This is a genomic window from Thioalkalivibrio sp. ALE22 (assembly GCF_000381445.1).
In the GTDB taxonomy this organism is placed as follows: Bacteria; Pseudomonadota; Gammaproteobacteria; order Ectothiorhodospirales; family Ectothiorhodospiraceae; genus Thioalkalivibrio.
This window is the reverse complement of record NZ_KB906501.1, coordinates 227,962-284,297: the sequence shown is the minus strand read 5'-3', so window position 1 is coordinate 284,297 and position 56,336 is coordinate 227,962. Positions and strand designations below refer to the sequence as shown.

Annotated in this window: 51 protein-coding genes and 1 tRNA gene (2 of these 52 only partly in view); 27 read left to right on the top strand and 25 right to left on the bottom strand. The window is 68.2% G+C overall.

Annotated elements, in window-relative coordinates:
• From F793_RS0104685 to F793_RS0104660, 6 genes are all read right to left on the bottom strand, one after another.
• Window positions 1-417 carry the 5' portion of a hypothetical protein gene (locus tag F793_RS0104685; RefSeq protein WP_018882745.1) on the bottom strand. Its footprint begins 162 nt before the window's first position, so the window shows 417 of its 579 coding nt (coding positions 1-417); its start codon is at window positions 415-417; its stop codon lies off the left edge, out of view.
• 99 nt (window positions 418-516) lie between these two features.
• Window positions 517-1,509 (bottom strand): NAD(P)H-dependent glycerol-3-phosphate dehydrogenase, encoded by a 993-nt coding sequence (locus F793_RS0104680; RefSeq protein WP_018878283.1) that lies wholly within the window; start codon window positions 1,507-1,509, stop codon window positions 517-519.
• Window positions 1,510-1,577: 68 nt separating this feature from the next.
• On the bottom strand, window positions 1,578-2,102 hold the full coding sequence (gene secB, locus F793_RS0104675) for a protein-export chaperone SecB (protein ID WP_018867154.1): 525 nt from the start codon (window positions 2,100-2,102) through the stop codon (window positions 1,578-1,580).
• A 106-nt stretch (window positions 2,103-2,208) separates the two neighbouring features.
• Window positions 2,209-2,499 (bottom strand): glutaredoxin 3, encoded by a 291-nt coding sequence (gene grxC, locus F793_RS0104670; RefSeq protein WP_018881631.1) that lies wholly within the window; start codon window positions 2,497-2,499, stop codon window positions 2,209-2,211.
• A complete protein-coding gene (locus tag F793_RS0104665) occupies window positions 2,499-2,927 on the bottom strand; it encodes a rhodanese-like domain-containing protein (protein ID WP_018867156.1) in 429 nt (142 codons plus the stop codon). Before F793_RS0104665 ends, grxC begins: the two co-directional genes overlap by 1 nt.
• Window positions 2,928-2,955: 28 nt before the next feature.
• Complete coding sequence (locus tag F793_RS0104660; protein ID WP_018867157.1) at window positions 2,956-3,291, bottom strand: helix-turn-helix transcriptional regulator; 336 nt, start codon at window positions 3,289-3,291, stop codon at window positions 2,956-2,958.
• Window positions 3,292-3,364: 73 nt separating this feature from the next.
• On the opposite strand from F793_RS0104660, the gene F793_RS0104655 reads away from it, so the two are divergent.
• The 3 genes from F793_RS0104655 to F793_RS0104645 all read left to right on the top strand — a co-directional run bounded on the left by F793_RS0104655 (window position 3,365) and on the right by F793_RS0104645 (window position 6,518).
• Window positions 3,365-4,546 (top strand): murein hydrolase activator EnvC, encoded by a 1,182-nt coding sequence (locus F793_RS0104655; RefSeq protein ID WP_018882744.1) that lies wholly within the window; start codon window positions 3,365-3,367, stop codon window positions 4,544-4,546.
• A gap of 120 nt (window positions 4,547-4,666) precedes the next feature.
• Window positions 4,667-5,944 (top strand): S41 family peptidase, encoded by a 1,278-nt coding sequence (locus tag F793_RS0104650; RefSeq protein ID WP_018867159.1) that lies wholly within the window; start codon window positions 4,667-4,669, stop codon window positions 5,942-5,944.
• 31 nt (window positions 5,945-5,975) lie between these two features.
• Complete coding sequence (locus F793_RS0104645) at window positions 5,976-6,518, top strand: DJ-1 family glyoxalase III (protein WP_018867160.1); 543 nt, start codon at window positions 5,976-5,978, stop codon at window positions 6,516-6,518.
• A gap of 189 nt (window positions 6,519-6,707) precedes the next feature.
• Here the strand turns inward: F793_RS0104645 and recG are convergent, their stop codons facing one another.
• Window positions 6,708-8,822, bottom strand: a complete 2,115-nt coding sequence (gene recG, locus F793_RS0104640; RefSeq protein ID WP_255349405.1) for an ATP-dependent DNA helicase RecG — start codon at window positions 8,820-8,822, stop codon at window positions 6,708-6,710.
• Complete coding sequence (locus F793_RS0104635) at window positions 8,794-9,183, bottom strand: RidA family protein (RefSeq protein ID WP_018867162.1); 390 nt, start codon at window positions 9,181-9,183, stop codon at window positions 8,794-8,796. Before F793_RS0104635 ends, recG begins: the two co-directional genes overlap by 29 nt.
• Before the next feature lie 150 nt (window positions 9,184-9,333).
• On the opposite strand from F793_RS0104635, the gene F793_RS0104630 reads away from it, so the two are divergent.
• Complete coding sequence (locus tag F793_RS0104630; protein ID WP_018867163.1) at window positions 9,334-9,801, top strand: CopD family protein; 468 nt, start codon at window positions 9,334-9,336, stop codon at window positions 9,799-9,801.
• On the opposite strand, the gene F793_RS13330 is transcribed toward F793_RS0104630, so the two are convergent.
• Window positions 9,798-10,325 (bottom strand): DUF3293 domain-containing protein, encoded by a 528-nt coding sequence (locus tag F793_RS13330; protein WP_038032887.1) that lies wholly within the window; start codon window positions 10,323-10,325, stop codon window positions 9,798-9,800. The genes F793_RS0104630 and F793_RS13330 overlap by 4 nt on opposite strands.
• 158 nt (window positions 10,326-10,483) lie before the next feature.
• Here F793_RS13330 and F793_RS0104620 point away from each other — a divergent pair, with 158 nt between their 5' ends.
• Complete coding sequence (locus tag F793_RS0104620; protein ID WP_018882742.1) at window positions 10,484-12,214, top strand: diguanylate cyclase domain-containing protein; 1,731 nt, start codon at window positions 10,484-10,486, stop codon at window positions 12,212-12,214.
• Between the two features lie 7 nt (window positions 12,215-12,221).
• On the opposite strand, the gene F793_RS0104615 is transcribed toward F793_RS0104620, so the two are convergent.
• Together F793_RS0104615 and cls are read right to left on the bottom strand one after the other, a co-directional pair.
• A complete protein-coding gene (locus F793_RS0104615; protein WP_018882741.1) occupies window positions 12,222-15,098 on the bottom strand; it encodes an EAL domain-containing protein in 2,877 nt (958 codons plus the stop codon).
• 196 nt (window positions 15,099-15,294) lie between these two features.
• On the bottom strand, window positions 15,295-16,716 hold the full coding sequence (gene cls / locus F793_RS0104610) for a cardiolipin synthase (RefSeq protein WP_018882740.1): 1,422 nt from the start codon (window positions 16,714-16,716) through the stop codon (window positions 15,295-15,297).
• A 143-nt stretch (window positions 16,717-16,859) separates the two neighbouring features.
• Between cls and parC the strand changes: the two genes are divergently transcribed.
• Together parC and htpX are read left to right on the top strand one after the other, a co-directional pair.
• Complete coding sequence (gene parC, locus F793_RS0104605) at window positions 16,860-19,121, top strand: DNA topoisomerase IV subunit A (protein ID WP_018875845.1); 2,262 nt, start codon at window positions 16,860-16,862, stop codon at window positions 19,119-19,121.
• 111 nt (window positions 19,122-19,232) lie between these two features.
• Window positions 19,233-20,120, top strand: coding sequence for a protease HtpX (gene htpX / locus F793_RS0104600; protein WP_018867169.1), 888 nt, complete (start codon window positions 19,233-19,235; stop codon window positions 20,118-20,120).
• A 79-nt stretch (window positions 20,121-20,199) separates the two neighbouring features.
• Here the strand turns inward: htpX and F793_RS0104595 are convergent, their stop codons facing one another.
• Window positions 20,200-20,880: an MBL fold metallo-hydrolase gene (locus F793_RS0104595; RefSeq protein WP_018882739.1), complete on the bottom strand. Its 681-nt coding sequence runs from the start codon at window positions 20,878-20,880 to the stop codon at window positions 20,200-20,202.
• Between the two features lie 382 nt (window positions 20,881-21,262).
• On the opposite strand from F793_RS0104595, the gene F793_RS0104590 reads away from it, so the two are divergent.
• The 10 genes from F793_RS0104590 (at window position 21,263) to F793_RS0104540 (ending at window position 32,808) form a co-directional block, all read left to right on the top strand.
• Window positions 21,263-22,738 carry an ATP-binding protein gene (locus F793_RS0104590; protein WP_018875843.1) on the top strand — a complete coding sequence of 492 codons (1,476 nt, stop codon included), beginning with the start codon at window positions 21,263-21,265 and terminating at the stop codon, window positions 22,736-22,738.
• Window positions 22,735-24,162 (top strand): sigma-54 dependent transcriptional regulator, encoded by a 1,428-nt coding sequence (locus tag F793_RS0104585; protein ID WP_018878294.1) that lies wholly within the window; start codon window positions 22,735-22,737, stop codon window positions 24,160-24,162. The genes F793_RS0104590 and F793_RS0104585 overlap by 4 nt, the downstream gene beginning before the upstream one ends.
• 294 nt (window positions 24,163-24,456) lie before the next feature.
• Window positions 24,457-24,978 carry a DUF4168 domain-containing protein gene (locus F793_RS0104580; RefSeq protein ID WP_026280254.1) on the top strand — a complete coding sequence of 174 codons (522 nt, stop codon included), beginning with the start codon at window positions 24,457-24,459 and terminating at the stop codon, window positions 24,976-24,978.
• A 238-nt stretch (window positions 24,979-25,216) separates the two neighbouring features.
• Window positions 25,217-25,645 (top strand): 50S ribosomal protein L13, encoded by a 429-nt coding sequence (rplM, locus tag F793_RS0104575; RefSeq protein ID WP_017940583.1) that lies wholly within the window; start codon window positions 25,217-25,219, stop codon window positions 25,643-25,645.
• Between the two features lie 31 nt (window positions 25,646-25,676).
• Window positions 25,677-26,069: a 30S ribosomal protein S9 gene (rpsI, locus tag F793_RS0104570; protein ID WP_018867174.1), complete on the top strand. Its 393-nt coding sequence runs from the start codon at window positions 25,677-25,679 to the stop codon at window positions 26,067-26,069.
• Between the two features lie 43 nt (window positions 26,070-26,112).
• Window positions 26,113-26,186: transfer RNA gene (locus F793_RS0104565), tRNA-Gln, on the top strand.
• Between the two features lie 525 nt (window positions 26,187-26,711).
• A complete protein-coding gene (locus F793_RS0104555; protein ID WP_018882738.1) occupies window positions 26,712-27,629 on the top strand; it encodes an MBL fold metallo-hydrolase in 918 nt (305 codons plus the stop codon).
• Window positions 27,630-27,660: 31 nt separating this feature from the next.
• Entirely contained in the window at window positions 27,661-27,810 is a 150-nt protein-coding gene (locus F793_RS13600; protein ID WP_018867185.1) for a DUF3096 domain-containing protein, read from the top strand.
• 152 nt (window positions 27,811-27,962) lie between these two features.
• Window positions 27,963-31,805, top strand: a complete 3,843-nt coding sequence (locus F793_RS0104545) for a DUF3683 domain-containing protein (protein WP_018882737.1) — start codon at window positions 27,963-27,965, stop codon at window positions 31,803-31,805.
• A 169-nt stretch (window positions 31,806-31,974) separates the two neighbouring features.
• Window positions 31,975-32,808, top strand: a complete 834-nt coding sequence (locus tag F793_RS0104540) for a rhodanese-like domain-containing protein (protein WP_026279275.1) — start codon at window positions 31,975-31,977, stop codon at window positions 32,806-32,808.
• 105 nt (window positions 32,809-32,913) lie between these two features.
• Here F793_RS0104540 and F793_RS0104535 read toward each other — a convergent pair whose 3' ends face one another.
• Window positions 32,914-33,123: a DUF2905 domain-containing protein gene (locus F793_RS0104535; RefSeq protein WP_018867188.1), complete on the bottom strand. Its 210-nt coding sequence runs from the start codon at window positions 33,121-33,123 to the stop codon at window positions 32,914-32,916.
• 18 nt (window positions 33,124-33,141) lie between these two features.
• On the bottom strand, window positions 33,142-33,804 hold the full coding sequence (gene rpiA / locus F793_RS0104530) for a ribose-5-phosphate isomerase RpiA (RefSeq protein ID WP_026279276.1): 663 nt from the start codon (window positions 33,802-33,804) through the stop codon (window positions 33,142-33,144).
• A gap of 102 nt (window positions 33,805-33,906) precedes the next feature.
• Here rpiA and ilvA point away from each other — a divergent pair, with 102 nt between their 5' ends.
• Window positions 33,907-35,421 (top strand): threonine ammonia-lyase, biosynthetic, encoded by a 1,515-nt coding sequence (gene ilvA, locus F793_RS0104525; protein WP_018875837.1) that lies wholly within the window; start codon window positions 33,907-33,909, stop codon window positions 35,419-35,421.
• 327 nt (window positions 35,422-35,748) lie between these two features.
• Here ilvA and F793_RS14135 read toward each other — a convergent pair whose 3' ends face one another.
• From F793_RS14135 to F793_RS0104480, 9 genes are all read right to left on the bottom strand, one after another.
• Window positions 35,749-35,955 (bottom strand): hypothetical protein, encoded by a 207-nt coding sequence (locus F793_RS14135; protein WP_018875836.1) that lies wholly within the window; start codon window positions 35,953-35,955, stop codon window positions 35,749-35,751.
• A 456-nt stretch (window positions 35,956-36,411) separates the two neighbouring features.
• Window positions 36,412-37,245, bottom strand: coding sequence for a symmetrical bis(5'-nucleosyl)-tetraphosphatase (locus F793_RS0104515; protein WP_018877105.1), 834 nt, complete (start codon window positions 37,243-37,245; stop codon window positions 36,412-36,414).
• Between the two features lie 13 nt (window positions 37,246-37,258).
• On the bottom strand, window positions 37,259-37,657 hold the full coding sequence (gene apaG, locus F793_RS0104510) for a Co2+/Mg2+ efflux protein ApaG (protein WP_018867192.1): 399 nt from the start codon (window positions 37,655-37,657) through the stop codon (window positions 37,259-37,261).
• A gap of 37 nt (window positions 37,658-37,694) precedes the next feature.
• Window positions 37,695-38,672: an ROK family protein gene (locus F793_RS0104505; RefSeq protein ID WP_018882736.1), complete on the bottom strand. Its 978-nt coding sequence runs from the start codon at window positions 38,670-38,672 to the stop codon at window positions 37,695-37,697.
• 34 nt (window positions 38,673-38,706) lie between these two features.
• On the bottom strand, window positions 38,707-39,510 hold the full coding sequence (rsmA, locus tag F793_RS0104500) for a 16S rRNA (adenine(1518)-N(6)/adenine(1519)-N(6))-dimethyltransferase RsmA (protein WP_018882735.1): 804 nt from the start codon (window positions 39,508-39,510) through the stop codon (window positions 38,707-38,709).
• Window positions 39,507-40,577 (bottom strand): 4-hydroxythreonine-4-phosphate dehydrogenase PdxA, encoded by a 1,071-nt coding sequence (pdxA, locus tag F793_RS0104495; protein ID WP_018882734.1) that lies wholly within the window; start codon window positions 40,575-40,577, stop codon window positions 39,507-39,509. The genes rsmA and pdxA overlap by 4 nt, the downstream gene beginning before the upstream one ends.
• Complete coding sequence (locus F793_RS0104490; RefSeq protein ID WP_018880123.1) at window positions 40,543-41,982, bottom strand: peptidylprolyl isomerase; 1,440 nt, start codon at window positions 41,980-41,982, stop codon at window positions 40,543-40,545. The genes pdxA and F793_RS0104490 overlap by 35 nt, the downstream gene beginning before the upstream one ends.
• Window positions 41,966-44,218, bottom strand: coding sequence for an LPS-assembly protein LptD (locus F793_RS0104485; protein WP_018878301.1), 2,253 nt, complete (start codon window positions 44,216-44,218; stop codon window positions 41,966-41,968). Before F793_RS0104485 ends, F793_RS0104490 begins: the two co-directional genes overlap by 17 nt.
• Window positions 44,219-44,225: 7 nt before the next feature.
• Window positions 44,226-44,867 (bottom strand): adenylate kinase, encoded by a 642-nt coding sequence (locus tag F793_RS0104480; RefSeq protein ID WP_018877100.1) that lies wholly within the window; start codon window positions 44,865-44,867, stop codon window positions 44,226-44,228.
• A gap of 271 nt (window positions 44,868-45,138) precedes the next feature.
• Between F793_RS0104480 and ppa the strand changes: the two genes are divergently transcribed.
• From ppa to lipB, 9 genes are all read left to right on the top strand, one after another.
• Complete coding sequence (ppa, locus tag F793_RS0104475; RefSeq protein ID WP_018867199.1) at window positions 45,139-45,675, top strand: inorganic diphosphatase; 537 nt, start codon at window positions 45,139-45,141, stop codon at window positions 45,673-45,675.
• Window positions 45,676-45,788: 113 nt separating this feature from the next.
• Entirely contained in the window at window positions 45,789-47,660 is a 1,872-nt protein-coding gene (mrdA, locus tag F793_RS0104470; protein ID WP_018882733.1) for a penicillin-binding protein 2, read from the top strand.
• Entirely contained in the window at window positions 47,657-48,775 is a 1,119-nt protein-coding gene (gene rodA / locus F793_RS0104465) for a rod shape-determining protein RodA (RefSeq protein ID WP_018867201.1), read from the top strand. The genes mrdA and rodA overlap by 4 nt, the downstream gene beginning before the upstream one ends.
• Window positions 48,772-49,803 (top strand): lytic murein transglycosylase B, encoded by a 1,032-nt coding sequence (mltB, locus tag F793_RS0104460; RefSeq protein ID WP_018882732.1) that lies wholly within the window; start codon window positions 48,772-48,774, stop codon window positions 49,801-49,803. The genes rodA and mltB overlap by 4 nt, the downstream gene beginning before the upstream one ends.
• Window positions 49,760-50,752: a septal ring lytic transglycosylase RlpA family protein gene (locus tag F793_RS0104455; RefSeq protein ID WP_018882731.1), complete on the top strand. Its 993-nt coding sequence runs from the start codon at window positions 49,760-49,762 to the stop codon at window positions 50,750-50,752. Before mltB ends, F793_RS0104455 begins: the two co-directional genes overlap by 44 nt.
• An 83-nt stretch (window positions 50,753-50,835) precedes the next feature.
• Window positions 50,836-52,095: a D-alanyl-D-alanine carboxypeptidase family protein gene (locus tag F793_RS0104450; RefSeq protein WP_018882730.1), complete on the top strand. Its 1,260-nt coding sequence runs from the start codon at window positions 50,836-50,838 to the stop codon at window positions 52,093-52,095.
• 14 nt (window positions 52,096-52,109) lie between these two features.
• A complete protein-coding gene (locus tag F793_RS0104445; RefSeq protein WP_018882729.1) occupies window positions 52,110-52,997 on the top strand; it encodes a D-amino acid aminotransferase in 888 nt (295 codons plus the stop codon).
• Window positions 52,994-53,260 carry a YbeD family protein gene (locus F793_RS0104440; protein ID WP_018877094.1) on the top strand — a complete coding sequence of 89 codons (267 nt, stop codon included), beginning with the start codon at window positions 52,994-52,996 and terminating at the stop codon, window positions 53,258-53,260. The genes F793_RS0104445 and F793_RS0104440 overlap by 4 nt, the downstream gene beginning before the upstream one ends.
• The gene (lipB, locus tag F793_RS0104435) at window positions 53,257-53,967 is read left to right on the top strand and encodes a lipoyl(octanoyl) transferase LipB (RefSeq protein WP_018882728.1); all 711 of its coding nucleotides are present in this window, start codon (window positions 53,257-53,259) and stop codon (window positions 53,965-53,967) included. Before F793_RS0104440 ends, lipB begins: the two co-directional genes overlap by 4 nt.
• A 902-nt stretch (window positions 53,968-54,869) precedes the next feature.
• On the opposite strand, the gene F793_RS0104430 is transcribed toward lipB, so the two are convergent.
• Window positions 54,870-56,069: an MFS transporter gene (locus F793_RS0104430; RefSeq protein WP_018882539.1), complete on the bottom strand. Its 1,200-nt coding sequence runs from the start codon at window positions 56,067-56,069 to the stop codon at window positions 54,870-54,872.
• A gap of 54 nt (window positions 56,070-56,123) precedes the next feature.
• Window positions 56,124-56,336: the 3' portion of a peptide-methionine (R)-S-oxide reductase MsrB gene (gene msrB / locus F793_RS0104425; RefSeq protein ID WP_018865443.1), read on the bottom strand. The gene runs 186 nt beyond the window's last position; only the last 213 of its 399 coding nucleotides appear in the window; its start codon lies off the right edge, out of view; it ends in the stop codon at window positions 56,124-56,126.

Below are 56,336 nucleotides of genomic sequence, written 5' to 3'. Positions count from 1 at the left end.
CTGATACTCCTGCAGTTCGCGGCGGGCATCCTCGTCGCTGGTGTAGCGGCCACGGTAGTCCTGCGGCGGCTTGTGTCCCTTGCGCAGGAAGACCTGCTTGCGCAGTTCCTTGTTGTAGTCGGTGACCCGGCGGTCGATCCACCACAGGTCCACCAGCGCCCACAGCACACCGGCGCCCAAGGGTAGCAGCCACCAGAGGGCGGGTACGAAAAAGGCCAGGGCCAGGGTGATCGCGGTGAGCGCCAGGAAGCCGGCGCCGCCCAGCGGTTCGCGCAGGTAGAAGCGGTGCAGGCCCAGCGGGAACAGGACCCACGCGGCGTAGGCCGCGGGCCGGGTGCGCATCTCGCTGGCGAGCTTGGCATTGATGGACTGCAGGCCGCCGCCCTCCAGGTCCAGTTCCTTCCAGGCCTTGCTCATCCCTGCCTCCGTTGCGTTCACGTGTAGCGCCACGGTAGCCGCAACCCGGGGCGCGGGGCGATTGTGCGGGTGCCGCGCGAGGGTTTTACCGGCGCTGCGTCAGCCCTCTTCGCGCGTGGGGTCGCGTTCCAGCAGGCGGCGCACGGTGTCGCGCACCGGGCGGCCCTGGTAGAGCACGGCGTGTACCTCGGCGCAGATCGGCATCTCCACCTCCAGTGCCTCGGCCCGCACCACGGCGACCCGGGCCGTCTCCACGCCCTCCACCGACTGGCCGACCCGTGCGCGGGCGGTCTCGAGGTCCACCCCCTCGCCCAGCATCCGCCCCAGGCGGCGGTTGCGCGACTGGTTGTCGGTGCAGGTGAGGATCATGTCACCCAGCCCGGAGAGGCCGGTAAGGGTGGCAGGGCGGGCGCCCACCGCGGCGCCGAAGCGCTGGATCTCGGCCAGCCCCCGGGTCATCAGGGCGGCGCGGGCATTGGCGCCGAACCCGGCGCCATCGGCGATGCCCGTGGCCACCGCCAGCACGTTCTTCAGGGCCCCGCCGAGCTCCACGCCGATGACGTCGGTGTTGCGGTACAGACGCAGGGAACGCCCGTGCAGCGCCTCCACCAGGCGATCCATATGGCCTTCGTCGGTGGAGGCCACGGACAGCGCGGTCGGTTGCTCCTGCGCGACCTCGGCGGCGAAGGAGGGGCCCGAGATCAGGGCGGGCGGGTGTTCCGGACCCAGTTCCTGCTCGGCGATCTCGTGCAGCCAGGCGCCGGTGGCGGTCTCCAGGCCCTTGGTGGCCCAGGCCACCACCTGTCCGCGCGCCAGCCGCGGGGCCAGCCAGCGCAGGGTCGCGCGGAAGGCGCCGGAGGGGACGGCGATCAGGACCAGATCGCGGCCGTCGACGATCGCGGGGTCGGCGCTGACGCGGAGGTTGTCCGGGAAGCGGTGGCCGGGGAGGTAGCGGGCATTCTCGCGTTCGGCCTGCAGGCGCGCGGCGGTGTCATCGCCGCGTACCCACAGGGCCACGTCGGCATGCAGCCGCGCCGCATGCAGGGCCAGCGCCGTGCCCCAGCAGCCGCCGCCGAGGACCGCGATGCGCATCTTAGGAAACCCCATGCTTCATGTACGCGCGCTCGCGTCGGTACGCCAGGTCCTTCAGGGGCCTGGCGTCAGGCCTGCTGGCTGGGCGCGGTCTGCTCGCCGCCGGCCTGCTGCTTCTGCTCCTGGAGGTGCTGGGCGTACAGCGACTCGAAATTCACCGGCTGCAGCAGCAGCTGCGGGAAGCCGCCCTTCAGGACCAGGTCGGCGACGGTTTCGCGGGCGAACGGGAACAGCACGTTGGGGCAGTAGGCGCCCAGCAGGTGATTGCGCTGGTCCTCGGGGAAGTTGCGCACGATGAAGACGCCCGCCTGCTTGATCTCCACCAGGTAGGCGGTCTTGCCGTCGGACTCGGTGGTCACGGTCAGGCCCAGTTCCACTTCGAAGGCCCCGGCGGCCTCGTCGATCGGGCGCGCGTTGGTGTTCAGCTGGATGTTGGTCTCGCCCTTCCACTCGCGCATGAACACCTCGGGGGAGTCCGGCGCCTCGAACGAGAGGTCCTTGATGAAGACCTTCTGAATGGAGAAATCGGGGCGGTCGTTCTGTTCGCCCTGGGCCGCGCCGTTGCCGCTGTTGGGGGAGTTCTCTTCAGCCATGGTGTTCTATCTCGCAGTCGTCTTGAATCGGGGCATTGTAAGGGGGTGCGCGCGCCTTGCGGGTGCGGTGGCCGGAAGCGCTGCCCGGTGGTGCGGGCGCTGCCGGTTATCCGGGACTGCCGGCGGCTGTCGGCTCGACCCCTGCCGCGGCGGCCAGGCGCGCCAGTTCGCCACTGCTGTCCATCGCCTGCAGTTCGTCGAAGCCGCCGATGTGGGTCTCACCGAGGAAGATCTGCGGGACCGAGGTACGGCCGTCGGCGCGTTGCTCCATCTCGGCACGCAGGCCCGGTTCGCGGTCGACGGCGTATTCCGCGAACGGATAGCCACGCTGGTTGAGCAGGCGCCGGGCCAGCAGGCAGAACGGGCAGCGCCCGCTGGAGTAGACTTCGAACTGCATTACTTCTTCTTGATGGGCATGTTGGCCGATTGCCAGGCCTGGATGCCGCCCTGCAGGTTGACCACGTCCTCGAACCCGGCCGCGGTTAGCTGCTGCGCGGCGCTGGCGGAGCGGTTGCCGCTGCGGCAGTAGACCACCACGGGCTTGTCCTTGTACTTCTCGATGTCGCCCATGCGCTTTTTCAGGCTGCCCAGCGGGATGTGCTTGGCGCCTCCGATGCGGCCGGCCGCGACCTCGCTGTCCTCGCGTACGTCCAGCACCAGGGCGTCGTCCTGGTTGATCACGCGCACCGCCTCGGCCGGCGACAGGGAGCGGTACTTGCGGTTCAGGCGTCGGAGTTCGACGAACAGGATCATCCCGATCACCGCCAGCAGGGCGCCGGTCAGGATCGGGTGATTGGCGAGAAATTCGGGCAGGCGTTCAAGCATTCGGGAGACCGGATCGGAGGGGTGATTGTCAGGAACTGCAGAAAACGTCCTGCATCATACCGATCAGGCGCAGGGTCCGGGAGTCCCCCACGCGGTAGTAGACCCGGTTGGCATCCTTGCGCGTGGCGAGGATGCCCTTGTCGCGCAGGATGCCCAGGTGCTGCGAAATGTTGCTCTGCGAGGTCCCGACCTGGTCGACGATTTCCTGTACGCTGATTTCGCGATCGCCGAGAATGCAGAGGATCTTCAGGCGCAGCGGGTGGGACATGGCCTTGAGCGAGCGCGAGGCCCGTTCGATATCCTCGTCCTGGGACATCAGGCCGTCTTCGACGGACAGATCGTCTTCAACCGTTTCGTGGCTCACGGCATACCTCTCTTGCGAGCGAGGGAAATCCTCGCAACCGGGTCAGAATATAAGAACCTAAACGTACCCCGATATGCGAATCTGCGCAATCCTGAGTCATCCATATGGCCTCCGTGCCCCGTTCTGGTGCGCGGTACTGGCCGGTCTGCTGCTGGCCCCGGGGGCCCTGGCGCTGGAACCCGAGGCCGAACTGCGCGAGACCCGCGAGGCGATCCAGGACCTGGAACGCACCCAGGAGGAGCGCTACGCGGCCTTGCAGGAACTGGAGGCCCTGCTGGCGGATGCCGCGCGCGGGACCGAGGACTCGCGCCGCGAGTTGCGCGAGCTGGCGCAGGAGCGTTCGCGCCAGGAGGCGGTCGTCGCCGACCAGGAGGCGCGGGTGGAAGAGGCCCGGGAGCACCTGGAGACGGAACGCCGCGCGGCGGCCCGGCTGGTGCGCGACCAGTGGCAGCGCGAACGCCACGTCGGGCGCCTGAACGGCCAGGGCGGGAACGATCGTCATCAGGTGGCGTTCGCCGTGCGTATCCGCGAGGCCCGGGAGCAGGCGCTGGAGTCGTTGCGTGACCGGATCGAGGGGCTGGAGGCGGAGCGCGAGGCCCTGGCGCGGGAACGCGCGGTCCTGGCGGAACAGGAGGAACAGGCGCGCGCCGCGGTCGCGGATCTGGAACGCGAGGAGGCACGCCAGCGCCAGGCCATGGCGGAACTGGAGGCGGCCATCGAGGACGAGGCGCTGGAGCTGGAACGCCTGCAGCGCAACGCGGAGACCCTGGAGGCGGTGATCGAGGAGGTCGAGGCGCGCAGCGCGGCGCGCGCCGAGGCCCCCGGGGACTCCGCCCCCGCGCAACCCGACGTGGCCTTCGCCGAGCTGCAGGGCGAACTCCCGCGGCCGGCCGACGGCCGGGTGATCCGCAGCTTCAATGATTCCCGTGGCAGCCGCCTGCGCTCGCGCTGGCGCGGCACGGTGCTGGAGGTCGAGAACGGCGCGGCGGTGCGTGCGGTGCACTACGGGCAGGTGGTCTACGCCGACTGGATGCAGGGCTACGGCTTCCTGGTGATCGTGGATCACGGCGAGCGCTACCTGACGCTGTACTCCAATGTGGAGGAGATCCTGGTGGCAGAAGGCGCAACGGTGGGCGCTGGCGAGCAGCTGGCCGTGGCCGGCGCGGGCAGCGAGGCGATCGCGCCCGGACTCTACTTCGAGATCCGGCATAACGGCGGACCATTGAACCCCGAGGGCTGGTGGCCCTCTCAGTAGACAGAGAGAAGTGAGACCGGGGTCCGGCAAAAGGCGGATGGAGCGCCTGCATTCAGGCGCCCATCACATTGCCGGTGCTACCATCCTCACACTGATCACCTCACGTAACGAGGAAAGGTAATGAGCAAGTCTTGTCGCACCGGATACGCCCTGATCGTCGGACTGGTCGTCGGGGTCATGCTGAGTGTCTCGGTGGCCGTCTACGCCGACCGCGACAATGGCGCGCAATCCGCCCTGCCGGTGGAGGATCTGCAGCGCTTCACCGACGTGTACATGCGCATCAAGCGCAATTACGTCACCGAGGTCGACGACAAGGACCTGCTGGACAACGCGATCCAGGGGATGCTGTCCGGTCTGGACCAGCACTCGGCCTACCTGGACGAACAGGACTTCGAGGACATGCAGGTCGGCACCTCCGGCGAGTTCGGTGGCCTGGGGATCGAGGTGGGCATGGAAGACGGGTTCGTCAAGGTCATCGCGCCGATCGACGACACCCCCGCCAGCCGTGCCGGAATCGAGGCCGGTGATCTGATCATCCGCCTGGACGGCGAGTCGGTGAAGGGTATGTCGCTGTCCGACGCGGTCGCCAAGATGCGCGGCGAGAAGGGCTCGGACATCACCCTGACCGTGCTGCGCGATGGCGAGGACCGGCCGATGGAGATCACCATCACCCGGGATGTGATCCAGGTGCAGAGCGTGCGCTCCGAGATCCTGGAGGACGGCTTTGGCTATGTGCGGATCAGCAACTTCCAGCAGCGCACCGCGCGCGATCTCGTGCGGGCGGTCGAGGACCTGCAGGAGCAGGGCGAGCTGAAGGGTCTGGTGCTGGACCTGCGCAACAACCCGGGCGGCATCCTGAACGGGGCCGTGGGAGTCTCGGACGCGTTCCTCGAGGACGGCCTCATCGTCTACACCGAGGGCCGTCTGGAGGACTCGCAGTTCCGTTACCAGGCCTCGCCGGGCGACGTGCTGAAGGGCGCGCCGATGGTGGTGCTGGTCAATCGCGGTTCGGCCTCGGCTTCGGAGATCGTGGCGGGCGCGCTTCAGGACCACAAGCGGGCCGTCGTCATGGGCCAGAACACCTTCGGTAAGGGCTCGGTACAGACCATCCTGCCGCTGACCCAGAATACCGGGATCAAGCTGACCACCGCGCGCTACTTCACGCCCGAGGGTCGCGCGATCAACGAGGACGGGATCGAGCCGGACATCCGCCTGCAGCAACTGGTGGTGCAGCGCAGCGACAGCGAGAACGGCGGCGCCCGCATGGGCCGGGATGGTCTGCCGGAGTCGGTGGATGCGGATGACGAGGACAATGGCGAGGCCCTGGCCGAGCGCGACTACGGCCTGAGCGAGGCGCTGAACCTGCTGAAGGGCCTGAACTTCTACAACCGCCGCTGAACGCGGCGGGGTCGCGATCGACGGAGAACCGATGCCGAACGTACTGGTGCCCCTGGCTGCCGGGGCCGAGGAACTGGAGGCAGTCACTATCATCGACCTGCTGCGCCGCGCGCAATTCGAGGTCATCGTGGCCGGGCTGGAGCCCGGGCCGGTGACCTGCTCGCGCGGAACGGTCATCCAGCCGGATACCACCCTGGACCAGGTGCTGGATGCGGCCTTTGACCTGATCGTCCTGCCGGGTGGTCTGCCGGGGGCCAATCACCTTCGCGACGATGCCCGGGTGCAGGGACTCCTGCGGGCGCAGGCCGAGCGCGACGGCTACCTGGCGGCGGTTTGCGCCGGACCCAAGGCGCTGGCCGAGGCCGGCCTGCTGGAAGGCCGGCGCGTGACGGCCTTCACCGGCGCGCTGGACGACGTCGGAATCCCGTCCACCGGCGCCCCGGTGGAGGTGGACGGCCGCCTGATCACGGGCCGCGGCCCGGGCGCCGCGATGGACTTCGCCCTGACCCTGATCGAGCAGCTCGCCGGCCGCGATGCCCGCGACGCCGTCGAAGGCCCGTTGCTGCGCCCCTGAATCCTCTACCCCGAAGCGCGCCAAGGCACAAGAAAGGTCAAGAGCAATTTACAGGAAGGTGGGAAGACAGGAAGAAATTCTTGTTGAATGATGCGGTGGTAATCGCAATGCCCTGAACCCCTTCAAACCTTCCCGTCTTCCTGTTGACGCTTTTTCCCTTGGTGCCTGCGTAGTGCGATCGCCTTTCGGTTACCCCACGGTGGCGTAGCGGGTGGCGCTGCCCAGCCAGCGTTCGATCAGGGCGCCGGCGCGGGCTGGGTCGTTCTCGATTCGTGCGGCCAGTGTGGTGGCCTCGTCCAGCAGGTCCTGGTCGCGACCCCAGTCGGCGACGCGGAAGCTGCGATCGCCGGTCTGGCGCGTGCCCAGCAGTTCTCCCGGCCCCCGCAGTTTCAGGTCCACCTCGGCGATCTCGAAGCCGTCGTCGGTGCGGCGCATCGCCTCCAGGCGCTCGCGCGCGGTCTCGCCCAGTGGCGGGCGGTAGAGCAGTACGCAGGCGGAGGCGGTATTGCCGCGCCCGACCCGGCCGCGCAGCTGGTGCAGCTGCGAGAGTCCCATGCGCTCGGCGTTCTCGATGATCATCAGGCTCGCGTTGGGTACGTCCACGCCGACCTCGATGACCGTGGTGGCGACCAGCAGGTCGATTGCCCCCGCGCGAAAGCGCTCCATCACCGCGTCGCGCTCGGGGCCCTTCATGCGTCCGTGGGCCAGGCCGATGGTCAGTTCCGGCAGCGCTTCGCGCAGGCGTTCGGCGGTGGCCTCCGCGGATTCCGCCTCCAGTTGTTCCGACTCCTCCACCAGCGGGCAGACCCAGTAGGCCTGGGTGCCGGAGCCGCAGGCGGCGCGGATGCGCTCGATGACCTCGTCGCGGCGCTCGTGGCTGATCAGCGCGGTGCGTACCGGCGTGCGCCCGGGCGGGCGCTCGTCGATCACCGAACTGGCGAGTTCCGCATACAGGGCCATGGCCAGGGTGCGCGGGATGGGCGTGGCGGTCATGATCAGCTGGTGCGGCATGTACCCGTTGCCCTTGTCGCGCAGGGCCATGCGCTGGTGCACGCCGAAGCGGTGCTGCTCGTCGATGATCGCAAGCCCCAAGTGGTGAAAGCGGACCTCCTCCTGGAACAGGGCGTGGGTCCCGATGGCGACCTGCCGCTGGCCCGCGGCCAGCTCGGCGAGCAGCTGGCCGCGTTCGCTCGCGGTCTGGCGTCCGCCCAGCCAGGCGATCGCAATCCCCAGCGGTTCCAGCCACTGGGCGAGGTTGCGCCCGTGCTGGCGCGCCAGCAGCTCCGTGGGGGCCATGAAGGCGACCTGGAAGCCGGCCTCCACCGCGGCCAGTGCGGCCGCGACTGCCACCAGGGTCTTGCCCGAGCCCACATCTCCCTGCACCAGCCGGTTCATCGGTTGCGGTCGCGCCAGGTCGGCGAAGATCTCGGCGGTCACGCGTTCCTGCGCGCCGGTCGGCGCGAACGGAAGCTGTTCGCGAAGTTGCTGCCACAGCGCCCCGGGCGGCTGGATGACCGGGGCGCCGCGCGCGTCCTGTGGTGTCCGGCTTTGCTGCATGCGTGCGAGCTGGTGGGCGCACAGCTCCTCCAGCGCCAGGCGGGTGCGCGCCGGGCTGCGGTTCTCCGCGGTATCCAGTTCGCCCAGGGCATCGGCCCGCGCCGGGGGATGGTGCAGCTGTTCCAGCGCGGCGTGCAGCCCGGGCAGGCCCTGGCGGGACAGCTCCGGCAGCAGATCGGGCAGGGCCTGCATGCCCGGCAGGGCGTGCGTCACCAGCTGGCGCAGCAGCTTCTGCGAGATGCCCTCGGTGGTCGGGTAGATCGGGGTCAGGTGCGATTCCAGCGCGGGCGGGGTATCCCCCACGGTCTGGAGCTCCGGGTGCACGCATTCCAGCGCCCCGGGCAGGCCGCGCGGCTCGCCGAAGGCGCGGATGCGCGTGCCGGGTCCCAGGCGCCGTTGCTGGTTGGCGCCGAAGTGGAAGAAGCGCAGCAGGATCTGTGCCTGGTCGTCGGCCAGGGTGACCACCAGCATGCGCCGGCGGCGGTGCACCACCTCGGCATGGGTGACGCGGCCCTCGAACAGCGCGGCCGGGCCCGGGCGCAGCGCGGCAATCGGGGTCAGCCGGGTGCGGTCCTCGAAGCGCAGGGGCAGGTGGAACAGCAGGTCCCCGGCCTGTGTCAGGCCCAGGCGTTCCAGGCGCTCGGCCACCGCCGGGCCGACACCCTTCAGGGTGGTCAGCGGGGCCTGCAGGTCCACCGCAGGGGCTCGCGTCGGGTGCTCAGCCGCGCGGGCACCAGGCGATGGCATCCATCTCCACCTGGGCGCCCTTGGGCAGGGCGGCCACGCCGATCGCGGCGCGTGCCGGGTAGGGCTCGCCGAAGACCTCGCCCATGATTTCGTTGACTAGCGGGAAGTGGGTCAGGTCGGTCAGGAAGATGTTCAGCTTGGCGATGTCCGCGGTGCTCGCGCCCGCGGCCTCCAGGACAGCCTGGAGATTGGCGAATACCTGGCGGATCTGGTCCTCGATGCCGCCGCCCACCAGTTCCATGGTGGCCGGATCCAGCGGGATCTGGCCCGACAGGTACAGGGTGTCGCCGGCGCGCACGGCCTGGGAATAGGGGCCAATGGCGGCCGGGGCGTTATCGGTCTGGATGATCTCGCGGGACATGCGGGCTCCTTGTTCGGCCGGATAGATTGTCGCGGATGGCGCCATTCTACTGATCCGGACGCCCGTGTGGGGTGTCCGCGGACTCGGCAGACCGGGGCGCGGACGGATACACTGCGCGGCACACGGACAACGACACAGAGGAAGCAGGCAATGACGGGATACGCACTGGCGAATGTGCTGCATGTACTGGCGGTGGTGATCTGGGTGGGCGGCATGTTCTTCGCCTACATGTTCCTGCGCCCGGTGGCGGGGCAGCAGCTCGAGGGCATGCCCCGGCTGAAGCTCTGGGAGGGCGTGTTCGCCCGTTTCTTCCCGTGGGTCTGGGCCTCGGTGCTGGTGATCCTGGCGACCGGCTTCTACATGATCTTCGGCGTGTTCGGCGGCATGGGCGACGTCCACCCCAGCGTGCATACCATGCTGCTGCTGGGTCTGATCATGATGGCGATCTTCGCCCATGTGTTCTTCGCGCCGTTTCGCCGCATGCGCCTGGCCATTGCCGCGGATGACGCCCAGGAAGGCCTGCGCCGGCTGGGGCAGATCCGCATCCTGGTCGGGATCAATACCCTGATCGGCCTGGCGACGATCGTGGTCGCCTCCGGCGGGCGCCTGCCGCTCTAATCTGCATCCCCTGGCGGGGGCACAGGACGGCCGGTCCGTCCGGCCCTCCAGACCAGTCGTGGCGGTTCGGGCGGCTCCAGCAGCACGGCGGCGTTCTGGCCGAATGTCTCCAGCCAGCGCGCGAGCAGGTGTTCGGGCAGGTCCGCGATCGCCAGGCCCGGCTCGTCCGGCCAGTGGCCCAGGGGATCGCGGTTGCAGGCCGGCCAGGCGCGCAGGCCCTGTTCCGTCACGGCTCGCTCCAACCGCTGCTGGCGTTGCTGGTTTTCTTCCTCGGTGAGCGGCTGGCTGCCCGGGTTGCAGGCGGTCAGCACGACGAGGCGGTGGGTGCCATGCCCCGCCATCCAGGCCGCCACCTCATCGGCCGCCCGGTCGATGCGCAGCACCCATGAACCGTCCGCGGTCTCCACGCAGTACCGCGCCTTGCGGTAGGCCTGTTCCAGTTCAGCCCGTCGCGATCTGGTTGGGGCGCATTCCGCGCGCCCCGGGGCGGGGTCGGCAGCGTCAGCGCTTGTATTGGTGGACATCTCGCGGCACCCTCGCGGCTGGATCGTGCAGATGCGATCGATCAAACAGGGGGAACGGGATGCGCGTCAAGGATGCGACAGCGGTTTGCGGGGTTTCGCCGGCAACCGGCCTGTGTGCGTATGGGGCGTGGCCCGTATCCTTGGTGGCTTGAGCAGCCATGCCCTCGCGTCCTGTCGTCCCCGGTCTGACCAGTGCCTTTGTCGTGGTGCTGTTGCTGGTCGCGGTAGTCGCCATGGCCAGCTGGCTGCGCGTGCAGCAACTGCAGTACGACGTCCAGGCCCTGACCGAGGAATACGTGCAGAAGGTGGATCGCGTGCACCGCATGCGCAGCCTGGTACGCGAGCGCATGCTGCGCGCCTCGCTGGTCATCAGCGCCGAGGATCCGGCCCTGCAGGACCGCTACCAGCGGGAGTTTCGCGAACTGGCCGAACGTTTTCTGGAGGCCCGAGCGGGCGCCGAGCTGCTGGCCCGGACCCCGCGCGATGCCGCGTTGCTGGCGGAGCTGCGCGAGCTGACCGCGACCGGGGCTCCGATCCTGTCCGAACTCGTGGACGTCGCCCTCGCGGGTGGGCGCAACGAGGCGCTGGCCCTCCTGTATGCCGAGGCGATGCCGGTGCAGGAGGAAGTCCTGGAGCAGATGGAAGCCATCCTGCAGGCCTTCGAGCATGACAACGAGGAGGCGGTGGCCGCCATGGCCCGGCGTCACGAGCAGGCGCAGCAGATCACGCTGATCGCCACCGGCATCACGGTCCTGATCATGCTGCTGATGTGGGTGCGCGTGCGCCGGCGGATCTGGCGCGATCATGCCGCGCTGCGCCAGGAGCTGGAGAGCCGCCAGCAGGTCGAGGCCCGTCTGCGCGAGACGCAGGCCGGGCTGGAGGCCGCCGTGGCCCGGCGCACCGCGGCGTTGCAGGAGACCACCGAGCGTCTGGAAGAGGCGCAGCGGATCGCCGGGGCCGGCTACTGGGACTGGGATATCCGGGGTCAGCGCATGAACTGGTCGTCGCATGTCTTCGAACTGTTCGGTCTCGATCCGCGCACCGAGAGTGCCGGCTTCGAGGCGTACATGCGCGCCATCCACCCGGATGATCGCACCCGCGTGCGGCGCGCCACCAACGAGGCCCTGGACCGCGAGAATTTCTACCGGGTGGATCACCGGGTCGTGCGCCGGGACGGCGGGGTCCGCCATGTCCGGGTGGAGGGCGAGATCGACCGTGATGCCGAGGGGCGGGCCGTGCAGGTGCTGGGCATGGTGCGCGACATCACCCGCGACAAGGCCTCGGAGGAGCGCCTGTGGCATCAGGCCCACCACGACTCTCTGACCGGCCTGCCCAACCGCAGCCTGTTGCAGGAGCATCTGCAGCAGGCCCTGCGCCGGGCCCAGCGGACCGGCACCGGGCTGGCCCTGGTGGTCTGCGATCTCGACGGCTTCAAGCCGATCAATGACCGCCTGGGGCATGACGCCGGGGACGTGATGCTGGTGACCGTGGCGCGGCGCCTGCGCGAGGGGGTGCGGGAGAGTGATGTGGTCGCCCGCGTGGGTGGCGACGAGTTCGTGTTGCTGCTGGAGAATATCCGTGATCCCGATGCCGTCACCGGTGTCGGCCTCAAGCTGATCGAGCGCTTCGAGGAACCGGTGGAGGTGAACCGCGAAGCGGTGTACGTGGGCCTCAGCATGGGGGCGGCGCTCTATCCCGGGGACGGCGACGACGCGGAGACCCTGCTGCAGCGTGCCGACCGCGCCATGTATCTGGCCAAGGAAGAGGGTGGCAGCCGTATCGTGCTCTACCACGAGTGTCCCGAGGCGGCGGTGCGCGCAACCGATCTGGCGCTGCGCCGGCGGGGCGCCCTGGGGTGCGGGCTGGAGGACCCGTCCGCTCGCGACTGAACCGGTGCTATTGCCGCAGCCGGGCGGCGAAGGCCTCCTCGGCGAGGGGCTCGCTGAACAGGAACCCCTGAAAGCGCGTGCAGCCCAGCGCCAGTAGCTGGTCCCGCTGCTCGGCGTGTTCCACGCCCTCGGCGATCACGTCCAGCTCCATGTTGCGGGCGATGTCCACGATGTTCTCGATCAGGGTCCGGTCGCCACCGGCCAGCAGCCCCTGCACGAAGGACTTGTCGATCTTCAGTTCGTCCACCGGCAGATCGCGCAGATAGGCCAGCGACGAGTACCCGGTGCCGAAATCGTCCAGCGCGATGCGCACGCCGAGGGTCTGCAGCGCGCCCAGCTTGGCGATCGCATCCGGCAGGTCGCGCAGCAGTCCGGATTCCGTGACCTCCAGGGTCACGGCGCTGGCGTCGACCCCGTGGTGGCGCAGGCGGGCCTGGAACTGGTCGACGAAATCGGGGCGCGAGAGTTGCCAGGGCGACAGGTTCAGGGCCAGGCGCGGCGGGCGCAGCCCCGCCTGCTGCCACTGCGACAGGCGTTCCAGGGCATGGTCCAGGACCCAGTTGCCGATGCCATGGATCAGGCCGGTCTCCTCCGCAACCGGGATGAACAGGTCCGGCGCAACCGCGCCCAGCTCCGGGTGCCGCCAGCGCAGCAGGGCCTCGGCGCCGATCAGGCGTTCGGCGGCATCGAGCTGGGGCTGGTAGTGCAGGTCCAGCTGGCCGCGCTCCACCGCCTGGCGCAGACCGTCCTCGATCTGCAGGCGGGCATGGGCCTCGTCCTGCAGCGCATGGCGGTAGAACTGCACGCCGCCGCGCCCGGCCCGCTTGGCCTGGTACAGGGCGATATCGGCGTGGCGCAGGGCATCGGCCGAGCTCTCGCCGGCATCCGGATAGCATACGCAGCCCAGGCTGGCCCCGACCCCGAAGGTGCGCTCGCCGATCACGATGGGTCGCTGCAGGGCCTCGAGGATGCGCTCGGCGATGGCGTGCAGGTCGGACTCGAGCGCCTCGCGGGCCCCTTCGCGGGGGGGCAGCACCACGGCGAACTCGTCGCCCCCCAGGCGGACGATCAGCGCATCCTCCGGGGCATGGCTGCGCAGTCGGTCGGCAACCGCCCCCAGTACGGTGTCGCCCACCGCGTGACCGAGGGCATCGTTGATGGTCTTGAAGTGATCCAGGTCGATCAGGATCAGCCCGCCGTGCAGGTCGCCGGCGACGGCCTCCTCGATATGCCGGGTCAGGTCGTCATGCAGGCGGGTCCGGTTGGCCAGCCCGGTCAGGGCGTCGTGGTAGGCCAGCGCGTGGATGTGCTCCTCGGTATGCAGGCGTTCCAGCTCGGCGCCCGCGCGGTCGGCCATGATCCCGAGGATCTCCATCGCCTTGTCGACATCCTCGACCGGATGGCGGTTAACCATCGCGATGTGCCCGAGCAGCGTCCCCTGGCTGTCCAGCAGCGGGGCGCCGAGGTAGCTCTCGGCATCCATCTCCACCAGCATCTCGTCGCGCGGGAAGCGTTGTTGAACATCGCAGGGATAGATACAGGTGCCGATCTCCAGCACGCGTTCGCAGGGGGTCTCGGCCAGGTCATAGCGAAAGTTCTCGACGATACGCCCGTGGGCGCACAGGGCGACGGTCTCGACCACACCGGACTGGTCCGGGGCTTCCGTGCCAATCAGGGCATAGTCGGCATCGAACAGGTTGCTCAGCTTGAGCACCAGCTGCTGGAAGAACTCCTCGCGCGAGCGTGCCTGCAGGCCCTCGGCGATCAGGCGCAGGGCATCCTCGCTGCGGTGCGCGGCGGTCACGTCCTCCTGCATCACGATGACGTCCTGTACCTCGCCCTGCGCATCCTGCAACGGGTAGATACAGCCCCGGAGCCAGCGTTCCCCGGGCGGGCCGGAAGGGCCTGCCTCGCTCCCGGTGTTGGCAGGCGTCGGCGGGGTGTAGGCCAGCGGGCCGATCTCGCGGTAGTGCCCGCGCACGGCATCCGCGAGCGGCTCCAGGAGCTTCTGGTCGATCGCATCCGGGCGCTCGAGGACGTTCCCGCCCGGGCGGGAGGCGTCACTGCCATGCATGCGTTCCCAGGCGGCATTGGTCTGGCGGATCTCGCCTTCCGGCGTGAGCACCTGGATGCCGATGGGGGACTGCTCGACCAGCGCGCGGAAGCGACTCTCGGAGTCGCGCAGGCGTTCGCCGGTCTCGCGGTTCAGTACCAGACTCATCATCACCACCATCACCACGTAGCCGAACGGTGCGAGCTGCGGCATCTCCAGCGCGCCGGCACGGGCGAGCACGCCCTGGATGGTGAACAGCACGAAGACCCCGATCCCGCCCAGCAGGAGCAGGGTGGTGGCCTGACGGTGGCGGCGGTAATGCCGGATCAACGTGACCAGCGCGAAGCCGAACACCAGAAAGACCGCGAGGACGCCGAAGCCGAACCAGGGACTGATCGTGCCCACGGCCAGGGCCACGTTCTCGCCCCAGGGCAGCTCGAGGATGCGCAGCTCCTCGATGTGGCGGTACTGCATGCTGTAGGGCTGCAGCGTGTTGACCACCCAGGTGATGCCCAGCAGTACCAGCAGTCCGGTCATCAGGCCGCGTGCGGGCGTCCGCGTATGGGCCGCGACGAAGGCGGCGAACAGGACGTAGAACGGGGCAAGCAGGTAGATGTTGAGGGTAAGGGCGCGGGTGTAGGCCGCGATGCTGTCGGCCTGGTAGGTCTGGGCCGAGCCGATGGCGACCACCACCATCAGGGCGCACATCGTGGCGAACAGGCGGTGCTCGGTGCGCCGCGCGCTCTGGCGGCTGTGCAGCAGGTGGCTCAGGCTGGCGTAGGCGGCCAGGCCGGCGGCCAGATAGAGCGACGGCACCAGGACCCCGTTCATCGATGTCCCTTTGCGGTTTCCGCGCGTCGTAACATCCCTTTACTCCCCTGCGGCGAAGCGAATCGGGCCCCGTCGGGTATTCGCGTGACATCGCCTACAGTACAAAAGACCGCAGGCCGCCGCCCCGGTTCGGGGGGGCGGCGCATGGGGGCCGGCTAACGCTGTCTGCACGCCGGCCGGGGAGTGTCGCCCCGCGTTACAGGTAGGGAGTGAGGAGGCGGGCGGCCCCGTCGCGTAGCTGCGCGGGGAGCGGACGGGCGCGGACCTCGTCGAGGGTCAGGGGGTGCGACTGCGCGCGCAGGGCGTCGGCCCAGGTGGCCAGTTCGCCGCCCAGGCCGGCATCCAGGCATTCCAGATTGAACTCGAAATTCAGGCGCAGGCTGCGCGGATCCCAGTTGGCGGAGCCGACCAGGGCCCACTCGCGATCCACCAGCATCAGCTTGGCGTGGTTGAAGGGCGGCGGGGTGAGCCACAGGCGGCAGCCGCGCTCCAGCAGCTCGCCCTGTTGCGGGCGGCTGGCCCATTCCACCAGCCGCAGGTTGCTCCGGGCCGGGATCAGGATGTCGACCCGGACGCCCCGCAGGGCGGCGGCCTTGAGCGCGCCGGTCAGCGCCACGTCCGGCAGGAAATACGGGGTGATGATGGTGACCTGCTCGCGGGCCTCGGCCAGGGCCGATTGCAGCGTGAAGTTCAGGACCTCGAAGTCCTCGTCCGGGCCGTCCGGCAGGCCGCGACAGGCACGGGCCCCGGCCGGGGCAACGGTATCCGGGAACCAGCGCGGGCCGTCCAGACGTTCCCCGGTGGCGAATTGCCAGTCCTCCGTGAACACCCGCTGTAGTTGCGTGCAGGCGGGGCCGCGCAGCTCGAAGTGGAGGTCGTGTATCGGGTGGGGGCCCGGATCGGCGTGGCTGTGGCCGCGGCGGATGTTCATGCCCCCGGTGAAGGCCTGGTGGCCGTCGATCACCAGCATCTTGCGGTGGTTGCGCAGGTTGAAGGCGGCCAGACTGCGTGGCAGGTGCACCGGCATGAAGGTGGTGGCCGGGATCCCCGCTCGGCGCAGCCGGCGCAGGGTGTTGCGGCGGCTGTAGCGGGCGCCGATGGCGTCGATCAGCACGCGCACCTGCACGCCACGGTCCTGGGCCTGCTGCAGGCGGTCCACGAAGCGTTCCCCGACCCGGTCGTAGTCGAAGATGTAGGTGGCCAGGGTGATGCTGTGACGGGCGCTGTCGATGGCGTCCAGCATGCGGGCATAGGTGCGGTCGCCGTCGAACAGCGGTTCGATCGCGTTGCCGCCGACCAGGCGGAAAGGGCTCAGTCGGTCGCCGGAGTGCAGCAGGCGTTGCCAGCGTTCCGGCGGCTCGCTCAGGGTGGCGCCCCCGGCGCTGGGGTCGGCGATCAGATAGCCCTCGCGCAGGGCGTGGGCGCGCCGGCGGATGCGGTTGACCCCGAACAGCCAGTACAGGACCGAGCCGCCCAGCGGCAGCAGCACGATCAACCCGACCCAGGCGATGATGGTCCCGGTGTCGCGGCGCTGCAGCAGGGCGTGCACCACGCTGATCGCCGCGAGGGCAAACACGGCGACGGCAGCGATACTGGCGATCCAGCCTGTATCCAGCACGAATGGACTCCTCCGGGGCTTCTCCGCTCCCCGGTTCGGCGGTTTTCCCGTGACCCCGTGGAATGGCGGGCGCGTGCCCGCTACAGTACGCGGGCCCGGTCCGGGGTAAAAGCCCGCGCCACCCATCATTCGCGAGAGCGCCGATGAGCGATATCGAGACCCCCAGCCTGTTCGCCAACAGCGGCGAGCAGCTGCCGCTGAAGGATTTTACCGAGAAGGCGTACCTGGACTACTCCATGTACGTGATCCTGGATCGTGCGCTGCCGCACATCGGCGACGGGCTCAAGCCCGTGCAGCGCCGCATCATCTACGCGATGAGCGAACTGGGGCTCTCGGCCACGGCCAAGTACAAGAAGTCCGCGCGCACGGTCGGCGACGTCCTCGGCAAGTTCCATCCGCATGGCGACTCGGCGTGCTACGAGGCGATGGTGCTGATGGCGCAACCCTTCTCCTACCGCTACCCGTTCGTCGACGGGCAGGGCAACTGGGGCTCGCCGGACGATCCCAAGTCCTTCGCCGCGATGCGCTATACCGAGTCGCGCCTGTCGCGCTACGCGCAGCTGCTGCTCTCGGAGCTGGGGCAGGGTACGGTGGACTGGGTGCCGAACTTCGACGGCGCGCTGGACGAGCCGAAGGTATTGCCGGCGCGGCTGCCCAATGTACTGCTCAACGGCGGCTCCGGGATCGCCGTGGGCATGGCCACCGACATCCCCCCGCACAACCTGCGCGAGGTGGCCGCGGCCTGCGTGCACCTGCTGGAGCACCCGAAGGCGACGGTGGCGGAGCTGTGCGAGCACCTGCCGGCGCCGGACTTTCCCACCGAGGCCGAGATCATCTCCCCGCCCGCCGAGCTGCGAAAGGTCTACGAGACCGGCCAGGGCTCGATCCGCGCGCGGGCGCGCTATGAACGCGAAGGCGACGACATCGTGGTCACCGCGCTGCCGCACCAGGTTTCCGGGGCCAAGCTGCTGGAGCAGATCGCCAGCCAGATCCGCGCGAAGAAGCTGCCGATGGTCGAGGACCTGCGCGACGAGTCCGACCACGAGCACCCGACCCGTCTGGTGATTACCCCGCGCTCGAACCGCGTGGATGTCGAGGCGCTGATGGCGCACCTGTTCGCGACCACGGACCTGGAAAAGACCTACCGCGTGAACATGAACGTGATCGGCCTGGACGGCCGACCGCAGGTACGCGACCTGGCCGGGCTGCTGAGTGAATGGCTGAGCTTCCGCATCGAGACCGTGCGCCGGCGTCTGCAGTGGCGCTTGGAGAAGGTGCAGGCGCGGCTGCATGTGCTGGAAGGCCTGCTGATCGCCTATCTCAATATCGACGAGGTGATCGCGATCATCCGCGAGTACGACCAGCCCAAGCCGGAACTGATGAGCCGCTTTGGCCTGTCCGATATCCAGGCCGAGGCGATTCTGGAGCTGAAGCTGCGCCACCTGGCCAAGCTCGAGGAGATGAAAATCCGCGGCGAGCAGGACGAACTGGCCAAGGAGCGCGACCAGCTGGAGAAGACCCTGGGGTCCGAGCGCCGCCTGCGCACCCAGGTGCGGCGCGAGATCGAGAAGGACGCCGCGGACTACGGTGACGAACGTCGCTCGCCGCTGGTCCAGCGCGCCGCCGCGCAGGCACTGGACGAGTCCGCGCTGGTGCCCACCGAGCCGCTGACCATTGTGCTGTCGGAAAAGGGCTGGGCACGCGCGGCCAAGGGCCACGACGTGGATGCCCAGGGGCTCAGCTACAAGGCCGGGGATGCCTTCCAGGCCGCGGTCACCGGGCGCAGCAACCAGCCGGTCGCGTTCATCGACTCCACCGGCCGCACCTATACCATCCCCGCGCACACCCTGCCGTCCGCGCGCGGGCAGGGCGAGCCGCTGTCCGGCCGCGTGAACCCGCCGGAGGGCGCGCGCTTTGTCGGCATGGCCACTGGTGCGGAGGAAGACCGCTGGCTGCTGGGCTCGGATCACGGCTACGGCTTCGTCGCCAAACTGGGCGATTTGCTGGGCCGGCAGAAGGCGGGCAAGAATGTGCTCACCGTGCCCGCTGGGGCGGCTGTGCTGCAGCCGGCCCCGGTGCGCAACCCGCACGAGGACCACATCGCGGTCGTCACCACCCGCGGCTACCTGCTGCTGTTCCCGGCCACCGAGCTGCCGGAGCTGGCGCGTGGCAAGGGCAACAAGCTGATCGGCATCCCGTCCGCGGCCCTCAAGGACGGCTCCGAGCGGGTGCTCGACGTGGCCGTGCTGGGGCCGCAGGACACCCTGGTCGTGCACGCCGGCAAGCGCTTCAAGGCACTGGCCCCGGCCGAGTGGGCGGAGTACGTGGGCGAGCGCGCCCGGCGCGGGCGCCAGCTGCCACGCGGCTACCAGAATGCGGACCGCCTGGAAGTGCGCCCGGCCTGAACCCCGGGGCGCTCCGGTGGTCACTGATCGGGGTGGCGCTTGAATTCGCGCGGTGCGCCCCGATGATTGCGACATCCCCGTAAATGGATTGATGGAGTACAGGAAAACTTCATGAAACGTGTTCTGCTGTTTCTGGCGACCAACTTCGCCATCCTGATCGTGCTCAGCATCACCCTGCGTATCCTGGGTGTGGAGAGCATCCTCGATGAACAGGGGGTCGATCTCGACCTGACCGCTTTGCTGATCTTCGCCGCCGTGTTCGGATTCGGCGGGTCCTTCATCTCGCTGGCCATCTCCAAGTGGATGGCGAAGAAGACGATGAAGGTCCACGTGATCGACAAGCCGCGCAACGCCACCGAGCAGTGGTTGCTGGAGACAGTGCAGCGCCAGGCCAAGCAGGCCGGTATCGGCATGCCCGAGGTGGGAATCTACGATTCGCCCGACCCGAACGCCTTTGCCACCGGGATGAGCAAGAACAACGCCCTGGTGGCCGTAAGCACCGGACTGATGCAGAACATGGGGCAGGGTGAGGTTGAGGCCGTGCTGGGGCACGAGGTCGGCCACGTGGCGAACGGCGACATGGTGACCCTGGCGCTGATCCAGGGTGTGGTGAACACCTTCGTGATCTTCCTGTCGCGCGTGATCGGCCACTTCGTCGATCGGGTGATCTTCAAGAACGAGTCGGGTCACGGACCGGCCTTCTGGATTACCGCCATCGTGACCGAGATCATCCTCGCGATCCTGGCCTCCATCATCGTGTTCTGGTTCTCGCGTCAGCGCGAGTTCCGCGCCGACGAGGCGGGGGCCCGCTTTGCCGGGCGCGAGAAGATGATCGGCGCGCTGGAGTCGCTGGCCCGGGCCTCCGGGCGGCCGGTGGACATGCCGGACCAGATGGCGGCCTTCGGGATCCGTGGCGGCATGGCCCAGGGCCTGAAGAAGCTGTTCATGAGCCACCCGCCGATCGAACAGCGCATCGCCGCGCTGCGCGCCAACGGCTGAGAAGACGCCTGGCGCCGTGCGTACACGGGCCGCCCCTCGGGGCGGCCCGTTTCATTTGAGAGATGCTGCTCCGCAGGGCTCAGTAGTAGCGGCCGCGGCCGGGCTGCCCACCGGCGGCAAGGGCCGCGTCGCCGACGAAGGGGTTGCTGCGGCGTTCCTCACCAAAGGTGGACTCGGGGCCGTGGCCGGGCACGAACCGGGTCTCGTCGCCCAGCGGCCAGAGCTTGTCGGTGATCGAGGCGATCAGCTCGCGCCCGTTGCCGCGCGGGAAGTCGCTGCGGCCGATTGCCCCGTGGAACAGCACGTCGCCGACCAGGGCCAGGCCGCTCTCGGAGTCGTGGAAGACCACGTGCCCCGGGGTATGGCCGGGGCAGTGGAGCACCCGGAGCGTGGTCTGGCCCAGCGCGATGGTGTCGCCATCCTCCAGCCACTGGTCGGGCACGAGTGGCGCGGTCTCGGGGAAGCCGAAGATCTGCGCCTGCGCCGGGAGCTGGTCAAGCCAGAAGGCGTCGTCGCGATGCGGCCCGATCACCGGCACATTGGCACGGGCGGCCAGTTCGGCGGTCGCCCCGACATGGTCCAGGTGGCCGTGGGTCAGGAGGATCTTCTCCAGATGCAGGCCGTGCTCGCGGGCGATCTGTTCGAGGGTCGCGGCATCCGCGCCGGGGTCGACCCAGGCCGCGGCCCCGGTGGCATCGCACCAGATCAGCGTGGCGTTCTGGGCAAGCGAGGTGACGGGGTGGCTCAGGTGACGAAGCATGATGCGGGATCCGTGAACGAAGTCGATTTTTGGTGCATCCCCGGCGGGTGGTTTTCATGCCCGGGAATAGATCGGGCGGACGTGCGTCTTACGGGGTATGCAGGTCTTCAAGGGTACGTGATATGACGAAACGGTGAAGGACGACCCCCTGCGGATTTCACCGGTTGACAAGAACATCGCCATATTAGAAGATTTGCATACGCTAATCGCTGTCCCCCCTGTCAGTGGTTAGTGGACTCCTCCATCCTCCTTTGGTGGTTTTCTTGGCGCGGGCTTCGACCCGCGCTTTTTTTTGCCTGTGATTCGCCTCCTGTTGCCGGGCGTGTCTACCATTGAGTCCGGCCCGTGCCGCGGATGGCCCGTCGATGATGACCCAACGCCCATGATCCGAAGCCTGAACAGCCTGCGCACCGCGGTGTTGTCCTTCGTGCTGCTGCCGCTGCTGCTGATGATGGCCGCGGTGGTGGCGCTCGGCCTGCGCGAATTCCAGGTCCAGATGGAAAACCGCATGCAGGAGGATATCGAACTGGTGGCGCGTTCGATCCGCCTCCCGGTGTCGAGCGCCATGCTGCAGGACGACGTGTCCGGGGTGCAGCAATCGCTGGATTCGCTGTTCCAGATCGAGGAGGTGTTCGGGGTCTACGTCTACGACGCCGAGGGCCGCATGGTCGCGGCCAGTGGGCCGCCCAGCCCGACCCTGCAACGCCGCGGCGAGGCCCGGGTCATCAGCGAGACCGGCAGTCTCGGGGCCTTCGGCGAGCACCAGGGGCGCGAGACCTTCTCCTTCTTCCTGCCGTTGTCCGATCCGGCCGGGCGGATCGTGGGCCTGCTGCAGGTGACCCGCGATGTGACCCCGTTCCGGGCCTTCGTCACGCAGCTGCAGTGGCAGGGCGGGTTGCTGATGCTGGCGGTCAGTGCGCTGTTCCTGCTGGTCGTACTGTTCGGCTACCACCGCGCCGTCGGCCGGCATGTGTCGCGCCTGATGGCCGCGATGCGCGCGATCGGCGATGGCCAGCGCGGCCTGCGGGCGCCGGAGGACGGGCCGGCCGAACTGCGCGGGCTGGCGGTCTCGATGAACCGCATGATGGAGCGCCGCGAGGCCTCGGAGGCGGAACTGGAGGCGCAGCGCCACGAGCAGGTGCGGCTCGAGGAAAAGCTGCGGCACTCGGAGAAGCTGGCGGCGATCGGCCAGCTCGCGGCCGGTGTGGCGCATGAGCTGGGGACACCGCTCGGGATTATTGCCGGGCGGGTGCAGCGGGCCATTCGCCGCCTGCCGGAGCCGGATCCTGCGCGCAAGGAGATGGAGGCGTTGCAGGCCGAACTCGAGCGGGTGGAGACCATCGTGCGGCAGTTGCTGGACTTTGCCCGTCGCAATCCCCTGCAGGAACGCCCCCTGGACCTCGCGCAACTGGTCGGCGACCTGGTCGAGCGGGTGCGCGCGCGGCACGCGCCCGACGCGATCCGGTTCCAGGTGGACGGGGAGGCGCTGGTCGTCGCGGCCGATCGTCTGCGCCTCGGACAGGCGCTGGAGAACCTGCTGGAGAACGCGGCCCAGGCGGCCGCCGGTGAGGTGCGGGTCCACTGGCGGGCGGAGGCCGACCGGGTAACCCTGGTGGTGGCCGATGACGGTCCGACCGCCGGGCGCGGGATCGACGACGAACAGGCGGCGCGCCTGTTCGAGCCCTTCTTCACCACCAAACCCACGGGCGAGGGAACCGGACTGGGGCTGGCTGTTGTCCAGGTGGCACTGGAAGATCATCGCGGCACGGTCGCGCTGGATCGCAGCGTGCCCGGGGAGACCCGCTTTGTCGTGCATCTGCCGCTGGCCACTGACGAACCGCAGGAGACGCGCCTATGAGCGCCGCGCCACAAACACCCGCCGCGCCCCCGGAATCGGTCCTTGTCGTCGAAGACGACCGCGGACATCGCGAATTGCTGCACGAGGAGCTGGCCGAGGCCGGCTACGCGGTCACCGCGGTAGGCAGCGCCGAGGACGCCGCGCGGGCACTGGCACAGCAGGCCTTCAGTCTGGTGGTCAGTGACCTGCGTCTGCCGGGCGCCGACGGGTTTCAGGTGCTCGAGGACGCGCGCGCCCGGGTGCCGGCGCCGGGCTTCATCATGCTGACGGGCTTCGGGACCATCGACCAGGCCGTGGCCGCGCTGAAGGCGGGGGCGGACGACTTTCTGACCAAGCCGGTGGACCTCGATCATCTGCGCCTGGCTGCGGACCGGGTAACCGAGGCGCGTCGCCTGAAGGACGAGGTGCGGCGCTATCGCGAGGTGCTCGCCCGGGCCGACGGGTTTCATGGCATGCAGGGACACAGTCCGGCCATGCTGCAGATGTTCGACCTGATCCGGCGGATCGCGGCCGCCGACGGCAGCGTCCTGATTACCGGCGAGTCCGGGACCGGCAAGGAACTCGTGGCGCGGGCGCTGCACGCGGAAAGTGACCGGGCGCACGGGCCGTTCGTCGCGCTCAACTGCGCCGGCATCCCCGAGGCCCTGCTGGAGTCGGAGCTGCTGGGGCATGTTGCGGGTGCCTTCAGTGGGGCCAAGGGTGCCCGTCGAGGATTGTTCACCGAGGCACATGGGGGAACCCTGTTCCTGGACGAGATCGCCGAGATGCCGGTGGCGATGCAAAGCAAGCTGCTGCGCCTGCTGCAGGACGGACGGGTGCGCCCGGTGGGCGCCAACGAGGAGATCGAGACGGATGTGCGTATCGTCGCGGCCACCCACCAGGACCTGCAGGCGCACATGGCCGACGGCCGTTTCCGCGAGGATCTCTACTATCGCCTGGAGACCTTCCGCATCGAGATCCCGCCGCTGCGAGAACGCGGTGACGATATCGAGTACCTGGCCCTGCAGTTCCTGCGCCAGCAAGCCCTGGCCCGAGGCCTGCCCGAGCGGCGTCTCAGCCCGGAGGCCCTGCGCGCGCTGGTGCGCTACCCCTTCCCCGGGAACGTACGCGAACTGGCCAGCCTCATCGAGCGCGCCGCCACCCTGGCCACGGGCGAGGTGATCGAGACCCGGGACCTGCCGGAACGCGTGTTCGCGATCGGCGGCGAAGATGCGGGTGTGGCCGCCGGTGGTGCCGGCGCAGAGGTGTTACCCGTAGCGGGAGTCGGCGACGACACCCAATGGCCGACGCTGGAAGAGCGTGAGCGCGACTACATTCAGCGGGTCCTGGAGCACGTGGACGGCAACAAGCAGCGGGCCGCGCGCATCCTCGGCATCGGACGCAAGACGCTCTACCGCAAGCTCGGCGAATCCGACCCGTCGTGACATCCTGACCCGGGTCGAGCTGACCCATGTGTCATTATGACCCATTCACAATCCCGCCGTCGGCGGACGCCATGTCAGCTGATTCAGTCCTAACCATCTGATTACTATAGAATGTCTCCCCGGTTGCCATTGTTGGCACGATGCCTGCTCCTCCTCAGGCAGCAATCGGAGAAGCGCAGCCCGCACGGGCTCATTCCTCCTCACACGGTTGCGGCGCGGCTGGACCGGGGGCGCCTCGAGCGGGTCCCGGTCGGCCGCGAGATCCGATCGAACCAAAGGAAAAGGAGCAACATGATGAATATGCGCAAGACGATCCTCGCGATGGCCCTGACTTCCCTGTTTGCCGTCGGTGGCGCGGCCTCCGCGCAGTATGGTGGTGCCGAAGGCGGCGCCGGCGGTGGCGACATGGGCGGCGCCCAGGGTGGCCAGCCCCCGGCCCAGGAAGGCGGTGCCGGCGCCGGCGGCGGTGCCCAGGGCGGCCAGCCGCCGCAGGGTGGCGCCCAGGGTGGCGCGGCCCAGGGCGGAGCCCCGATGCAGGAAGCCCCCGAGGTGGACCTGAGCGAAGAGGACATCGACACCTTCGTGACCGCCTTCGTCGCGGTGCAGGAAGTGCGCGAGGACTTCGCTGACCGCCTGCAGAACGCCGAGGACGAGACCGAGGCGCAGTCCATGCAGCAGGAAGCGCAGGACGAAATGGTCAGCGCCGTGGAAGATGCGGGAATGAGCGTCGAGGAATACAACGAAGTCGCCATGGCCCTGCAGAACGACCCCGAGCTGATGCAGGAAGTGCAGGAGCGCGCCGAAGCCCAGCTGTAAACGGGTTGTGTGCCGCCCCGGGCCTTGCGCCCGGGGCCTGCAAGGGGGGCCGCCCTTCGGGGCGGCCCCTTTATTATGTGCGGAGGGCGCTCGCGCAGGCCCCGGCCCGCCACGTCGCCTCCGGTGGACGTCGAGCGCGGCCCGTCTCGCGAATTGTCCCTTTTGCTTGAATCGGGTGAAGGGAAGCGTTATTCTTGCGCGCTTTCTGAATCGCCCCGACCTCGGAGCATCGAACATCATGAGTACCATCAGCGCCAAGCCGGCCGAAGTCGAACGCGACTGGTTTCTCGTCGACGCCGACGGCAAGACCCTCGGCCGACTCGCCACGGAGATCGCACGCCGTCTGCGCGGGAAGCACAAGCCCGTGTACACGCCGCATGTCGATACCGGCGACTACATCGTCGTGATCAACGCGGAGAAGATTCGCGTCTCCGGCAACAAGGCCATGGACAAGAAGTACTTCCACCACACCGGTTATCCGGGTGGCATCAAGGAAGCCAACTTCACCCAGATGATCGAGCGTCATCCGGAGAAGGTGCTGGAGCTTGCCGTGAAGGGCATGCTGCCGCGCAACCCGCTTGGCCGGGCCATGTTCAAGAAGCTCAAGGTCTACGCCGGCACCGAACACCGGCATACGGCCCAGCAGCCGCAGCCGCTCGAAGTCTGAGCCGCCAGAATCAGCAAGGGAATCGATCCGAATGGCTACCAATCAGTATTACGGCACCGGCCGCCGCAAGACCGCCGCTGCGCGCGTCTTCCTGCGCCCGGGTACGGGCAACATCACGGTTAACCAGAAGCCGCTGGACGAGTTCTTCGGCCGCCAGACCTCGCGCATGGTCGTGCGCCAGCCGCTGGAGGCGACCGAGTCCACCGAAAACTTCGACGTGATCGCAACCGTCGAGGGCGGTGGTGGTAACGGCCAGGCCGGTGCGATCCGCTTGGGCATTGCCCGCGCCCTGGTGCAGTACAACGAAGAGCTGCGCTCGCCGCTGCGTCGTGGTGGTCATCTGACCCGCGATGCCCGCGAGGTGGAGCGGAAGAAGATCGGCCTGCGCAAGGCCCGTCGTGCAACCCAGTACTCGAAGCGTTAAAATTCGCCTCGAGTTTCTGCGGGACGCACGCGATCCGGTTTACTGGGGGATCGTCTAGCGGTAGGACTACGGACTCTGACTCCGTCAACCCAGGTTCGAATCCTGGTCCCCCAGCCATCCATAGAGAAGGGCCCCCTCGTGGGGCCCTTTTCTATGGATATTTGAGCGAGTCCAGGGTTCGAACCTGGAAGGTTCGGCGAAGCGCAGCGGAGCACTGCGCGCGCGCCGCGCGTGCAGCCCCGAAGGGGTGAGGCGGCGCAGCCGCCGAATCATCCTGGTCCCCCAGCCATCCATGCGAGCGCGCCCCTCGACGGGGTGCGCTCGCATGTCGCATGAGCGGGCAGTCTTCCGGTTCATGCCAACCCGGGCCCGTCCGATTGGGCCGGTGGATGCCGATCTCCCGCCAGGTCTTGTCGATACTGCAGGGGCGGCTTGCGGTCCGCGTCCTGCCCTCGTTCGTCATCGATCCGCGGCCCCGCATCAGCCCCTTCCTCGACCGTGTCCCCGACTCCGCTACAATCCCCTGACCGGGAACGGGAAATGCAGGGAATTCTGGCGCGCTTTTCCCGTCCAATGCTGCAGAGCCCGGAGCCACCGGGCCGAATGGACCCGAATACCGAAGAGAAGAGGAGTGGAGCAAAGATGTCGGTACCCGATAACCCCTACGAGCCCGTGACCGTCGATACCACCGCCCACGAAGTGGAGGGCGCGGACACCTGGTACATGATCGGGATCTCCGGCATCCCGGACCCCGACAATGAGGGCCACACATCGAACGCCGGATTCGTCGTGACCGACGAGGGGGTGGTGGTCTACGACGCCCTGGGGACCCCGCCGCTGGGTTTCGAGATGATCCGCCGGATCCGTGAGGTGACCGACCAGCCGATCAAGTACGTGATCGCCGGGCATTACCATGCGGACCACATCTACGGCCTGCAGGCGTTCGCCGACCATACCGACGCGAAGATCATCGGTCAGGCACGGGCACGCGACTACCTCGGCGGGCCAGGCGCGGTGGCGCGACTGGAACAGCGTCGCGGGGTGCTGACGCCATGGGTGGACGAGGACACGCAGATCATCCCGCCGGACGAGTTCTTCGATGACGAGTACACCATCCGTCTTGGCGGCAAGACCTTTCGCTGCGTGCACGCCGGCCCGGCCCATTCACCCGACGACATCATCATGGTGGTGGAGGAGACGGGCGTGGTGTTTGCCGGCGACATCGTCTTTGACGGCCGTATCCCGTTTCTGGGGGACGACGCGCTGGATTCGGAGAACTGGGTCAATCGTCTGGAAGAACTGATGGAGATGGACCTTAAATTCCTGGTCCCGGGGCATGGCGAGGCCACCGATCAGGCAAGCCGCGCGGTGAAGTTCACGCGTGACTACCTGGTGAAGCTGCGCGAGCACATGGGCGCGGCCGTGGAGAACATGGAGACCTTCGACGAGGCCTACGCGGCCATGGACTGGAGCGACTACGAGGATCTCCCGGCCTTCGAGCAGACCAACCGCAGCAATGCCAACGCGGTCTATCTCGAGATGGAAGAAAAACTGTTCTGAACGCGCCGGCGTTCGGCAAGGGAGTCGCTGCATGACGCTGCATATTGACCCGAGTCTGCTGATGGCCATCCTGTCGCTGGTGGCGGGGATTCTGATCCTGATCCGCCCCCGACTCCTCAATTACATCGTCGCGATCTACCTGATCGTGATCGGGGTGCTGGGGCTCCTGGCCCACTGGTAGGGCACACTGCGGGACCGCCCGGGCCGCGAGCCCGGGTGGTTCCCGGGGGATAGTTTGGTGCCCAAAAGCATGGACCAACAGTGCGACTTCATGCGCAGGGCGCGCGGACCCGTTACTCTTTGGCCTCACTTTGATCGGGGGGCCACGCCTCAATGACCGCCGAACGCGTTCGAGAAATACCCTATAACTACACCTCCTTCTCCGACCGCGAAATCGTCATCCGTTTCCTGGGGTCCGATACCTGGGATCTCCTCAACGAGCTGCGTGGGGAGCGTCGGACGGGCGTGTCCGCGCGCATGCTGTTCGAGGTCCTGGGGGACATGTGGGTGGTCACCCGCAACCCGTATATCCAGGACGACCTGCTGGAGGACAAGAAGCGCCGCAAGGCGCTGATCGACGCCATGCAGCATCGCCTGGACCAGATCACGGCCCGGGCCGACGGCAACGAAAAGGCATTGAAGCTCGCCCAGCGCGCCCAGGCGGCGGTGTCTGCCTTTGCCAAGGAATTCACCGACACCGCGGCGCTGCGCGATCAGGTGCGCAAGCGCATGAAGGGCCTCACGCACAAGGACAATATCCAGTTCGGCGGGCTGGCGCGGGTGTCCCACGTGACCGACGCGACCGACTGGCGCGTGGAACTGCCGTTCGTGGTACTGACCCCCGATTCCGAGGAAGAGATGGGGCCGCTGGTCGCGGCCTGCATCGAGCTGGGCCTGACGGTGATCCCGCGCGGTGGCGGCACCGGCTACACCGGCAGCGCGGTCCCGCTGTCCAAGCGTTCCGCGGTGATCAATACGGAGAAGCTGGAGGGCCTCGGCGAGGTCAAGCGGCGACCGTTGCCGGGCGTGGAGCACGACGTGCCGGTGGTGCGCGTGGAGGCCGGTGTGGTTACCAAGCGCGTCTCCGAACTGGCCGATCGCAATGGCCTGGTGTTCGCGGTCGATCCGACCTCGCAGGATGCCTCGACCATCGGCGGCAACGTGGCGATGAACGCCGGTGGCAAGAAGGCCGTGCTGTGGGGTACCGCGCTGGACAACCTGGCGGCCTGGACGATGGTCACGCCCGAGGCGGAGTGGATGTACATCGAGCGCCTCGATCACAACCTGGGCAAGATCCACGACGCCGAGACGGTGCGCTTCCGCGTGACGCGCTATCAGCCGGATGGCAAGACCCCGAAGGGCGAGCCCGAGATCCTCGAGATGCCGGGGCAGCGCTTCCGCAAGCTGGGCCTGGGCAAGGACGTGACCGACAAGGCCCTGATGGGCGTGCCGGGCATCCAGAAGGAAGGCTGTGACGGCCTGATCACCTCGGCCGAGTTCATCCTGCACCGCATGCCCGACAACATCCGCACCGTGTGTCTCGAGTTCTACGGGACCGACCTGCACCAGGCCGTCCCGGCGATTGTCGAGATCAAGGACGCGGTGGATGCCGAGGACGACGTCCTGCTGGCCGGCCTCGAGCACCTGGACGAGCGCTATGTACGCGCGGTCAAGTACACGCCGAAAGGCGCGCGCGGCGACCTGCCGAAGATGGTGCTGGTCGCCGATATCGTCTCCGACGACGAGGATGCGCTGGGTCGGCTGGCCGCCCAGATGGTGCGCGCGGCCAATGCCCGAAACGGCGAGGGCTTCATTGCGGTCAGCCCCGAGGCGCGCAAGCGCTTCTGGGCGGATCGCGCCCGCACCGCGGCAATCGCCCACCACACCAACGCCTTCAAGATCAACGAGGATGTGGTGATCCCGCTGGAGCGTCTGGCGGAGTACACCGAGGGGATCGAATCCCTGAACGTGCGCGAGTCGCTGAAGAACAAGCTGACCATGGTCGACGAGGTGCTGGAGTGCATGCGCGGCGACCATCCCGAACTGCGCGAGCTGCTGGAGGACACCGGCGGCGAGGGTCAGCAGTGGTTCGAGTCCAAGCGCGAGCGCGCCGTGGAGGTCCTGGAGGCGGTGAAGAAGCGCTGGGAGGCGATCTCGGAGAACTTCTTCACGCTCGCGTCGGAGTGCGACGAGCTGCTCGACGAGTCGGCCCGCGCTGACCGTCGCGACCACGACAAGCTGATGAACCTGCTGCTGCGGCGCAGCCTGCGGATCTCCTACCGCGCCGAGGTCGAGCGCCCGCTGTTCGAGATCTTCGGTGGCCACCAGCTGGAGCCGGTGCGCAAGCGCCTGGCCGGGATCCACGACCGCGTGCTGACCAGCCGGCTGTTCATCGCCCTGCATATGCATGCGGGCGACGGCAACGTGCACACCAACATCCCGGTCAACTCCAACGACTACCAGATGATGCACCAGGCCGAGCGTCTGGTGGACGACGTGATGCGCCTGGCGCGCGAGCTGAACGGGGTGATCTCCGGCGAGCACGGGATCGGCCTGACCAAGATGCAGTACCTGGAGCCCGAGCGCATCGAGTCGTTCGCGAAGTACAAGAAGCAGGTCGACCCGAACGGCGTGTTCAACGCCGGCAAGCTGCTCGAGGGCTCCGGGCTGTCCAATGCCTACACCCCTTCGCTGCGTCTGGTGAAGCAGGAGGCGCTGATCCTGGAGCAGAGTGAACTGGGCGATCTCAACGACGAGATCAAGGACTGCCTGCGCTGCGGCAAGTGCAAGCCGGAGTGCAATACGCATGTCCCGCGCGCCAATCTGCTCTACTCGCCGCGCAACAAGATCCTGGCCACCGGACTGATCGTCGAGGCCTTCCTCTACGAGGAGCAGACCCGCCGCGGGCTGTCGCTCAATCACTTCGAGGAGATGAACGACGTCGCGGATCACTGCACGATCTGCCACAAGTGCCTGAATCCGTGCCCGGTCGACATCGACTTTGGCGACGTGACCATGCACATGCGTTCGATCCTCAACAAGAAGGGCAAGCGCAAGGCGACGCCGGCCACGATGATGTCCATGGCCTTCCTCAACGCGAAGGATCCGGCCACCATCAAGGGTATCCGCAAGGGCGCGATCCAGATGGGCTATGCCGCCCAGCGTCTGGGGCACTTCGCGTTCAAGAAGCTGAACCTGACCGGCGAGGGCAAGACCCCGCGCTCGACCACCGGCAAGGCGCCGGTGCACGAGCAGGTCGTGCACTTCGTGAAGAAGCCGATGCCCGCCGGTCTGCCGAGCCAGACCACGCGGCAAATGCTGGGGCTGGAGGATTCGCGCTATGTGCCGATCCTGCGCGACCCGGTGAAGACCGATCTGGATTCGGATGCGGTGTTCTACTTCCCCGGCTGCGGCTCCGAGCGCCTGTTCAGCCAGGTGGGGCTGGCGACGCTGGCCATGCTCTACGACGTCGGCGCGCAGACCGTGCTGCCCCCGGGCTACCTGTGCTGCGGGTATCCGCAGAACGCCGGCGGCGACTTCGAGAAGGGCCAGCAGATCAGTACCGAGAATCGCGTGCTGTTCCACCGGCTGGCGACCACGCTCAACTACCTCGACATCAAGACCGTCGTGGTGTCCTGCGGGACCTGCATGGATCAGCTGCTGAAGTACGAGTTCGAGCGGATCTTCCCGGGCTGCCGCCTGCTCGACATCCACGAATACCTGATGGAGAAGGGCGTGAAGCTCGAGGGGCTCAAGGGCGTGCAGTACATGTACCACGACCCCTGCCACTCGCCGATGAAGTCGCACAAGCCGACCGACGTCGCCTCCAAGCTGATGGGGCAGGACGTCCTGCAGTCCAACCGCTGCTGCGGCGAGGCCGGCACGTTCGCGGTGAGTCGCCCGGACATCGCCACTCAGGTGCGCTTCCGCAAGCAGGAAGAACTGCACAAGGGCATCAAGGAGCTGACCGGCGAGGAGAAGGCAGAGAACGGCAACGTGAAGATGCTGACCTCCTGCCCGGCCTGTCAGCAGGGGCTTTCGCGCTATCGCGAGGACACCGGGCTGGATACCGACTACATCGTGGTCGAGATGGCCAACCGCCTGATGGGCGACGGCTGGCAGAAGAACTTCATCGACCGCGCGCGCGAGGGCGGGATCGAGAAGGTGCTGCTGTAGTTTCCGTTGCACACAAAGGGTGCGGGTTGGCTACAATCGGGCGAGGCGAGCGGCCGGGCCGGGGAATAAAGCCCCGTCTCGCCGCGTCGCCCAACGGGCGTCGAATACGCCCCAACAGGGCCGCGGCAGTGCGTGCGGCATGTTCACCCGTCCATGCAAGGGAGTTCGCATGACCTTTCGCTCTTTGAGTCCCCGCCTTGCCGTCATGGCCCTCTGTGTCGGGCTGGCCGGTGCCCCTGTCGTGGCCAGTGCCCAGGCCTTTGTCGAGTTCCCCGGACGCAGCCTGTACGAGCGCTTTGGTGTGGATGCCGTGGACCTGTTCGATCTGCGCGGTCAGCTGTCGCGTTCCACGGTGATCGACGTCCGCCCGCGCCTGGAATACGACATCCTGCACATCGAGGGGGCGCATCACGTCCCGCTCGGGGCCCCGGATTTCGAGGACCAGGTCCGTGCACTGGAGGAGCAGCACGGTGGCCCGCTGGTGTTCTACTGCAACGGTCGTGAGAGCTATCTGTCGTATCGCGCCGCGGCGCGTGCCAACTCCGCGGGGCTGGGCCCGACCCAGGCGTATGATGCCGGCGTCAAGGACTGGGCGGAACGCTATCCCGGACTGGCACTCCTGCGCGGTGAGCCCATCGAGGACCCCGAGACGCAGTTGATTGCCGACGACGCCTTCGAGGCGCGTCTGCTGGAGGCCGACACCTTTGCCCGTCGCGTCCGCGAGAACGACGATGCCGTGGTGGTGGATGTGCGTGGCAACGAGGAACGCGACGAGATTTCGCTGTTCGCCGGGCGCGAGATCTCCGCGCCGCTGGAGAATATCGACACGCTCAATCGGATCGTCGACCAGGCCCGCCGGGACGGTGCCCCGCTGCTGATCTTCGACCAGAACGGGCAACAGGTGCGCTGGCTGCAGTATCACCTGGAGGAGCGGGGGGTCGAGGACTACCGCTTCCTCGAGGGCGGCCTGCAGCGCTTCTACGACGAGGTGATGGCGCGCTAGGCGCGGCCCGGAGCGTTTCCTGCATCTGCGTTTTTCGCACGAAAAAAGGGCCGGGATCATGCGATCCCGGCCCTTTTGTTTGACAGCGCGTGCGCTGGCGGCGGGTCAGCGCCGGAAAAGCGCCAGCAGGATCGAGATCACCACGCTGACGATGATCATGGTGGTGATCGGGAAATAGAACCGGCTGTTTTCCCCCTCGATCACGATATCCCCGGGCAAGCGGCCCCAGGGGATTTTGCCCAGCCAGGGCCAGAGCAGGCCGATCACCACGATCAGCCCGCCGATGACGATCAGCCACTTGCCCGTGTCGGTCATGGCGATCGCCCCGATCGATTACTTGGCGGTCATCTCCTCGACGCCCGTGGACGAACCCACCAGCATCACGTCCGCCGGCCGCCGAGCGAACAGGCCGTTGGTCACGACACCGGCGATGTGGTCCAGCTCGGACTCCAGCTCCACCGGGTTCATGATGCGCAGGTTGTGCACGTCGAGGATCACGTTGCCGTTGTCGGTCTTGAAGCCCTCGCGCAGCTCCGGGTTGCCGCCCAGCTTCGACAGGGCGCGGGCGACATGGCTGCGGGCCATCGGGATCACCTCGACCGGCAGCGGGTAGGCGCCCAGGTAGTCCACGACCTTGGTCTCGTCGACCACGCAGACGAAGGTCTTCGATGCGGCCGCGACGATCTTCTCGCGGGTCAGAGCCCCGCCCCCGCCCTTGGTCAGGTGCAGGTGCCGGGTGGCCTCGTCGGCGCCGTCCACGTAGATCGGCAGCGGGCCGGCGGAGTTCAGGTCCAGCACCTCGATGCCATGTCCGCGCAGGCGCTCGGCGCTGGCCTCGCTGGAGGCGACGGCCCCGTCGATCTTGCCCTTGATGCCCGCCAGGGCGTCGATGAAGTAGTTCGCGGTAGACCCGGTACCCACACCCACGATCCAGCCGCTCTCGATCCGTTCCAGCGCCGCCTCGGCCACGGCCTTCTTCATTTCGTCCTGATTCATCAACATCTCTCGCATGTACGATCCATAACCCATTGAGGATACCGACTGCTCCGGCCCCGGGACAAGCGGAACCGTGAACCGCTCGCATGCTATGGTTTCGCCATGCAAATCCCCTATCTCGAGAAGATCCTGACGGCGCGCGTCTACGACGTGGCCCGAGAGACACCCCTGGACTCGATGCCGACCCTGTCGCAGCGCCTGGGCTCGACGCTCTGGCTCAAGCGCGAGGACCTGCAGCCGGTGTTCTCGTTCAAGCTGCGCGGCGCCTACAACAAGATCGCCCAGTTGACCCCGGAACAGCGCGCCAAGGGCGTGGTGGCGGCCTCCGCGGGCAATCATGCCCAGGGGGTCGCGCTGGGGGCGAACCACCTCGGCATCAAGGCCGTGATCGTGATGCCGGTGACCACGCCCTCGATCAAGATCGCCGCGGTGCGTCGTTTCGGCGGCAAGGCCGTACTCCACGGGGATTCCTTCGACGAGGCCGCCGCCCACGCCCGCGAGCTGGAAGCCAAGCACGGCTACACCTTCATCCATCCGTTCGACGACCCCGACGTGATTGCCGGGCAGGGCACGGTGGCCATGGAGCTGCTGCGTCAGCATCCGGGCGAACTCGATGCTGTGTTCGTCTGTATCGGAGGCGGGGGGCTCGCCGCTGGCATGGCGGCCTATATCAAGCGCCTGCGCCCGGAGATCAAGGTCATCGGTGTGGAGCCGGACGACGCGCCCTCGATGTACAAGGCGCTGCAGCAGAACCGCCGGGTCAACCTCAAGCAGGTCGGTATCTTTGCCGACGGCGCGGCGGTGCGCCAGGTCGGCAAGGAGACCTTCCGCCTGTGCCGCGATCTTGTCGACGAGGTCCTGCTGGTGGATACCGACTCCATCTGTGCGGCCATCAAGGATGTCTTCGACGATACCCGCGTGGTCGCCGAGCCGGCCGGTGCCCTGGCGGTGGCCGGGATGAAACAGTACCTCCAGCGCGAGGGCGTGCAGGGCGGAAACTTCGCTGCGGTCTTAAGCGGCGCCAACATCAATTTCGACCGGCTGCGCCATGTGGCCGAACGCGCCGAGATCGGCGAGCATCGCGAGGCCCTGTTCGCGGTCACCATCCCGGAGCGCCCGGGGAGTTTCCGCCAGTTTTGCCAGGCTATCGGCAAGCGCGGGATCACCGAGTTCAACTACCGCTATGCTGACGACGAGCACGCGCAGGTGTTCGCCGGGATCAAGCTGGAGGGCGGTGATCGCGAGCGCCGGGAGATCCTGGAGGCCCTGGAGGGGGCGGGGTACGAGGTGCTGGACATGACCGAGAACGAGGTCGCCAAGCTGCACCTGCGGCATATGGTCGGCGGCCACGGGGGCGAGGTCCGCAATGAGCGGATCTATCGCTTCGAGTTTCCGGAGCGACCCGGGGCGTTGCTGAATTTCCTGACGCATATGGGGCAGACCTGGAATATCAGTCTGTTCCATTACCGCAATCATGGGGCGGCCTACGGGCGTGTGCTGGTCGGTATGCAGATCCCGTCCGAGGATCGGGCCCGGTTCCGCGAGTTCCTGAAGGAGGTCGGGTATCCGTGGCACGAGGAGACCAGTAACCCGGCCTACTCCCTCTTCCTCCGCTGACCGCATCTCACCAGGCGCTTGTTCGTCAGCGCAGGCAGGTCCTTCGTCTGGCTGTCTGCCTCGTGGTGGCTGGTCCTGGTTCGTCCTCCGGTGTTTACGGTGCCGTCGGTCCGCAACCTGCCGATTTTTGGCTAGGCCTGGTTCGTCCTCTGGTGTTTACGGTGGCTTCGGTCCACGTACTGCCGTGCGCTGACTCGCCAGCGCGCCGCGAGGTCCTTTCTTGCTTGCCCAAGAAAGGACCCAAAGAAGGGCACCCGGATTTCGCCCGGGAACCTCGCTCCGGACGTGCTGGGCCGGCGGCGCTGAACTCGCTGCGCTGCGCTCCGCTCAGACATCCAGCGCCTTCTTCCGGCCCATCACGCCCTCCGCGAGGGGCTCCATACGGGAGGCGAAGGTCAAAACCGAACGCATCACCATGTTTGCGCCTAACCATAGGCAATGCCGCTCGAAAGCCCCTGGCGCCCGCTGCGCGGGCGCGGCACGCAACGGCCGCAGGCCGAGCGTGCCCGAGATGTGCGAAGACCCAGCCTTCATCCATTAGCAATCTCGTCGGAACCGCCGTTGTCTTGACCTTGACCCCCCGTTGTCGTCGCGCCGAGTGGAGAGGGTTTTCGCGGGATCAGAGGCGCTGGATGTCTGAGCGGAGCCGCAGGCGCAGCGAGTTCAGCGCCGCCCGCGAAAAGCCTCGGAGCGAGGGAAGCCCCGGCCCGCACAGCGGGCCGGGGTCGCGGCAGTCGGGCGTGTTTCTTGGGTACTTCTTTGCACGAGCAAAGAAGTACCTCGCGGCGCGCTGGCGAGTCAGCGCACGGCAGGCGGCGGACCGAAGCCACCGTAAACACCAGAGGACGAACCAGGCCTAGCCAAAAATCGGCAGGTTGCGGACCGACGGCACCGTAAACACCAGAGGACGAACCAGGACCAGCCACAACAAGGCAGGCGGCTGGATGACAGCGGCGAGTGCCTGGAAGGCGGTGTGCGGTAGCGGGTGGGTCAGGCGGGGCAGGGCGTCTGCCAGGTGGTGACGCGGGCCGGGTCGCCGTCGGTGTGATCGAGGCGGGCAAGCGTCATGCAGTTGCCCCAGACGCAGCCACTGTCCAGCGCCAGCCAGTCCGCCCCCACCCGATGCCCGAGCGCGGCCCAGTGTCCGAACACGATCGGGTGCCCGGCGGCGGCTCGTTCCGGCATCCGGAACCAGGGCCGGAGATCGGAGGGCGCTTCCTCGGGCGGGCCATTGCCGGCGAACTCCAGGTCGCCGTCCGCGGTGAGATAGCGCATGCGGGTACAGGCATTGATGGTGTAGCGCAGGCGCTCGTATCCGTCGAGATCCGGGCTCCAGTGGCTGGGTTCGTCGCCGTACATGACCTCGAACAGTGCGTGGCGTCGTGCCGGGTCGCGCAGCTCGGCCTCCACGCGCCGGGTCTCGCGCGCGGCCGTGTCCGGGTCCCAGGCGGGCGGGAGTCCGGCATGCACCAGGGTCCAGCCGCTGGCGGTGTCGCGGTGCAGCAACGGGCGCTGGGCCAGCCAGTCGAGCAGGTCCGCGGCATCCGGGGCATCCAGCACCGGGCGCAGGGTGTCCTTGCCACCGGGCGTGCGGACGCCCTGTGCGGTGGCGAGCAGGTGGAGGTCGTGGTTGCCGAGGACCGTCGTGGCAGCATCGCCCAGGTCCATGACCCGGCGCAGGCAGCCCAGCGAGTCCGGGCCGCGGTTGACCAGGTCGCCGACCAGCCACAGGTGGTCCTCCGCCGGATCGAACCGCACCTGTTCCAGGAGTCGATCCAGCGGGTCCAGACAGCCTTGGAGATCCCCAACGGCGTACAGCGCCATCGTTCCGCCCGGCCTAGTGCAGGGTGCGCGGGACGGAGAGGGTGAACGGCGGGATCGGCGCGTCGAAGGTGTTGCCGCGTTCGTCGCGCATGCCGTAGGAGCCCTCCATGGTGCCGACCGGGGTCTCGATGACCGTGCCGCTGGTGTATTCGAAGCTGTCGCCGGGCGCGATGCTCGGCTGTTCGCCGACCACCCCCTCGCCACGGACCTCCTGCGTCTGGTCGCGGCCGTCGCGGATGATCCAGTGGCGGTTGAGCAGTTGCACGGTCAGCGCGCCGGCGTTGCGAATGACCACGTGATAGGCGAACACGTAGCGGTCGTCATCCGGCTCGGACTGGTCCTCCACGTAGGCGGTGGACACCTCGATCTCGATGGTATGGGCTTCGGCGTCGTGCTCTTGGGGCGGGTTCATGCGGTTGTGGCTCCAGGTTTGAGCGGGAGACCCGGCATCAGGGGGTCGCGGACCGGCTGGCGCAGACGGCGGCGCCCAGCAGGCCCGGTTCGGGGTGCATGATAAGGGCCACGGGCAATTGCTCAAGCAAGTGGGTCATCGGTGGGCGATTCCGGAAGGCACAGCGAAAGCGCGGGCCACGGAAGGCGTCGACCCAGCGGGGCGCGATCCCGCCGGCCAGGTAAATGCCGCCGGTGGGGAGCGCGGTCAGGGCCATGTCGGCCAGCTGTCCGGCATACAGCCCGACGAAGCGGTCGATCACGTTCTCGGCGGCCGGGTGGCCCGCCCGGGCCAGTTCGCCGATAGCGGCTGCCGGGTCCCGCGCGGCAAGGGCCTCCGCCAGCTCGGGATCCGCTTGCCGGTCGAGCTCGAACTGGCCGATGCGGGCGATCCCGCGCCCGCTCAGCAGGTGTTCGCGCGTGCAGTAGCCCAGTTCGCGGCTTACGAAATCGCCCAGCGCGGCCTCTTCGGGCCCGGCGGGCGAGAAGCGCGCGTGTCCGCCCTCGCCGGGATAGATGGCGGGCCGGCCGGGCGGACCCACCAGACAGGTGCCCAGCCCGGTGCCGGCCCCCGCGACCAGGCGCAGGCCCGCCGGATCGGGTGTCGCGTGCTGGAGGGTCTCGCAGTCGCCGGGTTGCAGCGCGTCGAGGCTCGCGCCGATGGCGGCGAAGTCGTTGAGGAGCGTGACCGGCATACCCAGGCGTTCGCCGAGGCTGGCGGCCTCCAGGGCGGGCCAGTCCAGGTTGGTCACGCGTGCCCGGCCCTGATGGACCGGGCCGGCCACCGCGAGTCCGGCGGCGGCGAACGTATCCACTGTGGCGTATTCGTGGCGCCAGTGCTCGAGGATGCTGGCCAGTTCCGGATGCTCGCGGCTGGGGTAGCGTTGCGCCTCGTGCAGGGACCAGCCATCCGCCTCGCGGCGGGCGCGCGCGACACGGGTGTTGGTTCCGCCGACATCGGCAACGATCAGGTCCATGGGTTCATGGTAGCGGATCGTGGTGACCGGTGGCTCAGTGCGCGCCTGCGTGGATCTGCCGGGCCAGGGCCTCGAACCCGCTGATGTCGACGTTCTCCGGCCGTTCCCCGGGGTCCAGCCCGGCGGCCTCCAGGTCCGCGATCGTGGCCAGACCGGACAGCCCGCGGCGCAGCGTCTTGCGGCGGCTGGAAAAGGCCTGGTTCACCACCCGCGCGAAGGTCGGGTACAGCGCCGGTGCGACCCGCGGCTCGGCCAGGGGCGTGATGCGCACCACGCTGGAGTAGACCTTGGGCGGCGGGTGAAAGGCCCCGGGCGGCACCGTGAACAGGGCCGTGGCCGAGGCCCGGGCGGCCAGCATGACGGTCAGGCGGCCGTAGCGCTTGCTGCCGGGCGCGGCGGTCATGCGTTCCACCACCTCGCGCTGCAGCAGGAAGTGCATGTCGCGGATTGCGCCGACCTGTTCGAGGAGATGGAACATCAGCGGGGTGGAGATGTTGTAGGGCAGGTTGCCGACCACGCGCCAGCCGCGTTCGGGCAGGGGGCCGAGATCGGCCAGCCGCATGTCCAGGGCGTCGCCCACGTGCAGGTCCAGGCGCTCCGGAGGGAAACCGGCGCGCAGCCCGGCGGCCAGGTCGCGGTCGATCTCCACGGCGACGAGGTGGTCCAGGCGCTCCAGCAGCGCCGCGGTCAGGGCGCCGCGGCCGGGCCCGATCTCGAGTACGGCGTTTCCTGGCTGCGGGTCGATCGCCGCGACAATGCGCGCGAGGATGCCGGCATCGTGCAGGAAGTTCTGGCCGAAGCGCTTGCGGATCGGCGACGAGGTCTTGAGGCGGGTCATGTCCCCGAGATGCTCCTGCTGGCGGCGGCACGGGCCGCGGCACGGGCCGCGAGGGTTTCCGCCAGGCGTTCGGCGGCCTGGAAGCTGCCGACCTCCGCGCGCCCGGTGCCGGCCAGGTCCAGTGCGGTGCCGTGATCCACCGAGGTGCGGATGAAGGGCAGGCCCAGGGTCACGTTGATGGCCCCGCCAAAGCCGGCGTGCTTGAGGACCGGCAGGCCCTGATCGTGATACATGGCCAGCACCGCGTCGACGCCTTCGAGCGCGCGCGGGGTGAACGCGGTGTCGGCCGGGAGTGGGCCGCGCAGATGCATGCCGGCCTCTCGCAGGCGATCCAGGGTCGGGGTGATGATCTCGATCTCCTCGCGTCCGAGGACGCCGTCCTCGCCGGCGTGCGGGTTCAGGCCGCAGACCGCGATCACGGGTTCGTCGATGCCGAAGTCACGGCGCAGGTCGTGGTGCAGCACGCGGGTCACGGCCTCCAGGCGTTCGGCCGTGATGGCGTCGGGGACCGCGCGCAGGGGCAGATGGGTGGTCACCAGCGCGACTCGCAGCGTCTCGGTGGCCAGCATCATCACCGGCGTCGGTGCCTCGGCGCGCTCGGCCAGCCACTCGGTGTGACCACTAAAGGCGATACCGGCGCGGTTGATCACGCACTTGTGGACCGGGCCGGTGACCATGGCCTCGAAGGTGCCGTCCAGGCAGCCGTCGGCGGCTTTGGCCAGCAGGGCCAGTACGTGTTCGGCGTTGGCGGGGTTCAGGGTGCCGGCGACCACCGGGGCCGCCACCGGTACCGGCAGGATCTCCAGGGTGTGGGCCGGGGTGGGCTCGCGCGGGCGTTGCGGGTCGAAGGGCACCAGGCGCAGGGACTCGCCCAGCTGGTGGGCACGGGCCTCCAGCACGCCAGGATCGGCGATGGCGACGCGCTGCGCCTGGCCGCGCTGCCGCGCCATGGCGATCAGCAGATCGGGCCCGATCCCGGCGGGATCGCCGGCGGTCAGGGCCAGACGCGGGACCGGGTGGGCCCCGCGCGGATCAGGAGCCGAAGCCGTCGACCCGGTATTCGACATAGGCCTCGTCCCGCAGGCGGCGCAGCCACAGCTCGAGCTCTTCGTCGCGCTTGCGGTTCTGCAGGATCTCGCGGGCGCGGGCCCGGATCTGTTCGCGCGAGGTGTCCACCTCGCGGCGCTCCAGGACCTCGATGATGTGCCAGCCGAACTGGCTCTCCACCGGCTCGCTGACCACGCCCGGTTCCAGCGCCTGCATGGCCTCCTCGAAGGCGGGAACCAGTTCGCCCGGGCTGACCCACCCGAGGGTGCCGCCCTGGGCGGCCGAGCCGGGGTCGTCGGAGTTGGCGCGGGCGAGGTCCTCGAAGCTGGCGCCCTCGCGGATGCGGTTATACAGGGACTGCGCCTGGCGGCGCGCGTCCTCGTCGCTGCGCACCTGGTCCGGGCTGATCAGGATGTGGCGTACCCGGGTCTGCTGCACGCGGGTCTGGTCACCGCCCTCGCGGTCCAGCAGCTTCATGATGTGGAAACCGCTGGGGGAGCGCAGGACATCGCTGACCTCGCCGGTCCGCATCAGTACGGCCTCGCGGGCGAACACGGTGGGGATCTCGCCGGCGGAACGCCAGCCCAGATCGCCGCCGTCCAGGGCCTGCGGCCCTTCGGATTCGCTGATGGCGACGGTGGCGAAGTCCTCGCCCTCGCGCACGCGGTCGCGCAGCGACTCGGCCTTTTGGCGCGCCTCGGCGATCTGCCGGGCGTCGGCGCCCTGGGGCAGGGCGACCATGATCTGGGCGATGCGATAGCGCACGCCGCGGTCAATGGCGCCACTCTCGGAGGCGATGAGGTCGGCGATCTCCTGGTCGGAGACGCGGACGCGCTGGTCGACCTGGCGGCGCTGCAGCTGGTTGACGGTCAGCTCGTGGCGGATCTGCTCGCGAAAGGCGTTGAAGTCCACGCCGTCCTGCATCAGAGCCTGGCGCAGCTGCGGCAGGGTCATGCGATTCTCGCGGGCGATGTTCTCCATCGCGCGGTTCAGGGTCATCTCGTCGATGTTGATGCCGACGCGCTCGGCCTCCTGCAGCTGCACGCGCTCGACGATCAGGCGCTCCATGACCTGACGCGCCAGGGTGTCCTGGTCGGGCGGACGGTTGCCGCGCTCGATCATCTGCTGGGCGACCAGGTTCATGCGCTCCACCAGCTCGCGCTGGGTGATCACGTCGTCGCCCACCACCGCCAGGATGCGGTCGGTGAAGCGGTCGCCCTCGGGCGTGATGGGCGCCGCCGGGGTACCGCCGTCACGGGCGGCCCCGGGCGTGACCGGTGCCTCGACCGCGCCCTGCGAGAGCCCGCCGGGTGCCGACCCGGGCGTCTGGGCCATGGCCGGCAGGCCGAGGCCGTAGACCAGGACGGCCAGCAGGGGTAGCAGGGTGCGGACCCCGCCGCGGCGTTGTTCAGGGACGTGCGTCATATCCGGCAATACCCTCGCGCAATAGCGAATCCACGCCGGAATCGAACCTTGCCAGGCCGTCCAGCGTGAGTTGGAAGTAGATCGAGTTGTCGTAGGTCTCGTCGAAGCTGTACGCGCGGCGCGCCACCACGCGGATACCATAGCAGCAACTACGATACTGAAGCCCGGCCAGAAGTTCGAGGTCGCGTTCTTCCTGCAGGCTGTAGTTCCAGCGGCCGATCGCGTCGATGCGATCGGTGACCGGCCACATCACGGAGACGTCGGTCTGGTCGATGGAGCGGGCGCCGGCCTCGCGCTGGCGGTAGCCGACGTTGATCCGCGCGCGCTCGGAGGGGTGGTAGCCGACCGAGATCGCGGCCAGGGTGGTTTCGCGCGCGTCCTCGTTGTAGAGGATGGAGCCGCGGCCGCTCCAGGCATCGCCGATGCGCACGCGACCTTCCAGGGCCAGGTCCGAACGCGAGTCCGTCAGCGGGTCCTGTCCGGTACCGCGGCGGACCTCGCGGTCCTCGAGGTAGTGGATCTGACCGGCGGACAGGCTCAGGCGCTCGCGCCCGGTCTGCTGGTCGAGGATGCGGGTGGTCAGGGCGGTGGTGACCTGATGGGTATCGCCCACGCGGTCGGCGCCGACGAAACGGTCCAGGCTGAACAGGTTGTCGAAGCTGAAGTCGGCCTCGCCGGTGTCGAAGATCGGGATGTCGTCCTGGTCGCGGTAGGGCACGTAGCCGTAGAAGATGCGCGGTTCCAGGGTCTGCAGGCGGCGGCCGTTGGCGATGGAACGTTCGAAGATCAGCCCGGTGTCGATCGAGGCGCGTGGTACCGTCCGGCTGATCGATTCCGGACCGCTGGTCTGGTCGCGGCGGTCCAGTTCGTAGCGGGTATGGCGGACACCGGTGGCGGGTTCGAAGAAGAAGCCGCCGGTGTCATGGCGCCAGCGGACCTCGGGATTCAGGTCGAGGCGGGTACCCACGGGGCGCCCGGACTGGTCCTCGCTGCGCTCGAAGCGCACCAGTTCGGTATCCAGATCCCAGGAGATGCCGTGGCCCAGATATTCCCCGGCCTCCAGCGTGATCTGTGGCAGCCGCTGGTAGGGCTCGCCGGCGGCGCTCAGCTCGGGGTCGACGATCTGGTAGTCCTCGATGCGGGTGCGCAGGCGATAGGCCGGCTGGTTCCAGGTCAGGTCGGCGGATCGGCGCAGATAGGGCGTCGAACCCGCATAGCGGTCCGAGTTGCCGAAGTCGAAGAAGTATTCCCGGTCGGAGACATCCGCGGCGTCGACGCGCAGGTTCAGATTGGAGGTGATGCGGGTCTGGTGGCGCCACTGGGCGAAGTGGCGGTCTTCGCCGGTCTCGCGGTCGTCCGGCAGGTAGCGCACGTCGAGTACGCCATTGTGCCGGGGCTGGAGGTAGCGAAACTCGGTGCCGAGCATGATTCCGCGATCGGCCATGATGCGAGGCGTGAAGGTCGCGTCGTAGTTGGGCGCGATGTTCCAGTACCAGGGCGTCGCGAGATCGAAGCCGGTGCGGCCGCCGGTGCCCGCGCTGGGCAGCAGGAAGCCGCTCTTGCGGCGGTCGTCCAGCGGGAAGTTGATATACGGGGTGTAGGCGATGGGTACACCCTTGAAGCGGATGGTCGCATTGCGGGCCACGCCCACGCCGGTCTCGCGATCGAGCTCCAGATCCCGGGTGCGCAGCCACCAGGAATCGTTGCCGACCGGGCAGGTGGTGTATTCGGCCTCCTCGAAGTCGTGACGGTGCGGGGCATGCTGGACGCCCAGGGCGGCACTGCCCCGGGCCGGGATGGACTGCACCAGGAAGTCGATCCTGCGGAACTCGCCGGTCTCCGCGTCCAGGCGGTATTCCCCGCCCTCGGTGTGCAGCAGCAGGTCGCCGTCGAACAGGCGGGTGTCACCTTCGGTTCGGGCGGTGCCGGTGGCGCGGTCGTATTCGAGGAATTCGGTGTCCAGGCGCTGTCCGCCTTCGAACAGCTGGACGTTGCCCGAGGCCGAGATGCGTTCGCCGTCCCGGCGCACCTGGTCGGCGTCGATCTCGGTGAGGCCGCCCTCGAGGGTGCGCAGCTCGGGCCACTCGACCCCCGGGGCGAACTCGCATCCCGGGGGGCGCTCCTCCGCGGGCAGCGCGAGCGGGAGCAGCGCCGCGGTCACCAGGCCGATCCCGCACGCGACCGGCCGCGCGATCGGGCGATGGCGCGGCGCGGGGTTGGCGGGCCGGCGGCTCATCCCGACGTCAGGACAGCAGCTGGCGGATCTCGTCGAAGATCAGCTCGATGTCGCGGGTGCCGTTGACGTGCTTGAGCAGACCGTGGCGATCGTAGTACTCGATCAGCGGCCGGGTCTGCTCCTCGTAGACCTTGAGGCGATTGACCACGGTTTCCTCGTTGTCGTCCGCGCGGTGGATCAGGTCGCCGCCGCACAGGTCGCACACGCCTTCCTTCTGTGGCGGGAAGGTATGGGTGTTGAAGACCGCGCCGCAGTCCCCGCAGGACACGCGGCCGGTCAGGCGCTGCTTGAGCTCCTCGAACGGTACGTCGATCTGGATCGCGCGATCCAGCGGCGACTCGATGTCGGCCAGCATGCTGTCCAGCGCCTCGGCCTGGGCGACATTGCGCGGGAAGCCGTCGAGGATGAAGCCCTTCTGCGCATCGGGTTCCTGCAGGCGATCGCGGATCAGGCCCAGGACCAGATCATCCGGGACCAGATTGCCGGATTCCATCGCGTTCTCGACCTGCTTGCCGAGTTCGGTCCGGGCCGCGACCGCGGCGCGCAGCAGGTCGCCGGTGGAGATCTGGGGGATGCCGAAGGTGGCGACCATCTTCTTGGCCTGGGTGCCCTTGCCGGACCCCGGTGCGCCCATCAGGACGATACGCATAGCTGACTCCTGCCGGGTGCCGTACCGGACCGCAGGACTAGCCGGGAACGGGACGGCACGGTGATTGCGGTGGTGAAACGGGCAGCCGGCCCGGGGCGAGGGCGGGCCGCAAACCGTTTCCCGAGCGCGGTCTTATACCGCCTGAGGCCGATGCGCCGCAACCGCGCGCGGCCGTTCGAGTCTCCCTGATGCGACTGTTGATGGGTGCCCTTGCGGGGTGTCTCCCCTGTATAATCCCTCACTCTTCAAAGCAATCGGAAACTACTCAAGCATGGACCTCAACCAGATCGAAGCCGGCAAGGATCTCCCCAACGACATCAACGTGGTGATCGAGATCCCCACCCAGGGTCAGCCCGTCAAGTACGAGATGGACAAGGACAGCGGGGCTCTGGTGGTTGATCGCTTTATGGCGGTCGCGATGTTCTATCCGTGCAACTACGGATTCATCCCGAACACGGAGTCGGAAGACAACGACCCGGTGGACGTGCTGGTGATCACCCCGGTGCCGCTGCTGCCGGGCTCGGTTGTGCGCTCGCGCCCGATCGGCATGCTGAAGATGACCGACGAGGCCGGGGTGGACGCGAAGATCCTGGCGGTGCCGGTGGACAAGCTGTGCACGCAGTCCGCGCGGTTCCAGAGCCCGGACGACGTGCCGAAGGAGCTCCTGGACTCGATCAAGCACTTCTTCGAACGCTACAAGGAGCTGGAGAAGGGCAAGTGGGTCAAGGTGGAAGGCTGGGTTGGCGCCGACGAAGCCAAGGCGGAGATTGTTGCCAGCTACAAGCGTTACCAGAAGAGCAAGATCTGACGCCGCGCCCCGCTGCATGCAGCGGTCGGTCAGCGCCGCGCCGTCCCGCAGGGTCGGTGCGGCGTTTGCGTGCGCGGGCCACGGACCTGGTCGTGACGCCGTGACCCGCTGAGATGGCCGAGCGCGATGCCTACGGCGAGGAACAGCAGGACCGGGAGCGCTTTGTCGTGCGCATCCTGCTGGCACTGGTCATCCTGGCCGCCATCCTGCTGGCGCTGGGCTGGCGGCTCTCGGGGCTGCAAGTCGGCGCGCACTCGCATTTCACCACTCTCTCCGAGAACAACCGGTTACGGGTCGAGCCGATCGCTCCCACCCGGGGCGTGATTCGCGACCGCAATGGCATCCTGCTGGCGGGCAACCGCGCGTCCTATCAGTTGGAGATCACGGTCGAGCAGGCCGGTAATCTGGATTCCCTGCTGAGCCGCCTGCGCGGCTATCTGGAACTGAGCGAGGCCGATATCGAGCGCTTCCACCGCGGAGTTCGGCAGCGGCGCCCGTTCCAGCCGGTGCTGTTGAAGGCCGGGCTGGATGACGAGACTGTGGCCCGTATCGCGGTCTCGCGCCACGAGTTGCCGGGGGTCGAGATCGAGGCCCGTCCGCTGCGTTTCTATCCCCTGGGTTCCAAATTCTCGCACGCGGTCGGTTATGTCGGGCGCATCAACCAGCAGGATCTGCGCCGGGTGGACGGGCGGGCCTATGCCGGGACCTCGCATATCGGCAAGAGCGGGGTCGAACGCTACTACGAGGAGTTGCTGCACGGCCGGCCAGGCTATCGCCAGGTGGAGGTGAACGCCCAGGGGCGGGTGATCCGCGAGCTGTCGGTGACCCCGCCGCAGCCGGGCACGGACCTGACCCTGACCCTGGATGTGAACCTGCAGCAGGCGGCCTACCGGGCGCTGGCGGGGCGGGATGGCGCGATCGTGGCCATCGATCCGAATAACGGCGAGGTGCTGGCGCTGGTCAGCGCCCCCGGTTTTGATCCCGAGGCCTTTGTCCACGGAATCTCGCAGGCCGATTTCGCCGCGGTGCGCGATGACAAGCGCCGGCCGCTGTTCAATCGTGCCCTGAGCGGGCAGTACCCGCCGGGCTCGACGGTCAAGCCACTGGTCGCGCTGGCAGCCCTCGACGAAGATGTTACGACCGCCGAGCGCGAGATGTTCGCACGCGGGTACTACCAGCTCCCGGGGCATGAACGTCGCTATCGTGACTGGCGCCGCGAGGGCCATGGCCGGGTGGACATGTCGCGCGCGATCGCGGTGTCGTCGGATGTCTACTTCTACGATCTGGCCCACACCATGGGCATCGATCGCATGGTGCCCATTCTTGGCGCCTTCGGGGTCGGTCAGCGCACCGGGATCGATTCCACCGGCGAGCGAGCGGGGATCCTGCCCAGCCGCGACTGGAAGCGGGCCACTCACAACGAGGTATGGTTCCCGGGGGAGACCCTGATCACCGCGATCGGCCAGGGGTACATGCTGTCCACGCCTCTGCAGATGGCCGATTTCACGGCGGCGCTGGCCACGCGCGGTGTGCGCTATCAGCCGCACCTGCTGCGCGCCATGGACAACGGGACCGGGGAGCCGGAGTATCCGCTACCGGTGACGCGCGAGCCGGTGGTCGTGGACGACCAGCACTGGGATGCGATCCACGGCTCGCTGGTGGAGGCGGTGCATGCCCGCCACGGGACCGCCTGGGGCAGCGTGGGCAGCACCCGCCCGGCCTACACCATTGCCGGCAAGACCGGCACTTCGCAGGTGTTCAGCCTCGGCGAGGATGAAGAGTACGACGAAGAGGAGCTGGCCCGGCGTCTGTGGGACCACGCCCTGTTCGTGGGCTATGCCCCGGCAGAGGATCCGCAGATCGCGGTGGCGGTCCTGGTCGAGCACGGAGGGTCCGGCGGCCGGGTGGCCGCGCCCGTGGCGCGTGAAGTGATGGACGCCTATCTGCTGGACGGGGCGGGCATGACTCTGCCGGAGGACGAATGATCAGCGTAACCGGCCGTGAGATGTCCGTCAGCCAGTGGGTGCTGCGCAGCCTGCGCCTGGACAGTGTGCTGCTGGTCCTGCTGTCGATCCTGCTGCTGCTCGGGCTGGCCGTTCTGTTCAGCGCCTCCGGGCAGAGCGTGGTGGCCGTGGAGAGGCAACTGATGCGCATCGGCCTGGGCGTGGCCGCGATGCTGCTGGTCGCGCAGGTATCACTGCACGGTCTGCGCGCGATCTCCCCGTGGCTGTTCGCGGCGGGCATCCTGCTGTTGTTGGCGGTGATGTGGGTCGGGGACGTCGGCAAGGGGGCCCAGCGCTGGCTGGATCTCGGTTTCATGCGTTTCCAGCCCTCGGAGATCATGAAGCTCGCCGTGCCGATGATGGTGGCCTGGTACCTCTCGCTGCGCAGTGGGCGGCCGCGTTTTCGCGATCTCCTCGTGACCGGCGTGCTGATCCTGGTGCCGGTGTATCTGATCATGCAGCAGCCGGACCTGGGAACCTCGATGCTGGTGGCGGCCGCCGGCGCACTGGTGGTCTTTCTTGCGGGGCTGGGCTGGCGCTGGTTCGTCGGCCTGGGCGTCGTGGTGGCGGCCGCCGTGCCCATCCTGTGGTCGCAGATGCTGGATTACCAGCGCCAGCGGGTACTCACGCTGTTCAACCCGGAATCCGATCCGCTGGGGGCCGGCTATCACATCATCCAGTCGAAGATCGCGATCGGGTCCGGGGGGTTGTACGGCAAGGGCTGGCTCAACGGGACCCAGTCGCAGCTGGAGTTCCTTCCGGAGCGCTCCACCGACTTTATTTTTGCGGTCTACGCCGAGGAATTCGGCTTTATTGGTGTCGCGCTCTTGCTGCTGCTGTATTTTGCGATTGTCGCCCGCGGGCTGTGGATCGCCGCGCTGGCGCAGGACCGCTATGCCCGGCTGCTGGGCGGGAGTATCAGCCTGACCTTCGCGGTCTATATGGTGGTCAATATCGGCATGGTGACCGGCCTGTTGCCGGTGGTCGGTGTGCCGCTGCCCCTGGTCAGTTACGGGGGAACGTCGCTGGTGACCCTGATGGTCGCCTTCGGTATTCTCATGAGCATAGCCTCCCAGAAACGCCTGGTGAATCGATGACCCTGACCCTGCGCCCCGTGTGGGCCCGTCTTGCCCGCCCACTCCTGATGCCGGTCGGGCTGGCCCTGATCCTGGCGTTTGCCTCCCTTCCGGCCGCAGCGGAGAGCGAATTCCGCGCCGGTGACCCGCCGTATCTCGAGCGCGACGAGGTCCAGGCCTTCATCGACGAGCAGGTGGAGGCGGGCCGTGACCGCGAGGCCCTGGAGGCGATGTTCGCGGCGGCCGATCCGCAACAGCGCATCCTTGACCTGATCTCCAGCCCCGCCGAGGCAAGGCCGTGGAAGGATTACCGCCCGATCTTCATTACCGATGAGCGCATCGAGCGTGGGCGCGAGTTCATGCAGGAGCATGAGCGCTGGCTCCAGCGCGCCGCGGACCGCTTTGACGTCGAGCCGAAGATCATTGCCGCCATCATCGGGGTCGAGACCTACTACGGCCGCAACACCGGTGGTTTCCGCGTGTTCGATGCCCTGGTGACCCTGGGCTTCGACTATCCGCCCCGGTCCGACTTCTTCCGCCGCGAGCTGGGCGAGTTCCTGACGCTGGTGGATGAAGAGGGCCTCGACCCGCGCGAGACCCGCGGCTCCTACGCCGGGGCCATGGGGCGTGGCCAGTTCATCTCGTCCAGCTATCGCCACTACGCGGTGGATTTCGATGGCTCCGGCCAGCGTGACCTGCTGAACTCCTGGCCGGATGCGATCGGGTCGGTGGCCAACTATTTCCGCGCGCACCACTGGAACTACGGCGAGCCGGTGGTGGCCAGGGCCCGGGTCGAGGGCGATGCCCACGAGGCGCTGATCAGCCGCAACTATCAGGCGCGCTTTGACCTCGAAGAACTGGCCGCACACGGGATCTACCCCGACGAGGCCGTGGACGAGGACGGCCAGTACTCGTTCATCCGCCTCGAGGGTGAGGATGGCCACGAGTACTATCTCGGGTATCCGAACTTCTACGTGATTACCCGCTACAACCGGAGCCCGCTGTATGCGATGGCCGTCCACCAGCTGGCCGAGGCGCTGGCCGAGTAAACCGCGCCGCGCGGGCGTCGGCGGGGCCGCGCTGGCGGCCTTGCTGGCGCTGGCCCTGGCGGGCTGTTCGTCCACCCCCGACCGCAAGGCCGACCCGGACCGCCCGCTGGGCGATGCCGCGTATGACAGCTACCCCGATCCCGCGGATGTGCCGCAGGATCTGGCGCTGATCCCGGAACCGGAGCCGCGTGACGAGCCGCCCAGCCGCTATGGCAATCCGTCCGAGTACGAGGTGTTCGGTCAGCGCTATCGCACACTGCGCACGAGCGACGGCTTCGAGGAAGAGGGTTACGCGTCCTGGTATGGAACCAAGTTCCACGGACGGCGCACTTCCAGCGGCGAGCCCTACGACATGTACGCGATGACCGCGGCGCACAAGTCCCTGCCGCTGCCGAGCTTCGTCGAGGTCACCAATCTGGAAAACGGCAAACAGGTGATCGTACGGGTGAATGATCGCGGCCCGTTCGTGGACGGACGCATCATCGATCTCTCCTACGCCGCCGCCCATCGCATCGACATGACCGATGCCGGGGTCGCGCGTGTCCGCATCCGGGCGGTGGGGCCGGGCGACACGACGCCGGCCCGGGTGGCGGAGTCACCGGAGCCCGAGCCGCTCGAGGTGGCCGCCGCAGCTCAGCCGGACATCGCGCCCGAACCGCAGGACGCGGCGCCGGCCGCGGCCAGCGCCAATGGCGAGGCCGCGGGTCCCGGGCGGTTCGTCCAGGTCGGGGCGTTCGCCGAGCGCCATTCGGCCGAGCAGGTGCGCGAGGATCTGCGCGCGCTCGGCTTGGAGCCGGTGCGGATCTCCAGCGTCGAACGTGACAACGGTGCGCAACTGCACCGCGTGCGTATCGGCCCGCTGGCCGATGGCGATGCGGTCCGCACGATTACCGATCGCCTGCAGGGTGCGGCGCACGTGGACTATCGCGTAGTGACCGACGCGCCGTAAGCCCTCGTTCCCGGTATTTCCGGCCCGTACCGGGCCCCAATTCTGCTATCGTAATTCGGTCCTTCAGGAGGCCCTTCGCAATCATGAATTCGTCCGTCCGCACCCCGTTTCTGCCGCTGTTGGCGGCCTGCCTGCCGGTCATCCTGGCGCTCCTGCTGGCGCTGGTTCCGGCGCAGGCGCAGGAGTCGGAGCTGCCCGTTGCCGGCGCCGGCGCGAACGTGCCCGGCGGTATCCCGCGGCCGCCCTCGGACGTGACGGCGGCGAGCTATGCGCTGATGGACTTCGACTCCGGCCTGATGCTCGCCAGCCGCGATCCGCTGGTGGAGCGCGAGCCGGCCAGCCTGACCAAACTGATGACGGCCTACGTGGTGTTTGGCGAAATCACCGATGGCCGCATGGCGCTGGACGACCAGGTTACGGTCAGCGAGCGTGCCTGGCGGACCGGTATGCGCGGGGCATCGCGCATGTTCATCGAGGTCGGCGAGGAGGTTGCGGTCGAGGATCTGCTGCGCGGGATGATCATCCAGTCCGGCAACGATGCCTCCACCGCGCTGGCCGAGCATGTTGCCGGTTCGGAGGGGGCGTTTGTCGACATGATGAACGCTCAGGCGCGCGAGCTGGGGATGCGCCAGTCCTACTTCGCCAACCCGCACGGACTGCCCTCCGACGAGTCGCAGTACACCACCGCCCAGGACATGGCATTGCTCGCCCGGGCGCTGATCCGCGACTTCCCGGATCTCTACGGCTACTACAGCGAACGTTCCTTCGAGTACAACGACATCTCGCAGAGCAACCGCAATATGCTGCTGTGGCGCGATGCCGGATTCGACGGCCTGAAGACCGGCTGGACCTCGAACGCGGGCTACAACCTGGTTTCGTCCGCCAAGCGTAACGACCGCCGGTTGGTGGCCGTGGTCATGGGGATCGAGGCGTCGGATCATCAGCAGGGCGGTACTCGCCGCGCCAACGAGTCCCAGGCGCTGGTGAACTGGGGGATGCGCTTCACCGCGACCCGCAAGCTGTTCGAGGGGGGGCACGAACTGGGTACCCCGCGGGTCTATCGCGGGGCGCAGACCGAAGTGGCCGTGGGCCTGGCGGAGGACTTCTGGGTCATGGTCCCGCCGGGGCGCGAGGACGATCTGGACGCCTCGATGGAGGTCAACCAGCCGCTGGAGGCCCCGCTGGCCGCGGGCGATCCGGTGGGCGAAGTCGTGGTGCGTCTGAACGGCGAGGTCCTCCGGACCCAGCCGCTGGTTGCGTTGCAGCCGGTGGAACAGGGCGGTCTGATCCGCCGCCTGTGGGATGGTGCGGCCCTGGGCATTCAGTCGGCCTGGCCATTCTGAGCCGTGTTTCGCCCGTGAGCATTGCCTATTACAACGGGGATTACCTGCCGCTGGACCAGGTGCGGATCTCGCCGCTGGACCGGGGCTTCCTGTTCGGAGACTCGGTATACGAGGTGATCCCCAGCTACTCCGGCGAGTTCTTCCTGCTCTCCGAGCACCTGGAGCGCCTGGCGCGATCCCTGGCGGCGATCCGCATCCGCAACCCGTTTGACCGCGAGGGGTGGCGTGCGCTTCTGATGGACTTGCTGGCGCGCAATGCCGACCCTGCGACGCCCGATCTCGGGGTCTACCTTCAGGTGACCCGTGGCGTGGCCCCGCGCGACCATGCCTTCCCGGTGGATGCGCCACCCACCGTCCTGGCGATGGTCAGCCCGATCCGGCCCCTCCCGGAGACCATCCGCGTGGACGGCGTGGCCGCCGTGACGGCCGAGGACCGCCGCTGGGGCCACTGCGATATCAAGGCCACCACTCTGCTGGCCAATGTGCTGAACCGCCAGGAGGCCACCGAGCGGGGTGCCGTCGAGGCCGTGTTGTTGCGGGACGGGCAGTTGACCGAAGGCGCGGCCAGCAATGTCATCGTGGTCCTGGACGGGCGGGTGATCACCCCGCCGCTGGATGCATCGGTACTGCCGGGGGTCACCCGCTCGCGGGTGCTCAACCTGGCGCGCGAGCTGGGCTACCCGGTGGAGGAGCGCGGGGTCAGCGCCGACGAGCTGGCCCGGGCCGGGGAGATCTGGCTCACCAGCTCGACCCGCGAGATCCTGCCGGTTACGCGGCTGGATGATCGCACCGTGGGCACGGGGCGCCCCGGACCGGTCTGGCAGGCCGTGCACGCCGCCTACCAGGCGGCCAAGCCCGGGGCGCCGGTGAGCGAACCCCTGCAGTCCGGAGGTGCCGCATGAGCGACGACCGCGAGACCCTGATCGAGTTTCCCTGCCGATTCCCGGTGAAGGTGATGGGCGACGCCCACCCGGAGCTGATGGAGGCAGTCGAGGGCTGTGTCGCCGAGCATCTGGATGCCGGGGACGCAGTGATCGAGCAGCGCGCCTCGCGCGCCGGCCGCTTCGTCGGCATCACCATCACCTTTACCGCGACCAGCCAGGAACAGCTGGACGCCTTCTACCGTTCCCTGGGTCGTTGCGACCGGGTGCGCATGATCCTGTGACCGACGTGCTCCCGCCTGGGCCGGTGGTCCGCCTGCTGGGTATGCAGCCCTACGTCCCGGTCTGGCAGGCGATGCAGCTCCAGGCGCGGGAACGCGATGCAGCCCGGCCGGATGCGTTCTGGTGCGTCGAGCATCCGCCCGTCTTTACCCAGGGCCGCAATGGCCGCCGCGAGCACCTGCTGGACCCCGGCGCGACGCCGGTGGTGGCGATCGATCGCGGGGGGCAGGTGACCTGGCACGGCCCCGGACAACTGGTCGTCTACACGCTGGTGGATCTGCCGCGACTGGGGATCGGGGTTCGGCGTCTGGTCGCCGGTCTTGAGCAGGCGGTGATCGACACGCTGGCGCAATGGGGGATCCATGCGCAGCGTCGGGAGAAGGCGCCGGGGGTGTATGTCGATGGGGCCAAGATTGCGGCGCTGGGTTTGCGTATCCGGCACGGGCGCAGCATCCATGGGCTGGCCCTGAACGTCGCCCCGGATCTGGCGCCGTTCCAGCGCATGAATCCCTGTGGCTATCCGGGGCTAGCGGCGACCTCCATGCAGCAGCTGCTCGGTCCGCTGGACGGCAACCGGGTCCGGGAGCAGTTGCTTGCCCACCTCGCCGCGCAGCTGTTTCCCGCTGAGGTTGCGCGCATGCGGCATGAACCAGCGTTGCCGCCCGAGTTGGTCCGCGTGCTTGCGCTGGGACGTTGTCCCGCGCCCTGAGGCTGGGCCTGATTCTAGCTTGGGAGTTTCTGGTGCCTTCGCCCGGCCGTCTGCCGATTGTTGGCTGGTCCTGGTTCATCCTCTGGTGTTTACGGTGGTTCCGGTCCACATACTGCCCGGCGCTGACTCGCCAGCGCGCCCCGAGGTCCTTTCTTGCTTGCCCAAGAAAGGACCCAAAGAAGGGCACCCGGATTCCGCCCGGGAACCTTGCTCCAGGGCTCTCGGGCCGGCGGCGCTGAACTCGCTACGCTGCGTTTCGCTCAGACATCCAGCGCCTTCTCCCGGCCCGAGAACCCTTCCGCAAGGGGCTCCATACGGGAGGCGGAGGTCAAGACAGAAGGTATTCCGACCCCACGACACAACAACGGCCTTGCCGTCCGACAGCCCCCCGGCGCCCGCTCGCGGGCGCGGCACGCAACGGCCAACGGCCGAGCGTGCCCAAGATGTCCGAAAGCCTAGCCATCATCCCCTAGCTATATCGCTGGGATAGCCGTTGTTTGGACCTGCCTCCCCGTTGTCGTCGCGCCGAGTGGAGAGGGTTTTCGCGGGGAAAGAGGCGCTGGATGTCTGAGCGGAGCCGAAGGCGCAGCGAGTTCAGCGCCGCCCGCGAAAAGCCTCGGAGCGAGGGAAACCCCGGCCCGCGCAGCGGGCCGGGGTCGCGGCAGTCGGGCGTGTTTCTTGGGTACTTCTTTGCACGAGCAAAGAAGTACCTCGCGGCGCGCTGGCGAGTCAGCGCCTGGCATGCGGCGGACCGGAGGCACGTAAACTCCGGAGGACGAACCAGGACCAGCCACCGCGAGGCAGGCGCCGGACCGAAGGCACCGTAAACACCAGCGACGAACCGGGGCCAGCCAATCAGCGATAGCGAAGCCTTCAGCGTTCGTGGCGGGCGTGTGGCGAGGTCAGGCGCGCGCCGGGGCGCGGGCGTCATCACGCCAGAGCCAGAGGATAGCGACGGTCAGTACCGCGATCACCGGCAGCATCGCGAGATTCATCCCGTCCCATCCCAGCGGTCGCAGCAGTGCCCCGGCCAGCAGCGACCCGGCCGTGACCAGCGTGAAGATGGTCAGGTCGTTCACGCCCTGGACCTTGCCCTTCTCGGTGGCCGTATGCGTGGTCGTCAGCAGCGTACTGCCGCCAATGAACAGGAAATTCCACCCCACCCCCAGCAGGAACAGCGCCAGCCAGAAATGCGCCAGCGTCTCCCCGTGCGCGGCGATCGCCACGCTGAACAGCACCAGCGCATTGCCGAGCGCCAGGATGCGCTTGATCCCGAGGCGGGTGATCAGATGGCCGGTCACGAACGAGGGGGCGAACATCCCCAATACATGCCACTGCATGACCAGGGCGATCTGGCCCATGTCGAAGCCGGCGTGGCGCATGGCCAGCGGCGTCGCCGTCATCAGCAGCACCATGACCGCATAGCCCAGCGCGGCGGCGGTCAGCGCGACGAGGAAGCGCCCTTGCGGCAGGATCTCGCGCATTGGCCGGGCCGGCCCGCGTTCCTCCGGCGGTGGCGCCGGCACGCGCAGCCAGGCCAGCAGCGTCATCGCCAGCAGGGCCAGGGCGCCGAGGACCAGATAGGGGCCGGCCTCCGGCGTGCCCGGCAACAGGGCCTGGGCGTGGTGGGCGTTCCACGGGCCGAGGAAGGCGGCCACGACGCCGCCGGCCATCACCAGCGAGATGGCGCGCGGGCGGAAGGCGGGGCTGGCGACATCGGCGGCGGCAAAGCGGTAGTACATGGCGAAGGCCTGGTAGGCCCCCAGCAGAAGGTTGCCCAGTACGAACAGCCAGAAGCCCTCGGCGAAGACGCCGGCGGCGGCCAGCGCGGCACCGCCGCCCCCGCCCACGCTGGTGCCCAGCAGGAAGCCGGTGCGCCGCCCGAAGCGCTTCATGAACAGCGAGGCCGGCAGGGTGCTGACCAGCGTGCCGACCATCATCGCGGCGACTGGCAGGGTGGCCAGGGCCGGATCGGCCGCCAGGCGTTCCCCGACCACGCCGCTCAGGGTCATCACCGTGACCGCGGCGATCAGGAACAGGGCCTGCCCGAGGGCAAGGATCAGGACATTCGCGCGCTCGCGCGGGGTGGTCTGGCCGGGCATAGGAGTCCCTTCAAGGATCGTCCGGGCCGTCATGGCCCGGGGGCGATGCTGGTGTCAGTCGCGTGGATGAAAGTCGAGGACCGCCGAGTTGATGCAGTAGCGCAGCCCGGTCGGCGCCGGGCCGTCGGGAAAGACATGCCCCAGGTGCGAGTCGCAGCGCGCGCAGCGGACCTCGGTGCGTTCCATGCCCAGCGAGCGGTCGCGGTGTTCGTCGACGGCACCTTCGCTCACCGGCGCGGTGTAGCTGGGCCAGCCGGAGCCGGAGTC

Coding starts and splice junctions, on each gene's coding strand:
- F793_RS0104680 (WP_018878283.1), bottom strand. CDS start 1,509: ATGCGCATCGCGGTCCTCGGCGGCGGCTGCTGGGGCACGGCGCTGGCC.
- secB (WP_018867154.1), bottom strand. CDS start 2,102: ATGGCTGAAGAGAACTCCCCCAACAGCGGCAACGGCGCGGCCCAGGGC.
- grxC (WP_018881631.1), bottom strand. CDS start 2,499: ATGCAGTTCGAAGTCTACTCCAGCGGGCGCTGCCCGTTCTGCCTGCTG.
- F793_RS0104665 (WP_018867156.1), bottom strand. CDS start 2,927: ATGCTTGAACGCCTGCCCGAATTTCTCGCCAATCACCCGATCCTGACC.
- F793_RS0104655 (WP_018882744.1), top strand. CDS start 3,365: ATGCGAATCTGCGCAATCCTGAGTCATCCATATGGCCTCCGTGCCCCG.
- F793_RS0104650 (WP_018867159.1), top strand. CDS start 4,667: ATGAGCAAGTCTTGTCGCACCGGATACGCCCTGATCGTCGGACTGGTC.
- F793_RS0104645 (WP_018867160.1), top strand. CDS start 5,976: ATGCCGAACGTACTGGTGCCCCTGGCTGCCGGGGCCGAGGAACTGGAG.
- recG (WP_255349405.1), bottom strand. CDS start 8,822: ATGCCATCGCCTGGTGCCCGCGCGGCTGAGCACCCGACGCGAGCCCCT.
- F793_RS0104635 (WP_018867162.1), bottom strand. CDS start 9,183: ATGTCCCGCGAGATCATCCAGACCGATAACGCCCCGGCCGCCATTGGC.
- F793_RS0104630 (WP_018867163.1), top strand. CDS start 9,334: ATGACGGGATACGCACTGGCGAATGTGCTGCATGTACTGGCGGTGGTG.
- F793_RS13330 (WP_038032887.1), bottom strand. CDS start 10,325: ATGTCCACCAATACAAGCGCTGACGCTGCCGACCCCGCCCCGGGGCGC.
- F793_RS0104620 (WP_018882742.1), top strand. CDS start 10,484: ATGCCCTCGCGTCCTGTCGTCCCCGGTCTGACCAGTGCCTTTGTCGTG.
- F793_RS0104615 (WP_018882741.1), bottom strand. CDS start 15,098: ATGAACGGGGTCCTGGTGCCGTCGCTCTATCTGGCCGCCGGCCTGGCC.
- parC (WP_018875845.1), top strand. CDS start 16,860: ATGAGCGATATCGAGACCCCCAGCCTGTTCGCCAACAGCGGCGAGCAG.
- htpX (WP_018867169.1), top strand. CDS start 19,233: ATGAAACGTGTTCTGCTGTTTCTGGCGACCAACTTCGCCATCCTGATC.
- F793_RS0104595 (WP_018882739.1), bottom strand. CDS start 20,880: ATGCTTCGTCACCTGAGCCACCCCGTCACCTCGCTTGCCCAGAACGCC.
- F793_RS0104590 (WP_018875843.1), top strand. CDS start 21,263: ATGATCCGAAGCCTGAACAGCCTGCGCACCGCGGTGTTGTCCTTCGTG.
- F793_RS0104585 (WP_018878294.1), top strand. CDS start 22,735: ATGAGCGCCGCGCCACAAACACCCGCCGCGCCCCCGGAATCGGTCCTT.
- F793_RS0104580 (WP_026280254.1), top strand. CDS start 24,457: ATGAATATGCGCAAGACGATCCTCGCGATGGCCCTGACTTCCCTGTTT.
- rplM (WP_017940583.1), top strand. CDS start 25,217: ATGAGTACCATCAGCGCCAAGCCGGCCGAAGTCGAACGCGACTGGTTT.
- rpsI (WP_018867174.1), top strand. CDS start 25,677: ATGGCTACCAATCAGTATTACGGCACCGGCCGCCGCAAGACCGCCGCT.
- F793_RS0104555 (WP_018882738.1), top strand. CDS start 26,712: ATGTCGGTACCCGATAACCCCTACGAGCCCGTGACCGTCGATACCACC.
- F793_RS13600 (WP_018867185.1), top strand. CDS start 27,661: ATGACGCTGCATATTGACCCGAGTCTGCTGATGGCCATCCTGTCGCTG.
- F793_RS0104545 (WP_018882737.1), top strand. CDS start 27,963: ATGACCGCCGAACGCGTTCGAGAAATACCCTATAACTACACCTCCTTC.
- F793_RS0104540 (WP_026279275.1), top strand. CDS start 31,975: ATGACCTTTCGCTCTTTGAGTCCCCGCCTTGCCGTCATGGCCCTCTGT.
- F793_RS0104535 (WP_018867188.1), bottom strand. CDS start 33,123: ATGACCGACACGGGCAAGTGGCTGATCGTCATCGGCGGGCTGATCGTG.
- rpiA (WP_026279276.1), bottom strand. CDS start 33,804: ATGAATCAGGACGAAATGAAGAAGGCCGTGGCCGAGGCGGCGCTGGAA.
- ilvA (WP_018875837.1), top strand. CDS start 33,907: ATGCAAATCCCCTATCTCGAGAAGATCCTGACGGCGCGCGTCTACGAC.
- F793_RS14135 (WP_018875836.1), bottom strand. CDS start 35,955: ATGAAGGCTGGGTCTTCGCACATCTCGGGCACGCTCGGCCTGCGGCCG.
- F793_RS0104515 (WP_018877105.1), bottom strand. CDS start 37,245: ATGGCGCTGTACGCCGTTGGGGATCTCCAAGGCTGTCTGGACCCGCTG.
- apaG (WP_018867192.1), bottom strand. CDS start 37,657: ATGAACCCGCCCCAAGAGCACGACGCCGAAGCCCATACCATCGAGATC.
- F793_RS0104505 (WP_018882736.1), bottom strand. CDS start 38,672: ATGGACCTGATCGTTGCCGATGTCGGCGGAACCAACACCCGTGTCGCG.
- rsmA (WP_018882735.1), bottom strand. CDS start 39,510: ATGACCCGCCTCAAGACCTCGTCGCCGATCCGCAAGCGCTTCGGCCAG.
- pdxA (WP_018882734.1), bottom strand. CDS start 40,577: ATGTCGAATACCGGGTCGACGGCTTCGGCTCCTGATCCGCGCGGGGCC.
- F793_RS0104490 (WP_018880123.1), bottom strand. CDS start 41,982: ATGACGCACGTCCCTGAACAACGCCGCGGCGGGGTCCGCACCCTGCTA.
- F793_RS0104485 (WP_018878301.1), bottom strand. CDS start 44,218: ATGAGCCGCCGGCCCGCCAACCCCGCGCCGCGCCATCGCCCGATCGCG.
- F793_RS0104480 (WP_018877100.1), bottom strand. CDS start 44,867: ATGCGTATCGTCCTGATGGGCGCACCGGGGTCCGGCAAGGGCACCCAG.
- ppa (WP_018867199.1), top strand. CDS start 45,139: ATGGACCTCAACCAGATCGAAGCCGGCAAGGATCTCCCCAACGACATC.
- mrdA (WP_018882733.1), top strand. CDS start 45,789: ATGGCCGAGCGCGATGCCTACGGCGAGGAACAGCAGGACCGGGAGCGC.
- rodA (WP_018867201.1), top strand. CDS start 47,657: ATGATCAGCGTAACCGGCCGTGAGATGTCCGTCAGCCAGTGGGTGCTG.
- mltB (WP_018882732.1), top strand. CDS start 48,772: ATGACCCTGACCCTGCGCCCCGTGTGGGCCCGTCTTGCCCGCCCACTC.
- F793_RS0104455 (WP_018882731.1), top strand. CDS start 49,760: ATGCGATGGCCGTCCACCAGCTGGCCGAGGCGCTGGCCGAGTAAACCG.
- F793_RS0104450 (WP_018882730.1), top strand. CDS start 50,836: ATGAATTCGTCCGTCCGCACCCCGTTTCTGCCGCTGTTGGCGGCCTGC.
- F793_RS0104440 (WP_018877094.1), top strand. CDS start 52,994: ATGAGCGACGACCGCGAGACCCTGATCGAGTTTCCCTGCCGATTCCCG.
- F793_RS0104430 (WP_018882539.1), bottom strand. CDS start 56,069: ATGCCCGGCCAGACCACCCCGCGCGAGCGCGCGAATGTCCTGATCCTT.